Below are 56458 nucleotides of genomic sequence, written 5' to 3'. Positions count from 1 at the left end.
CTGCGCAGCCGCGCGCGCGCGTTGCGCGACCTGCTCATCAACGGAAAGCGTGATGTTCATGGAAACCTCCAACTTGCACATGTTATGTGCGCAAGTTCGATGTGTTTCAAGACTGGCACGCTCCCTGCATAGACGCTCTCATTCGCCGGCACCCTGCCCGCGCAGGCACCGTCCCGGTGACCGCGCACCAGCCCGGCCCGAAGTGCGCCCCAAATTGGGGATACTTGCGGGTTAGTCTGTATATACAGGTCTGCTCAGGCGAATGAGACTGCGCGGCGCGTGCCCTTGCCCCGGGGTGTACCGGCGCTGCCCGCGTTCCGAAGCGTTCAACCCCAACCAGGAGGGCCGCATGGCCAAGACAGTTTTCACCAAGATCGCCACCGTGCTGGCTGCCGGCGTGCTGGCCACGTTGGCCCAGGGCGCCGCGGCCCAGACCAAGGTCGTGATCGGCATGTCCGGCTGGACCGGCTTCGCGCCGCTCACGCTGGCCGACAAGGCCGGCATCTTCAAGAAGAACGGGCTGGACGTGGAGATCAAGATGATTCCGCAGAAGGACCGCCACCTGGCCCTGGCCTCCAAGTCCATCCAGTGCGCCGCCACCACCGTGGAAACCCACGTGGCCTGGAACACCAACGGCGTGCCCATCGTGCAGATCTTCCAGCTCGACAAGTCCTACGGCGCCGACGGCATCGCCGTGCGCAACGACATCAAGAGCTTCGCCGACCTCAAGGGCAAGACCGTGGCCGTGGACGCACCCGGCACGGCCCCGTACTTCACGCTGGCCTGGATGCTCAGCAAGAACGGCATGAGCGTGAAGGACGTCAAGACCGTCACGCTGGCGCCGCAGGCCGCCGCCCAGTCCTTCGTGACCGGCCAGAACGACGCCGCCGTGACCTACGAGCCCTATCTCTCGACCGTGCGCGACAACGCCGCCGCCGGCAAGATCCTCGCGACCACGCTGGACTTGCCGCACATCCAGGACACGCTGGGCTGCGCGCCCGACTGGCTCAAGGCCAACGGCACGGCCGCCAAGGCCCTGGCCGATTCGTACTTCCAGGCCCTGGACATGATCAAGGGCGACACGGCCAAGGCCAACGAGATCATGGGCGGTGCCGTCAAGCAGAGCGGCGAAGCCTTCGCCAAGTCCGCGAGCTTCCTGCGCTGGCAGGACAAGGCGGCCAACCAGAAGTTCTTCGCCGGTGAGCTGGAGACCTTCATGAAGGAGGCCGCGGTCATCCTGCAGGAGGCCGGCGTGATCCGCAAGCAGCCCGACAACTGGGCCGCCATGTACGACGCCAGCTACATCAAGTAAAGCGATGGCCAGCGACACCACCCGCGTTCTCTCTCCGGCCGCGACCGCCGCACCCGCGGCCATGCCGGCAGCCCCGGCGCGCCGGCGCCGCGGCATGGTGCCGTTGGAGCCCGTCAGCCCCACGGCCCGCTGGCTGCTGGGCCTGGCCTTCTTCGTGCTGTTCGTGGCCGTCTGGGCGTTCTTCACGCTGGGCGGCTACGTCTCGCCGACCTTCCTGGCCAGCCCCATCACCATGGTGCAGGAGGCCTGGCTGCTGTTCACCGAGTACGGCTTCCTCCACGACATCGGCATGACGGTCTGGCGCGTGCTGGGCGGCTTCATCCTGGCCGCCGTGATCGCCGTGCCGCTGGGCATCGCGATGGGCGCCTACAAGCCGGTGGAAGCCTTCCTCGAGCCCTTCGTCTCGTTCTGCCGCTACCTGCCGGCCTCGGCCTTCATCCCGCTGCTGATCCTGTGGGCCGGCATCGGCGAGACGCAGAAACTGCTCGTGATCTTCATCGGTTCGGTGTTCCAGATCATCCTGATGGTGGCCGTGACGGTGGGCGGCGCGCGCAAGGACCTCGTGGAGGCCGCCTACACGCTGGGCGCCGACAGCGCCGGCATCGTGCGCCGCGTGCTGATCCCGGGCGCCGCGCCCGGCATCGCCGAGACACTGCGCCTGGTGCTGGGCTGGGCCTGGACCTACGTGATCGTGGCCGAGCTGATCGGCTCGTCCTCGGGCATCGGCCACATGATCACCGACAGCCAGGCGCTGCTGAACACCGGCCAGATCATCTTCGGCATCATCGTGATCGGCCTGATCGGGCTGGTCTCCGACTTCATCTTCAAGGCGGTCAACAGGAAGCTGTTCGCCTGGGCGAGCCTGTGATGAGCAATCAACTTTCCATCCGCGGCGTCTCGCGCACCTTCACCAGCCCGGGCGGCCAATCCACCCAGGCCTTGCAGCCGGTGGACTTCGAGGTCCGCAAAAACGACTTCGTGACCATCCTGGGCCCTTCGGGCTGCGGCAAGTCCACGCTGCTGCGCATCGTCGCGGGTCTGGACTATCCGACCAGCGGCCAGGTGCTGCTGGACGGCCAGACCATCGCAGGCCCCGGCGCCGACCGCGGCATGGTGTTCCAGAGCTACACGCTGTTCCCCTGGCTCAACATCGAGCAGAACATCCGCTTCGGCCTGCGCGAGCGCGGCCTGCCCGAGGCGCAGCAGAAGGAGCGGGCGGCCTACTTCATCGCCAAGGTCGGCCTGCGCGGCTTCGAGCAGCACTTTCCCAAGCAGCTCTCGGGCGGCATGCAGCAGCGCACGGCGATCGCACGCGCGCTGGCCAACGACCCCAAGATCCTGCTCATGGACGAGCCCTTCGGCGCGCTGGACAACCAGACCCGCGTGCTCATGCAGGAGCTGCTGCTGGGCATCTGGGAGGCCGAGCAGAAGACCGTGCTGTTCGTGACCCACGACATCGACGAGGCCATCTTCATGGCCAGCCGTGTGGCCGTGTTCAGCGCGCGGCCGGGCCGCATCAAGACAGAGATCGCCGTGGACCTGCCGCACCCGCGCCACTACACGGTCAAGACCACGCCGGAATTCATGGAACTCAAGGCCCGGCTCACGGAAGAGATCCGCGCCGAGTCCATGGCCGCTGCGGAACATTGAGATGAAGCCCGCCTCCGCGACCACCCGCCGCACGCCCGCGCACTCCGATGCGGCGCCCGCGCTGGCGTTGTACGAGCAGGTCAAGGAGCACATCACGCGCCGCATCCAGAGCGGTGAGTGGCCGGCCGGGCACCGGCTGCCGTCCGAGCACGAACTCGTGGCGCAGTTCGGCATCTCGCGCATGACGGCCAACCGCGCGCTGCGCGAGCTCATGGACCAGGGCCGCGTCGTGCGCGTGGCCGGCGTGGGCAGCTTCGTGGCCGAGGCCAAGCCGCAGTCCACGCTGCTGCAGATCGCCAACATCGCCAGCGAGATCCGCGGCCGCGGCCACGACTACGGCTTCCAGCTGCTCGCCGCCGAGCGCGTGGCGGCCTCGCCCGATGTCGCGGTCTGGATGGACGTGCGCATGGGCGAATCCCTGGTGCACTGCGTCTGCCTGCACCTGGAGGACGGCGTGCCCGTGCAGCTGGAAGACCGCTACGTGAACCCGCGCCTCGTGCCGGCCTTCCTCGAGCAGGACTTCTCGGCCATGCCGCCCAGCGAGTACCTGGTGCGCAACGTGCCGTTCGACCAGATCGAGCACCTCGTGGACGCGGTGCTGCCCACGCCCGAGCAGGCCGAGCGCCTGGCCATGGACCAGGCCGAACCCTGCCTGCTGCTGACGCGCCGCACCTGGGCGCGCGGCCAGACCATAACGCTGGTGCGCTGCCTGCACCCGGCCTCGCGCTACCGGCTGGGCAGCCGGCTGCGCAACGATGGGAACCAGGGGCTTGCATGAGCGCACGCGGCGAGGGGCCCCGCGCAGCGGGGATCGACGCCAGCGCGAATGCCGCTGGGGCACCGACCAGCGCGACCGTTGCATTCGCAGAACGCAACGGAGGTGCCTGGCCTGAGTTTTTTTCGCCCGTACTTGTATAGACAGGAAATGCGATGAGCACTGAAACCGACACCTTGACGCTTTCGCCCGGCGATGTGGGCCTGGCCCCGTTGCGGCGCATCCACGCCGGCGGCGTGCGGCTGGCGCTGGACGCGGGCGCGCGTGCCGGCCTGATGGCCGCGCAAGCCACCGTCCAGTCCATCCTCGATGCCGGTGCCGTGGTCTACGGCATCAACACCGGCTTCGGCAAGCTCGCGCAGACGGTGATCCCTCCCGGGCGCCTGGCCGAGTTGCAGCGCAATCTGGTGCTCTCGCACGCGGTCGGCACGGGCGTGCCGCTCGCGGCCAGCGTCGTGCGGCTGGTGCTGGCCACCAAGGCCGTGAGCCTGGCGCGCGGGCACTCGGGCGTCCGACCCGAGATCGTCGATGCGCTGCTGGCCCTGTTCAACGCGGGCGTGGTCCCGCGCATCCCGGCCAAGGGCTCGGTCGGCGCTTCGGGCGACCTCGCGCCGCTAGCCCACCTGGCCTGCGTGCTGATCGGGGAGGGCGAGGCGGAGTTGGCGGACGGCCGCGTGGTGTCCGGCCGTGAGGCCATGCGCGCCATCGGCCTGGAGCCCTTCGTGCTGGGCCCCAAGGAGGGCCTGGCGCTCCTGAACGGCACCCAGGTCTCGACCGCGCTCGCGCTGTCCGGCCTGTTCGGCGCCGAGAACGTGTTCGCCGCGGGCCTCATGGCCGGCGCGCTGTCGCTCGAAGCCATCCAGGGCTCGATCAAGCCCTTCGATGCGCGCATCCATGCCGCGCGCGGCCAGAGCGGCCAGATCGCGGTGGCGGGCGCCGTGCGCACCTTGCTCGAAGGCAGCGAGATCATCCCGGGCCATGCCAACTGCGGCCGCGTGCAGGACCCGTACTCGATCCGCTGCATTCCGCAGGTCATGGGCGCCTGCCTGGACAACCTGGCCCATGCCGCGCGCGTGCTCGTGATCGAGGCCAATGCCGCATCGGACAACCCGCTGGTCTTCACCGACACGGGTGAGGTCATCTCGGGCGGCAACTTCCACGCCGAGCCCGTGGCCTTCGCGGCCGACATCATCGCGCTCGCGGTGGCGGAGGTCGGCGCGATCTCCGAGCGCCGCATGGCGCTGCTGCTGGATTCGGGCTTATCAAACCTGCCCCCCTTCCTCGTGCGCGACGGCGGCGTCAACTCCGGCTTCATGATCGCCCAGGTCACGGCCGCGGCGCTCGCGTCGGAGAACAAGTCGCTCGCGCACCCGGCCAGCGTGGACAGTTTGCCGACCTCGGCCAACCAGGAAGACCATGTGTCCATGGCCACCTTCGCCGCGCGCCGCCTGGCCGACATGGTGGACAACACGGCCGTGGTCGTGGGCATCGAGGCCATGGCCGCCTGCCAGGGCATCGAGCTGAAACACGAGCTGAAGTCCAGCCCGCTCATGGAGGCCGAGTTCGACGCGATCCGCGCCCACGTGGGCTTCATCGAACAGGACCGCTACCTTGCGCCCGACGTGCAATCCATGCGGCAATGGGCCCTGGGTGCCCAGGGCCGCCCCTGGCCTACCGCCGTCACCGCCATCCTGCCCAGCCACGCCTGAACACCCCGAGGAGACCGCCATGAACGCACCCGCACCCTTCGTCGCCGAGATCGGCACCCGCCACGACCCCAGCCGCAGGATCGCCGCGCCCACGGGCACCGCGCTCACCTGCAAAAGCTGGCTGACCGAGGCGCCGTTCCGCATGATCCAGAACAACCTGCACCCCGACGTGGCCGAGCGGCCCGAGGACCTCGTGGTCTACGGCGGCATCGGCCGCGCGGCGCGCAACTGGGAATGCTTCGACCAGATCCTGGCCTCGCTCAAGGACCTGGACGAGGACGAGACCCTGCTCGTGCAGTCGGGCAAGCCGGTCGGCGTGTTCAAGACCCATGCCGACGCGCCGCGCGTGCTGCTGGCCAACTCCAACCTCGTGCCCAAGTGGGGTACTTGGGAGCACTTCAACGAGCTGGACCGCAAGGGCCTCTTCATGTACGGCCAGATGACGGCGGGCAGCTGGATCTACATCGGCAGCCAGGGCATCGTGCAGGGCACCTTCGAGACCTTCGTCGAAGCCGGTCGCCAGCATTACGCCAACGACCTGTCCGGCAAATGGATCCTGACGGCCGGCCTGGGCGGCATGGGCGGCGCGCAGCCGCTGGCGGCCACGCTGGCGGGCGCCTGCTCGCTGACCATCGAATGCCAGCAGAGCTCGATCGACTTCCGGCTGCGCACGCGCTACGTCGACAAGCAGGCACGCGACATCGACCACGCCATCGAACTGCTGCGCCAGCACACGGCGGCCAGGGAGGCGGTGTCGATCGCGCTGCTGGGCAACGCGGCCGAGGTGCTGCCCGAACTCGTCCGGCGCGCCAAGGCCGGTGGCCTCAGGCCCGACCTCGTGACCGACCAGACCTCGGCACACGACCTGATCCACGGCTACCTGCCGGCGGGCTGGACCGTGCCGCAGTGGAAGGCCGCGATGGCCGACCCGGCCCAGCATGCCGCGCTGAAGACCGCCGCCGCGCGCAGCTGCGCGCAGCACGTGCAGGCCATGCTGGACTTCCAAGCCATGGGCGTGCCCACCGTGGACTACGGCAACAACATCCGCCAGGTGGCGTTCGATGAAGGCGTGCAGAACGCCTTCGACTTCCCGGGCTTCGTGCCGGCCTACATCCGCCCGCTGTTCTGCGAGGGCAAGGGCCCGTTCCGCTGGGTCGCGCTCTCGGGCGACCCGGAGGACATCTACAAGACCGACGCCAAGATCAAGGAGCTGTTTCCCGAGAACAAGCACACGCACCGCTGGCTGGACATGGCGCGCGAACGCATCGCCTTCCAGGGCCTGCCGGCGCGCATCTGCTGGCTGGGCCTGGGCGAGCGGCACCTCGCGGGCCTGGCCTTCAACGAGATGGTGCGCACGGGCGAGCTCAAGGCCCCCATCGTGATCGGCCGCGACCACCTGGACACGGGTTCGGTCGCCAGCCCCAACCGCGAGACCGAGGGCATGCGCGACGGCACCGACGCAGTGAGCGACTGGCCGCTGCTCAACGCGCTGCTCAACACCGCGGGCGGCGCCACCTGGGTCAGCCTGCACCACGGCGGCGGCGTGGGCATGGGCTACTCGCAGCACGCGGGCATGGTCATCGTGTGCGATGGCACCGAGGCAGCCGACAAGCGGCTGGCCCGCGTGCTCGTCAACGACTGCGGCTCCGGTGTGATGCGCCATGCCGACGCAGGCTACGAACTCGCGATTGCGACGGCCAAGAAGTTCGGTCTCAAGCTGCCGATGGTGAAGTGAGCCATGGCCGGCCTGCCCGACACCGAAACGCTGCGCCGGCGCGTCGCCGAGCGCGTGGACGACGCGACGGTGGAGCAGTTCCAGCGCGACGGCGCCTGCGTCGTCCGCCAGCTGCTGACGGCCGATGAGCTGGCGCTGCTGGCGCAAGGCATAGCCCAGAACCTTGCCGCGCCCAGCCCGCGCGGCAAGGTGGCAAGCCGCCCCGACGACCCGGGTCGCTTCTTCGAGGATTTCTGCAACTGGCAGGAGATCGCCGCCTACCGCCGCTTCATCCACGAGACGCCGCTGGCCCTGCTGGCCCAGCGCCTGATGGGATCGCGCGAAGTGCGGCTCTACCACGACCACCTGCTGGTCAAGGAGCCCGGCACGCGGCAGAAGACGCCCTGGCACCAGGACCAGCCCTACTACAACATCGACGGCATGCAGAACGTGAGCATGTGGATCCCCGTCGATCCGGTGCCGCGCGCGTCCACGCTGGAGTTCGTGGCCGGCTCGCACCGCGGCCCCTGGCTCATGCCGCGCACCTTCATGGACCACCAGGCCAGGTGGTTCCCCGAAGGCAGCCTGGCGGACCTGCCCGACATCGAGGCAGCGCGCGAGCGCTTCCCCATCCTGGGCTGGGACATCGCACCGGGCGACTTCGTCTGCTTCCACATGCTGACCCTGCACGCGGCCGCCGGCGTGGATGGCACGCAGCGCCGCCGCGTGTTCTCGGTCCGCTTCCTGGGCGACGACATCCGCCATGCGCCGCGGCGCTGGACCACCTCACCCGACTTCCCAGGGCTGGCCGACGAACTGCCGGCCGGCGCACCCATGGACCATGCGCTGTTCCCGCGCCTGGTGGGCTGAACACCCGGCCCCGATCCTGCTAGCTGTTTCGCTCCTTCACCTTTCCCACGGAAAACCCCATGACTCTTCGCCGCCATCTGCTCGCCCTGGCCCTGCTGTCGTCCGCCGTCTTCGGCGCCCACGCCCAGGCCGTGCTCAAGGTCGCCACCGACGCCACCTTCCCGCCCATGGAGTTCTTCGAGAACGGCCAGCGCACGGGCTTCGACACCGAGCTCGTAGAGGCCATCGGCAAGCAGATGGGCCGCAAGGTCGAGTGGGTGGACATCGACTTCAAGGGCCTGATCCCGGCCCTGGTCTCCAAGCGCGTGGACATGGCCGTGTCGGCCATCTACATCACCGACGAACGCAAGAAGGTGGTGGACTTCACCGATCCTTATTACGCGGGCGGCCTGGTCGCCATGGTCAAGGCCGACAACGCGACGATCAAGTCGCCGGCCGACCTGGCCGGCAAGAAGGTCAGCGTGCAGGTCGGCACCAAGTCGGTGAGCTACCTCAAGGAAGCCCATCCCAAGGTGCAGCTCGTCGAGGTCGAGAAGAACCAGGAGATGTTCAACCTCGTGGACGTGGGCCGCAGCGATGCCGCCGTCACGGGCAAGCCGGCCGCCTACCAGTACGTGCGCACGCGCCCGGGCCTCAAGGTGCTGCCCGAGCAGCTCACGACCGAGGAGTACGGCATGGCGATCCGCAAGGACACGCCCGAACTGACCAAGGCGGTGAACGAGGCGATCGCCAAGCTCAAGGCCGATGGCAGCTATGCGGCCATCGTGAAGAAGTGGTTCCCGGTCACGCCATGATGCGCGCGCGCGCAGGCCGAGCGCAGCGAAGGCCCGAGTCCCAGGCCGAGCGCAGCGATGGCCCGAATGGCTGTTTCCCCTGTGCCTCTGCCGAGGAGCGCAGCGCCATGGGCTGCGCGGGGAACCTCGCGCTTCAACATCTGACTCATTGCGCTTGTTCGAGCGTAGTGAGCGAAGCGAACGGTGCGAGTTGCGCAATGCAGCCCATGGCGCGAGCACCGCAGGTTGCCCGGAGCGTTAGCGGAGGGACAGGGGCACCGGGGTCGCCTTCTCTTTGCTTACTTTCTCTTGGCGAAGCAAGAGAAAGTAAGTCGGGGTGTGGGGGTGAAGCCCCCACCTCCTCACTCCGATCAGACGTAGTGATCGCACAAGCACCAGAGGCCGGGATATGCCCCCGGCAGTGCAGTCACTTTCTTTCGTTTCGCCGAAAGAAAGTAACCAAAGAAAGGGCGACCCCGGTGCCCCCGACCCTCCGCTGGCGCTCCGGGCAACCTGCGGTGCTCGCGGCCTGGGCGCATTGCACAACTCGCACCGTTCACTGCGTTCACTCGGCTCGAACAAGTGCAATGAGTCAGTTCACAAAGCGCGAGGTTCCCCGCGCCGCCCAGTCCACTGCGCTCCTCGGCGTGGGCACAGGGGTCCCGGGAGCGGGGTCACATCCGGGCCATCGCTTCGCTCGGCCCTCGTCGCTTCTTTCCATGAACCACTGACATGGACCTCGACTTCTCCCCCGTCTGGGGCGGCTGGGACGCGCTCGCGCGCGGCACGCTGGTCACCATCGAGATCACGGTCTGCGCGCTGCTGCTGGGCTGCGCGTTGGGCCTTGTGGTCGGCATCGGCCGCCTGAACCCGCAGCGCCGCTGGCTCTACGCCGCATGCACGGCCTACGTGACGGTGGTGCGCGGCACGCCGCTCTTGGTGCAGCTGTTCATCCTGTTCTTCGGCCTGCCGCACTTCGGCCTGCTGCTGCCGGCCTTCCTGTGCGGCGTGCTGGGCCTGGGCGTCTATTCGGGTGCCTATGTGTCGGAGATCGTGCGCGGCGCCATCCAGTCCATAGCCCCGGGCCAGACCCTGGCCGCACAATCGCTGGGCATGACGGCACCCACGGCCATGCGCCACATCATCCTGCCGCAGGCCGTGGTGCGCATGATCCCGCCGCTGGGCAACGAGTTCATCGCGCTGATCAAGAACTCGGCCCTGGTCTCGCTCTTGACCATCCACGACGTGATGCACGAGGGGCAGAAGATCATCAGCGTGTCCTACCGCTCGCTGGAGGTCTACCTCGCGATCGCCGCCGTGTACTTCGCGCTGACCGGCACCGTGATGCTGGTGCTGCGGCATTTCGAACGGCGCTTGAGCCAGGGAGGGCTGGTGCGATGAGCTCCACAGTGCAGCGTTTCGACGTGGCGGACCTGCCTGCCACGCCCTGGAAGAACGGCGGCGGCAGCACGCGCGAGATCGCGAGCTGGCCGCCCGGTGCGGGCTTCGAGGGCTTCGACTGGCGCGTCTCGGTCGCCAGCATCGCGGCCAGCGGCCCGTTCTCGACCTTTGCGGGCGTGGACCGCATCATCACGCTGCTCGAGGGCGATGGCGTGCGCCTGCACGGAGAGGACCTGGAGCACCGCCTCGCCACGCCGCTGGCACCCTTCGCGTTCAGCGGCGACGCGCGCGTCGATTGCACGCTGCTGGGCGGCCCCTCCAGCGACTTCAACGTGATGACGCGGCGCGGCCGGCTGCGCGCCGCGCTCCATGTGCTGCACCGTGGCGCGGAACTGCCCGCCGCAGCGCACGGCCTGTTGCTGGCCTGGCGCGGCCGTTGGCGCGCGGGCAGCGAAGCGCTCGCGCCCGGACAGGGCCTGTGGTGGAGCGATGCCGCCACGGGCTGGCCGCTCGACACCGCGGACGCCGACGCCGCCCTGCTGGCCGTGCAATGGCATCCAGCCCGATAGGAAACCCCATGCCTTCTTTCGACACCCTGCCTTCGGCCGACGGCCTGTGGACCGGCCTCACGCGCCTGGACGGCCAGCCTTGCGCCATCGCCGTGCAGGACGGCCGGATCGCCTGGACCGGCGCACCCGATGCCGTGCCCACCGAATGTGCCGATCTGCCGGGCCACGCAGGGCAGGGCGCGCTCGTCACGCCCGGCCTCGTGGACTGCCACACCCACCTGGTCTATGGCGGCCAGCGCGCGAACGAGTTCGCGATGCGCCTGGCCGGCGCGAGCTACGAGGAGGTGGCCAAAGCCGGCGGTGGCATCGTCTCCAGCGTGCGCGCCACGCGCGCGGCCAGCGAGGACGAACTCTTCGCGAGCGCCTCGGCGCGGCTGCGCAGCCTGCTGGCCGAAGGCGTCTGCGCGATCGAGATCAAGTCGGGCTACGGTCTTGCGCTCGCGCACGAGCGCAAGCAGCTGCGCGTGGCGCGGCGCCTGGCGGCTGCCCACGGCGTGACCGTGCGCACCACCTTCCTGGGCGCGCACGCGCTGCCGCCGGAGTTTGAAGGACGCAGCCAGGACTACACCGACCTGGTCTGCCGCGAGATGCTGCCGGCCCTGCATGCCGAAGGCCTGGTCGATGCGGTCGACGTGTTCTGCGAGCGCATCGCGTTCTCGCTGGCCGAGACCGAGCAGGTGTTCCAGGCCGCGCAGGCCCTCTCCATCCCGGTCAAGCTGCATGCCGAGCAGCTGTCGGACATGGGCGGCGCGGCGCTCGCCGCGCGCTACGGCGCGCTGTCCTGCGACCACATCGAGCACCTGTCGCCAGAGGGCGTCGCCGCGATGGCGGCGGCCGGCACGGTGGCCGTGCTGCTGCCGGGCGCCTACTACACGCTGCGCGACACGCAGCTGCCGCCCATCGCGGCGCTGCGCGCCGCCGGCGTGCCCATGGCCGTCTCCACCGACCACAACCCCGGCACCTCGCCGGCGCTGTCCCTGCTGCTGATGGCCAACATGGCCTGCACGCTGTTCCGGCTCACGGTGCCCGAGGCGATCGCCGGCATCACCGTGCACGCGGCGCACGCGCTGGGCCTGCAGGATTCTCACGGTGCCATCGCGGCCGGCCGCCCGGCGAACTTCGTGCTGTGGGATCTGCAGGACGCGGCCGAGTTGGCCTACTGGTTCGGCCAGCGCCCGGTGCGCGCGGTCGTGCGCCAAGGCCGTATCGCAGAGGGCGCTGTATGAGCGCGCTGTTCGCAGCCGACGCACTGCTGCCCGCAGGCTGGGCGCGCAACGTGCTGCTGCGCTGGGATGCGGCCGGCACGCTCGTGCACGTGCAGCCCGATGCCGCACGCCCCGAAGGCGTCGCGCAGGCCGAAGGTCCCGTGCTGCCCGGCCTGCCCAACCTGCACTCGCACGCCTTCCAGCGCGGCATGGCCGGCCTGACCGAGTACCGCGGCGCGGCCGAGGACAGTTTCTGGAGCTGGCGCACGCTGATGTACCGCTTCGCGAACAAGCTCGACCCGGCCCTGCTCGAGGCCATCGCCTTTGGCCTGTACGTGGAGATGCTGGAGGCCGGCTACACCAGCGTCTGCGAGTTCCACTACGTGCACCATGACCGCGGCGGCGCGGCCTATGCCGACGATGCCGAACTCGCACTGGCCCTGCTGCGCGCCGCAAAGCAGGCCGGCATCGGCCTCACGCTCTTGCCCGTGCTCTACCAGACCAGCGGCTTCGGCGGCAAGCCACCGGGGGAGGGCCAGCGCCGCTTCATCCGCGCCACCGACAACATGCTGCGCCTGCTGGAGCGCTTGCGCCCGCTCTGCGCCGCCCAGGGTGCCCGCCTGGGCCTGGCGCCGCACTCGCTGCGCGCCGTGCCGCCCGATGCGCTGCGCGCGGCCGTGGCCGGCCTGCACGCGCAGGACGCCACGGCCCCCGTGCACATCCACATCGCCGAGCAGACCCAGGAGGTGGATGACTGCATCGCCTGGAGCGGCCAGCGCCCCGTGGCCTGGCTGCTGGACCATGCGCCCGTGGACGCGCGCTGGTGCCTGGTGCACGCCACGCACATGGATGCCGACGAATACCGCCGCGCCGCCGCCAGCGGTGCCGTCGCCGGCCTGTGCCCCAGCACCGAGGCCAACCTGGGCGACGGCCTGTTCGACGGGCCGGCCTGGCAGGCCGCGGGCGGCGCCTGGGGCGTGGGCTCGGACAGCCACGCCTGCGTCAACGCGGCCGAGGAACTCATGCTGCTCGAATACGGCCAGCGCCTGGCCACGCGCCGTCGCAACGTGATGGCGACGCCCGCGCAGCCGCAGGTCGCCACCGCCATGACCCTGGCCGCGGTGGCCGGCGGCGCGCAGGCGTCTGCCCGCCCGGTGGCCGGGCTGGCCGCAGGCCAGCAGGCCGATTTCGTGACGCTGGGCGCAGAGCATCCGGCACTGGCCGGCCTGCAGGCTGCCGACATGCTGTCGGCCCATGTGTTCGCGAGCCACCGCACGAGCGCGGTCGGCAGCGTCCACGTGGCCGGCCAGGCGCGCGTGCGCGCCGGCCGCCATGCTGCGCACCTGAACGCCAGGCGCGGCCTGGTCGCAGCCCGCACCCAACTTCTCAAGGACAGCCCATGAGCTTTTCCACCACCGAACCGCCGTTCCGCTTCCGCCAGGGCAGCCGCCCGCTGCTCATCTCCATGCCCCATGTCGGCACCCACGTGCCGCCCGCATTGGCCGCGCGCTTCACGGCCGAGGCGCGCCATGTGCCCGACACCGACTGGCACCTGGAGCGGCTGTACGACTTCGCCGATGCGCTGGGCGCCTCGGTGCTCGTGGCCACGCACTCGCGCTACGTGATCGACCTGAACCGCCCGCCGGACGGCGCGAGCCTGTACCCGGGCCAGAGCGTGACGGGCCTGTGCCCGGTCGACACCTTCGACGACACGCCCGTCTACGGGGATGTGGCCGACCAGCCCGGCGCGGCCGAGATCGCCGCGCGCCGCGACGCCATCTGGCACCCCTACCACGCCAAGCTGGCCGAGGAGCTCGCGCGCATCAAGACGGAGCACGGCATCGCCATGCTGTGGGACGCGCATTCGATCCGCTCCGTGCTGCCGCGCTTCTTCGAGGGCAAGCTGCCCGACCTCAACCTGGGCACCGCCCAGGGCGCCAGCTGCGACCCGGTTCTGGCGGAGCGGTTGCTGGCCATTGCCAAGGACGCTGCTGGCTACACCAGCGTGCTGAACGGCCGCTTCACGGGCGGCTACATCACGCGCCACCACGGCCGGCCGCAGGACGGCCAGCACGCCGTGCAGCTGGAGATGACGCAGAGCAGCTACATGCAGGAGGCCTTGCCCTTCGACTACCTGCCGGCCGTGGCGGCCGGCGTGCAGCCGCACCTGCAACGCATGCTGCAGGCCGTGCTCGACTTCGCCGAAGCGCCACGGTGAGCGCGCTGCTCTCCGCCTTGCGCGCGGCGCTGGGCGACGACGCCGTTGCGACCGGCGAGGCCATCCCCGCGCACCGGCTGACGGACTGGAGCGGCGTGCCGCCCGTGCGCCCGCTCGCGCTGCTGCGCCCGCGCAGCACGGAGCAGGTCAGCGCCGCACTGCAGCTGTGCATGCAGCACCGCGTGCCCGTCGTGCCGCAGGGCGGCATGACCGGGCTGGCTGGCGCGGCCCAACCGCTGGCGCACGGTGTGGCCCTGTCGCTGGACCGCATGCAGGCCATCGAACAGGTGGACGCCGCCACGCGCACGCTGACGGTGCAGGCCGGCGCCACCGTCCAGTCCATCCAGGAAGCCGCGGCCGCCCAGGGCCTGCTGTTCGGCGTGGACTTCGGCGCGCGTGGCTCGGCCCAGGTCGGCGGCGCGCTGGCCACCAACGCAGGCGGCAACGGTGTGCTGCGCTTCGGCATGATGCGCGAGCAGACGCTGGGCCTGGAGGTGGTGCTGGCCGACGGGTCCGTGCTGCCCATGCTGCGCCCCATGCAGAAGAACAACACGGGCTACGACCTCAAGCAGTTCTTCATCGGCGCCGAGGGCACGCTGGGCGTGGTCACGCGCGCGCTGCTGCGCCTGCATCCGGCACCCAGCGCCCGCACGACCATGCTGGCCGCCGTGGCCGACTACGAGGCCGCGCTCGCGCTGCTGGCGCGCCTGCAGCGGCGTGCCGGCGCGGGCCTGGCGGCCTTCGAACTCATGTGGCGCGACTTCGTGCAGGCCTCGCTCGCCTGGCAACAGCTGCGCGAGCCCTTCGATGCGCCGCACCCGCTGCTGGCCCTGGTCGACCTCGACGGCCCCGATGCGGCCCAACTGCAGACCGCGCTCGAGGACGTGCTGGCCCCCGCCTTGCAGGAGCGCCTGGTGCTGGACGCCGCGATCGCCCAGTCCGAAGCCCAGGCACGTGCGTTCTGGAAGATCCGCGAGGCCACGGCCGAGCTGCCCACGAACATGCACCCGCCCGTCAACTTCGACGTGAGCCTGCCCATGGCCGAGATCGGCCGCTTCGCGATCGCCTGCCGCGCCGCGCTCGACGCGCGCTGGCCCGGCCATGCCAGCGTGTTCTTCGGCCACATCGGCGACAGCAATCTGCATGTCTCCACCGATGCGTCGACCATCGGCGGCGAGGTGGAGGCCTTGGAACAGCTGGTCTACGGACTGGTCGGCGACTTCGCGGGCAGCGTCTCGGCCGAGCACGGCATCGGCCTGCACAAGAAGCCCTATCTGGAGCGCAGCCGCACAGCGGCCGAACTGGCGGCCATGCGCGCCGTGAAAGCGGCGCTCGACCCTCTGAACCTCATGAACCCCGGAAAGATCTTCGACTGACATGGCATCCGAGATCCTCGCACTGGCCCGCCCCGAGGTGCCGCCGCTGCCGGTCTACAACGCCGGCCTCTCGTCCGCAGCCGTGCGCGCGCGCTATGGCGTGGACCGCATCGCGCGGCTGGGCAGCAACGAGAACCCCTACGGCCCCAGCCCGCGCGTGGCCGAGGCGCTGGCCGGCCTGGCACAGCAGGTGCACTGGTACTCGGACGCGGACAGCCAGGCCCTGCGCGAGGCGCTGGCACGCCGCAGCGGCGCCACGCCCGCCCAGATCGTCGTGGGCAACGGCTCCGAGTCCATCCTGCACATGCTCTGCCTGGCGCTGCTCTCGCCCGGCGAGCGCGTGCTGACGCAGCGCCCGGCCTTCGGCCTGCACGAGATCTACCCGCGCATGATGGGCGCCGAAGTCGAGCTGCTGGACCTCACGCCCGCGCTTGGCTTCGACGTGGACGCCTGGTGCGCCGCGCTCGCGCGCGGCCCCAAGATCGCGATGCTGGCCAATCCCTCCAACCCGGTCGGCTGCCTGTTCGACACCGCCGCCTTCGCGCGGCTGCTCGATGCCACGCCGGCCGGCACGCTGCTGGTCGTCGACGAGGCCTATGTGGAGTACGCGCGCCTCACGCCGGGCTTTCCCGATGCGCTGCCCATGCTGCGCGACTGGGGCGGCGCCTGGATCGTTCTGCGCACCTTCTCCAAGGCCTGGGGCCTGGCCGGGCTGCGCGTGGGCTACGGCATCGCCTGCGATGCCGCACTCGTGCAACTGCTGGACCGCGTGCGCACGCCCTTCGGCGTGAACATCGCCGCCCAGCTGGCCGCGCGCGCCGCGCTCGAAGACGAAGCCCACATGCGCCAGTCCGTGGCGCGCACCGTGGTGCAGCGCGATGGCATGCTGCAGGCGATCGAGGCCCTGGGCCTGCGCGTGGCGCCTTCGGCCACGAACTTCCTGTTCGTGGACCTGGGGCGGCCCAACGGCCCCGTGAACGAGGCGTTGCTGGCGGCCGGTGTGATCGTCAAGCCCTGGAAGGAGCCCGGCTTCACGCAGTTCCTGCGCATCACGGTCGGCACCGACGAGGACAACGCGCGGTGCCTGCAGGCGCTGCGCGCGGCGCTGGCGGCGTAGCCTGCGGCCCTGGCCGCATGGCGTCTGCGGCATGATGCCGCAATGCCCTCGCAGACCATGTGCTCCCTGCCACCCCCGAGCGTGTGCCTGCGTCCCATGACTGCGCAGGACTTGCCGCTGCTGCACGACTGGCTCAACCGGCCGCACATCGTGCGCTGGTGGGGCGGTGCACGGCCGTCCTGGGCCGAGGTGCGGGAGCAGTACGACCTGCAGGCCCTGGCCGCCGAGCGCGTCACGCCCTGGATCGGCCTGCTGGACGACGTGCCCTTTGCCTATGCGCAGAGCTACGTGGCGATGGGCGCGGGCGGCGGCTGGTGGGAGGACGAGACCGACCCCGGCGTGCGCGGCATCGACCAGTCCATCGCCGATGCCGCGTTGCTGGGCCAGGGCCTGGGCACGCGGCTGGTGCGCACGCTCGTGGCGCAACTGTTCGGCGATCCGCTGGTCAGCGCCGTGCAGACCGATCCTGCACCGGACAACGCCCGCGCAATCCGCTGCTACGAGAAAGCGGGTTTCCAGCGCATCGGCGTGGTCGCCACGCCCGATGGTCCGGCCCTGTACATGTTGCAGCGGCGCAGCAGCCCGCAGGCCTGATTCCGCAGGGGTGTCGCACACACCCGCGCCTGGTTGTTGATCGGGGTTGTCGTTCGCCGGCGACAGACGATGTGACAAATTGCAACCCGGTGCTAAGGTGCCGCGCCTTCTTCGTCCGCACCCACGCCCACCACCATGAACGCCATCGCCCGGCTCACGCTGTCCTTCGCCTGCACCATCGCCGCGCTCCCCGCGGCCCAGGCCGGCGAGGATTTCCAGGTGCGCTACAACCTGGCCGGCAGCCTGGGGGGCGAGATCTTCGCGCCGCCCGACCTGCAGGGCCTGACGGGCGGCATCGCGCTCACGCGCGTGGACATCCACAAGATCACGGGCAACGACGGCGAGCGGCTCACGCAGACCCTGCCAGGCGGCACGCTGCCGTTGCCGGCACCCGCACCGGCGGCGCTGTACCCGACGTATGGCCCGGCCACCGGCGTCATCGAAGCGCGCGGCTCGCTCGTGCAGTGGAACCTGGGCCTGGCCTGGCTCAGCGCGGCACGCTATGGCGGCGGCCGGCTGGCGCTGGCCATGAACCTGCCGTACGGCATCAAGAAGCAGGGCTTCGGCGCACAGGCCACCGCGCCGACGCTGAACTGGAACCCGGCCGTGCCTGCGGCGACGCAGGCGGCCGTGCAGGCCGGCTTCGACACGCAGTTCCAGAACACCGTGGCCTCCATGGCGGCGGCCGAGGGCGGCCGCGTGTCCGGCATCGGCGACATGGAACTGCACGCGGGCTGGCGCCATGCCACGGACCAGCTGCGCGTGCTGGCCGGGGCCTCGCTGGTGCTGCCGACGGGCCGCTACAGCGAGGCCTCGGGCCCCGACGTCGGCTTCGGCAACTTCTACACGCTGCGGCCCGCGGCCCAGCTGGTCTATCTGCCGCGGCCCGACATCGCGCTGGCGGGCCGCGTCACCGTGGGCCTGAACACGCGCAACCGCGACAACGACCTGCGCAGCGGCAACTGGGCCAGCCTGGAGGGCGCGGCCGGGACCATGACGCGCCTGGGACCGATCGGCGTGCACGTGGTCCATGTCCAGCAGTTCCAGGACGACCGCAACAACCGCTGGGGCCCGAGCCGCTACCGGTCCACCAATGCCGGCCTGTTCTGGACCACGCGCGTCCCGGTGCTGGACGTGGTGCTCACGCTGCAGCACATGGCCACCGTGCAGTCGCGCAACGCCAAAAACGGCACCTACTCGCAGCTGCGGGTCAGCAAGAGTTTCTGAACGGGCGCGCTGCTAGCGCAGCGTGTACTCCAGCGCCCAGAAGAAGCGCCACTGGTGGTAGCTGGCCTGGGCCGCAAAGGGTTCGACGGCGGCCAGCAAGGCCTCGGCGGACGGGAAGTTCTTGAGCACGCGGTGCACCGAGCCATCGTCCAGCGTGCGCAGCTGGAAGCTGTCGCCATCGGCATCGCGCTCGGCCACCGGGGTGCTGCTGCCCGGCACGAAGCGGTTGTCCATGAACACGACCCTGGCGCCCGGTTGCAGCGCGGCATGCAGACCGTGCAGGAACCCCGCGATGCGCCGCTGCGGGATGTGCGACCACCAGAAGCCGGCGAAGGCCGCGTCGAAGGGCGCATCGAACTGGGGCAGGCGGTAGGCATCGCCCTGCAGCAGCTGGACGCTGGACGGCAGGCGCGCACGGGCGATGTCCAGGGTCTGCTGCGCGCTGTCGATGCCCAGCACGCTCTGCGCGGCGGCGGCATAGAACCGCGTCCAGTACCCCGTGCCGCATGCCAGCTCCAGCACGCGGCGCCCGGCCAGCACGCCGGGCAGCCAGGACTCCATGCGGCGCAGGTTGTCCTGGCGCTCCGGCTTGGCATAGATGCGGTCGTATTCCCGTGCGCGGGCGGCGTAGTAGTCCTGCATGGCGGTGTTCTCGAAAGGGGCCGTGGCCGCGCGCTTCAGCCCGGCTGTCGCACCACCGACACGCCGTGCCGGCCCAGGCCCAGCGCGGTCTCCGCGCCCGGCGCGAGCACGCGCTCCAGGTCGGACGACACCACGAACACCGGGCCCAGCGGCGTCTCGAAGCCGTACTCGTAGAAGCCGCCCAGGTAGGCCGCCTTGCGCAGCGTAGCGGGCAGGCCGCCCGGCGCACCGATCTGCCAGGCTTCGGGCCGCACGGCCACCTTGACCGGGCCGGCTGTCACCGGGTGCCTGGGCGTGAGCCGCAGCGGCCCCAGCGCGACCTGGCCATCGGCCCGGGCCTCGGCCGGGAACACCATGGCCTCGCCCATGAAGCCGGCCACGAACTCGCTCTGCGGCCGGCTGTACAGCTCCTCGGGCGTGCCGCGCTGGGCGATCACGCCGTGGTCCATCACGATGATCTGGTCCGAGACTGCCAGCGCCTCGCTCTGGTCGTGCGTGACATAGGCCACCGTGAGCTGCAGGCGCTGCTGGATCGCGCGGATCTCCTCGCGCATCTCGCGGCGCAGCCGCGCGTCGAGGTTGGAGAGCGGCTCGTCGAACAGCAGCACGGCGGGCTCCAGCACCAGCGCGCGGGCCAGTGCCACGCGCTGCTGCTGGCCACCCGAGAGCTCGCTGGGCAGCCGTGTGTCGAAGCCGACCAGACCCACGCCCTTGAGCGCATCGCTCGCGCGTGCCGCCGCCTCGGGCTTGGCCATGCCGCCCATGCGCAGGCCGTAGGCCACGTTCTCCACCACGTTCATGTGCGGGAACAGCGCATAGCTCTGGAACATCATCGAGACGTTGCGCTCGCCCGGGCCCAGCGTGGTCACGTCGCGCCCGCCCATGAAGATCTGGCCGCCGGTCGGCGACTCCAGCCCCGCGATCATGCGCAGCGTGGTGGTCTTGCCGCAGCCCGAAGGGCCCAGGATGGTGGTCAGCGTGCCCTGCGGCACCTCGAAGCTGATGCCCTTGACGGCCAGCGGCGCGCTGGCGTCCGTGCCGTAGCGCTTGGTGACGTTGCGAAATTCGATGCCGTTCATACGGACTCCATCTTGTGGTGCCCCTGGTGCACCGGCACTTTGCGCCGGCCCAGCTTGCGTTCGCCGACCAGGAACTGGATCAGCGCGATGGCCAGCGACATCAGCACGATCAGCACCGTGCAGTACGCCAGCGCCACGCCGTAGTCGCCGTTGCCCACGCGGCCGATGATGTAGGTGGTGGCCAGCTCGTTCTCGGCCGTGACCAGGAAGATCACGGCGCTCACGGTGGTCATGGCCCGCACGAAGCTGTAGACCAGGGCCGCCACCAGCGCCGGCTTGAGCAGCGGCAGCACCACGCGGAACAGCGTCTGCGTGGTGGAGGCGCGCAGCATCAGCGAGGCCTCGTCGAGCGAGCGGTCCAATTGCTTGAAGGCCGCCGTGCCGGCCCGCACGCCCACCGGCAGGTTGCGGAACATGAAGCACAGCACGATCACGAGGCCGGTGCCCGTGAGTTCCAGCGGCGGCACGTTGAACGCCAGGATGTAGCTCACGCCCAGCACCGTGCCCGGGATCGCGAAGGCCAGCAGTGCGGCGAACTCGAAGGCGCCCTGGCCCTTGAACTCGTTGCGCGCGAGCAGCCAGGCGATGAGCAGGCCCAGCGCCGCCGTGATCGGCGCCGAGATGCCCGCCAGCTTTACGGTGGTGATCAGCGAGTTCCAGGCCGTGCCGGCCCAGACCAGGCCGAATTGCCCCCATTCCAGCGCGAAGGCGGTGTGGAAGTGCTTGAGCGTGGGCGTGTAGTCGCGGCCCCAGGTCTGCACGAAGCCGCCCGCGAACGCGAACAGGTAGACCACCACGGTGAAGGCGATCCAGGGCAGGGCCACGCTGTGGCAGGCGCGGCGCACGCTGTCGGGCAAGGGCATGGCGATGCCGGCATCGCCCTTGCCGCTCACGGTGGTGTAGTTCTGCTTGCCCAGCACGCCGCGCTGCAGCGCGAACACCGCCAGCGCGAAGACCGTCAGCACCCAGGCCAGCGAGGCCGCGCGGCCGGCGTCGTACTGCGCGCCGACGATGGCGAAGAAGATGTCGGTGGACAGCACGCTGTACTGCCCGCCCACCACCACCGGGTTGCCGAAGTCGGCGATGCTCTCGATGAAGCCGACCAGGAAGGCGTTGGCCAGCCCGGGCTTGAGCAGCGGCAGCGTGACCGTGAAGAACGCGCGGCGCCGGTCGGCACGCAGCATCTGGGCAGCTTCCTCCAGGCTGGGCGCGATGCCCTGCACCACGCCACGCATGATCATGAAGGCGATGGGCGTGAACGCGAACAGCTGTGCCGTCAGGATGCCGGGCAGGCCGTAGAACCAGCGCGTGGGCGCGATGCCGAACCAGCTCTCCAGCACCTGATTGACCACACCGGCGCGGCCGAACAGCAGGATCAGGCCCAGGCCCACGACGAACGGCGGCGTGATGATGGGCAGCAGCGCGATCACGCGCAACGGCCCCTGAAGGCGGCTGCTGCCGCGCTCGGCCATCAGCGCCATCATGGTGCCGAGGACGGTGGTGCCGGTGGCCGTCAGCAGCGCGAGCAGCAGCGTGTTCCACGCCACGCCGCAGGCCGTGCCGCCAGCCAGGCAACCCAGGCCCCAGATGCGCTCGGTGAACACCCGCTGGAAGAATGCGAGCACCGACCAGCCGCCGTCCTCCAGCACGAAGGCGCCGGCCAGCGCCTTGCCGACCGGGTAGGCGATGAACAAGGCCAGCAGCACGCCGCAGCCGATGACTGCGCCGGAGACGAACAGGTCGCCGCGGAACAAGCCCATCCGGGCCAGGCCGAAGGCGGCCAGCAGGACCAGCGCGGTCAGCGCGACGAAGCCACCCGCGCCGATGCCGAACTGGTTGGCCGCGAGTTCGCCGAAGAGGGTGTTCAGTGCCGCGACGCTCCAGCCGCGCGCGCCGATCGTGAAGCCCGTGAGCGCCAGGCCCAGGGCGCCGAGCAGGCCGCCTGCCAGCAGCCAACGCCCCTGGCCGCGGCCAGGCGCCTTGAGCGCACCGATGGCGCAGAGCACGAGGCCGGCCAGGCCGACCAGCAGCCAGGGTCGGTTCTGCGCCAGGGCCTGCAGCAGGCCGTTGGCTGCATCGCCTTCGGAGAAGATGCCCGGCAGGGCCTGGTACCAGCTGGTGTCCTGGATCGCGTACCAGGGCAGCAGCACATACGCCAGCAGGCCGGCCGCGGTGCACCACCACACCGCGCCGTTCGGTCGCCTCGTCACGTGCTTACCGCGGCAGTGCGTTGACTTCCTTCTCCCAGCGCGCGATCAGACGGCGCCGCTCCGCGCTCGCGCCGTACTTCTTGTAGTCGTAGTCGATCATCTTGATCTTCTTGAAGTCCGGCACGTTGGGATCGACCACCGTGGCCTTGTTGGAGGGCAACTGGTACTGCTTGGCGGCCGCGCCGAAGGCCTGGGCGCCGGGCGTCAGCGCCCACTCGTAGAACTTCTTGGCCTGCTCGAGGTTGCGCGCGCCCTTGATGATGCTCATGGAGCCGATCTCCGCGCCCGTGCCCTCGCTGGGCGTGGAAGTCTCGACCGGGAAGCCCTGCATGCGCTCCTGCGGCGCGTCGTGCACGAAGCTGATGGACACGGCGGTCTCGCCGCGCGCCACGGCCTTGATCGGGCCGGTGCCCGAGCGCGTGTACTGGCCCACGTTCCTGTGCAGGCCCTTGAGGTAGTCGAAGGCCTTGTCCTCGCCCATGAGCTGCACCAGCGTGGCGATCATGGTGTAGGCCGTGCCGCTGGAGGCCGGGTTGGCAACCTGGATGTCGCCCTTGTACTCGGGCTTGAGCAGGTCGGCCCAGGCCTTGGGGGCGGCCAGCTTCTTCTTGGCCAGCAGCTCGGTGTTGTAGCCGAAGCCCAGCGGCCCGGAGTAGATGCCCACGGTCTTGAAGCCGGATTGCTGGGCCTGCTGCTGCGCCCAGGGGTAGAGTTGCGGCAGGGAAGGCGACTTGTATTCCAGCGTGAGGCCTTGCTCGGCGGCCTGCAGGTGCGGGTCGCCCGTGCCGCCGAACCAGACGTCGGTCTTGGGGTTGTCCTTCTCGGCGATCAGCTGGGCCAGGGCCTCGCCCGAGCCCTTCAACGCCAGGTTGATCTTCACGCCCGTGGTCTTGGCATAGACCGTGGCGATCATGTTGCACCAGTCGGCCTGCACCGAGCAGATGACGTTGACCTGTTGGGCCGAAGCGCCCGCGGAAGCCGCCAGCAGGGCGCCGGCGACGAGGATGTTGTGGATGGTTTTCATGGCGCTGCGCCTGGTGCGGAACAAGGAAGACGGCCCTCGGATGCGGGTCCGAGGGCCGGGGCAGAGCCTAGCAATGTGTCAGCGGCGTGACATCGGTGGCAACCCGGGCGGTTCAGCGTCCCGCGGGGTCATTGTCCTCGTCGTTGCCCAGTGGCTGCACGCCGCTGTTGCGCAGCCAGGCCCGGTACTCGCGCCGGCGCTTGCGTCGCTCGTCGTGGCGGGCGCGCCGCTTCATGCGGGCGCGGCGGACGAACAGCGCCACCGTGATGGCCGCGAGGCCCGCCAGGATCAGCAGAAAGGACCAGTCGACGACGAATACCTGGCCGATTTCTTCGTTCATGGTGGCGGCGGAGGGAAGAGGGCAGCGGAACCCCGGTTGTACCACCGCCGTGCGTCCGTGCGGGGCCTCGGCCTACACGCGCTGCGGCAGCTGTCCGCTCGTGGCCACAGGGTGCATCCGGCACAGTCGTGTCGATGCAGCACACCGCAGCCACGCCTTCGAACGCCGCCGCGCTGGCGGACCAGGATCTGCACTACTTCCGCGAGGGCACGCACACGGCCCTGGCCGGCCGTCTCGGCGCCGCGCTGCGCCCGGGCGGCGAGGGCGCGCACTTCGCGGTGTGGGCGCCCAACGCCCGTGCCGTCAGCGTGATCGGAGAGTGGAACGCCTGGCAAGCCGACGCCGAACCGCTGGTGCCACGCGCAGACGGCAGCGGCATCTGGGAGGGCGACGCCCCCGCCGCGCGGCATGGTCAGAGCTACAAGTACCGCATCGTGACGGCCGCAGGCCAGGCGCTGGACAAGGCCGATCCCTATGCGATGCTGGCCGAGCTGCCACCGGCCACGGCCTCGCGCCTGTGGTCGCTGGACTTCGAATGGAGCGACGCGCAGTGGCTGGCGGCCCGCGCCGAACGCCAGGCCGCTGGCGCGCCGCTGTCGATCTACGAGGTGCATCCCGGCTCCTGGCGCCGCGACAACGGCCAATTCCTGGGCTGGCGCGCGCTGGCCCATGCGCTGGGCGAGCACGTGCAGGCCATGGGCTTCACCCACGTGGAGCTCATGCCCGTGACCGAGCACCCGTTCTACGGCTCCTGGGGCTACCAGACCACGGGCTACTTCGCGCCCACCGCACGCTACGGCACGCCGCAGGACCTGAAGTACTTCATCGACCACCTGCACGGCCTGGGCATCGGCGTGATCCTGGACTGGGTGCCCTCGCACTTTCCGACCGACGCGCACGGGCTGCAGGCCTTCGACGGCACGCACCTGTACGAGCATGCCGACCCGCGCCAGGGCTTCCACCCCGAGTGGAATTCCAGCATCTTCAACTACGGCCGCAACGAGGTGCGCAGCTTCCTCTTGTCCTCGGCGCTGTTCTGGCTGCGCGAGTACCACTTCGATGCGCTGCGCGTGGACGCCGTGGCCTCCATGCTGTACCTGGACTACGCGCGCAAGCACGGTGAGTGGATCCCCAACCAGTTCGGTGGCCGCGAGAACCTGGAGGCCGTGCACTTCCTGCGCATGCTCAACGCGGCCGTGGCGCGCGAGCAGCCCGGCGCGCTCGTCATCGCCGAGGAGTCCACGGCCTGGCCCGGCGTCTCGCACCCGGCGGAGGAGGGCGGCCTGGGCTTCTCGATGAAGTGGAACATGGGCTGGATGCACGACACGCTGAAGTACTTCGGCCTGGACCCGGTCTACCGCCGTCACCACCAGGGCCAGCTGAGTTTCTCGCTGGTCTACGCCTTCCACGAGCGCTTCGTGCTTCCGCTCTCGCACGACGAGGTGGTCTACGGCAAGGGCTCGCTGCTGGGCCGGATGCCGGGCGACGCCTGGCAGAAGTTCGCCAACCTGCGCGCGCTGTTCGGCTTCATGTGGGGGCATCCGGGCAAGAAGCTGCTGTTCATGGGCGGCGAGTTTGGCCAGGGCCGCGAGTGGGCGCACGAGGGCGAGCTGGACTGGGCGCAGTCGCGCGAACCCCTGCACGAAGGCGTGGCGCGCCTGGTCGGCGACCTGAACCGGGTCTACCGCGGCGAGCCCGCGCTGCACCGGCAGGACTTCGCCGCCGAAGGCTTCGCCTGGGTCGCGAACGACGACAGCCAGGCCAGCGTGTTCGCGTTTCTGCGCAAGGGCCTGGATGGCGACCCTCCTGTGCTCGTCGTGGCCAACCTCACGCCCGTGCCGCGCCAGGGTTACCGGCTCGGCGTGCCGCAGCCGGGCCTGTGGCGCGAACTGGTCAACACCGATGCGCGCGACTACGGCGGCTCCGGTCTGGGCAACCAAGGAGGCGTGCAGACCGAACCCCATGGCGCGCACGGCCAGGCCCATTCGCTGGTGCTGACCCTGCCGCCGCTGTCCACCCTGATGTTCCGCCTGGAACCCGATGCCCATGCCGACTGAATCCCAAGCCGACAAGAAGCCCCGGCGCGCACGCGCCAAACCCGCGGCGCCAGGCGCCGATCCCGCCGTGGTGCCGCCCGCACCGGCCGTGCCGCTGCCGGACCTGCCGCAGCAGGGCCAGGCCCGCGCCGTCATCGATGCGGTGTTGCCCCAGGTCGATGCGGGCCGGTTCGCGGTCAAGCGCGTGGTCGGCGAGGCGCTGGACGTCACGGCCCACGTCTTCACCGATGGCCACGACAAGGTGCGCGCCCGCCTGTGCTGGCGCAAGGAGGGCAGCGGCGCCTGGCAGGAGGCCGAGATGCAGGCCGAGGGCAACGATGTCTGGTCGGCCCGCTGCACGCCGGATGCACAGGGCCGCTGGCGCTACACGGTCTGCGCCTGGGTCGACCACTTCCAGTCCTGGCGCGCTGAGCTGGTGCGGCGCGTGGACCTGGCCGACATCCTGATCGCTGCGCGCGTCGGCGCCGAGCTCGTGCGCCAGGCCGCCGAGCGTGCCGAGGGCGAGGACCGCAGCCGGCTGGCCGGCCTGGCCGAGAACCTGCGCAGCCGGGCCGAGCAGGCCGGCCGCGCCACCATTGCCGAAATGGATTCGGTCTCGCAGGAGGTGGCGTCCATCAAGGCCGCCGCGCTCAGCGAGGACCTGGCCGCCTTGGCCGACCGCTGGCCCGACCGCCGCCACGCCGTCTGGTGGAGCGAGGAGGGCCTGCCCCTCGTAGTCGACCGCGAGCGCGCCGCCTTCAGCACCTGGTACGAGATGTTCCCGCGTTCGGCCGCGCTGGAGGAGGGCCGCCACGGCACCTTCAAGGACGTGCAGGCGCGCCTGCCCTACGTGGCCGCCATGGGTTTCGACGTGCTGTACCTGCCGCCCATCCATCCGATCGGCCGCGCGCGCCGCAAGGGCCGCAACAACACGCTCGTCGCGCAGGAAGGCGACGTGGGCAGCCCCTGGGCCATCGGCGCCGACGAGGGCGGCCACAAGGACGTGCTGCCCGCGCTCGGCACCATGGACGACTTCCGCGAACTCGTGCGCGCGGCCAACGCGCTGGGCATCGAACTGGCGCTGGACATCGCGTTCCAGTGCGCCCCCGACCACCCCTACGTGAAGGCGCACCCGGACTGGTTCCGCAAGCGGCCCGACGGCAGCGTGCAGTACGCCGAGAACCCGCCCAAGAAGTACCAGGACATCTACCCCTTCGACTTCGAGACGCCGGACTGGCAGGCCATGTGGCTGGAGCTCAAGAGCGTGTTCGACCACTGGATCGCGCAAGGCGTGCGCATCTTCCGCGTCGACAACCCGCACACCAAGGCCTTCGCGTTCTGGGAGTGGGTGATCGGCGCGGTGAAGGCCGAGCACCCGGACGTGCTCTTCCTCGCCGAGGCCTTCACGCGGCCCAAGGTCATGCACCGCCTGGCCAAGCTGGGCTTCTCGCAGAGCTACACCTACTTCACCTGGCGCAACAACCGCCATGAACTGATGGAGTACTTCGAGGAGCTGGCCCACGGGCCGGGCAAGGACTACTACCGCCCCAATGCCTGGCCCAACACGCCCGACATCCTCAACGAGCACCTGCACCACGGCCCGCGCTCGATCTTCATGGCGCGGCTGGTGCTGGCGGCCACGCTGTCGGCCAGCTACGGCATCTACGGCCCGCCGTACGAGCTGCTGCAGGGCGAGCCGGTCAAGCCGGGCAGCGAGGAGTACATGGACTCCGAGAAGTACCAGATCCGCCACTGGGGCGAGCTCACGCTGGACCGGCCGGACAGCATCGCCGGCTTCATCGCCACCGTGAACCGCATCCGCAAGGAGCATGCGGCGCTGCACTCCAACGCCACGCTGCGCTTCTTCGACACCAGCAACCCCTACCTGATCGCCTATGCCAAGCGCGACCCGGCGGGCGGCGAGGCCGTGATCACGGTGGTGAACATCGACGCCACCTTCACGCAGACCGGCTGGGTGCACGTGGACGCGGCCTGGCTAGGCGTGCAGGGCGGCAGCTTCGTGGCGCACGATCTGCTCACGGACCAGTCCTTCGCCTGGCAGGACGGCGGCAACTTCGTGATGCTGGTCCCGTCGCAGATGCCGGCCCATGTGATCGAAGTCAGAGGGAACGCATGAAGAATCCAGAACAGGCGGCAGCAGCCGACAGCATCCCGCACCTGTCCGAGGCCGGGCAGGGCCCGGTCACTCCGGTCACCGACGAAGCCCTGTGGTACCAGGACGCGGTGATCTACCAGCTCAACGTCAAGGCCTTCGTCGATTCGAACGCCGACGGCGTGGGCGACTTCAAGGGCGTGACGAGCAAGCTCGACTACGTCAAGGACCTGGGCGTCAACACCATCTGGCTGATGCCCTTCTACCCCTCGCCGCTGCGCGACGACGGCTACGACATCTCCAGCTACATGGACGTGCACCCGCAGTATGGCACGCTGGACGACTTCAAGGAGATGCTGGCCGAGGCGCACAAGCGCGACCTCAAGGTCATCACCGAGCTGGTCATCAACCACACCTCGGACCAGCACCCCTGGTTCCAGCGCGCGCGCAAGGCGCCGCCGGGCTCGCCCGAGCGCGACTTCTACGTCTGGAGCGACAGCGACCAGAAGTACCAGGGCACGCGCATCATCTTCACCGACACCGAGACCAGCAACTGGACCTACGACCCGGTCGCCAAGGCCTACTTCTGGCACCGCTTCTTCAGCCACCAGCCCGACCTCAACTTCGACAACCCGGCCGTGCTGGAGGCCGTGTTCGAGGTCATGCGCTTCTGGCTGGACCTGGGCGTGGACGGCTTCCGGCTCGACGCCATCCCCTACCTGATCGAGCGCGAGGGCACGAACAACGAGAACCTGCCAGAGACCCACGCCATCCTGAAGCAGCTGCGCGCGGCCATCGACGCCAACTACCCGAACCGCTTCCTGCTGGCCGAGGCCAACCAGTGGCCCGAGGACGTGCGCGAGTACTTCGGCGAGGGGGACGAGTGCCACATGGCCTACCACTTCCCGCTGATGCCGCGCATGTACATGGCCATCGCCCAGGAAGACCGCTTCCCGCTCATCGAGATCATGCAGCAGACGCCGGACATCCCGCAGAGCTGCCAGTGGGCCATCTTCCTGCGCAACCACGACGAGCTCACGCTGGAGATGGTGACCAGCAAGGAGCGCGACTACATGTACAGCACCTACGCGGCCGATCCGCGTGCGCGCATCAACGTGGGCATCCGTCGGCGGCTGGCGCCGCTGATGGACAACGACAGCGACCGCATCAAGCTCATGAACAGCATGCTGCTGTCCATGCGCGGCTCGCCCATCGTCTACTACGGCGACGAGATCGGCATGGGCGACAACGTGTTCGTGGGTGACCGCAACGGCGTGCGCACGCCCATGCAGTGGAGCCCGGACCGCAACGCCGGCTTCTCGCGCGCCGACCCGCAGCGCCTGTACCTGCCGCCCATCATGGACGCCATCTATGGCTACGAGGCGCTCAACGTCGAGCAGCAGCAGCGCGAGCCGGCCTCGCTCTTGAACTGGATGCGCCGCATGCTGGCCGTGCGCGCCACCAGCCGAGCCTTCGGCCGCGGTGACCTGCTGTTCCTCAAACCCGGCAACCGCAAGATCCTGGCCTACCTGCGCGTCTACGGCGACGAGGTGATCCTGTGCGTGGTCAACCTCGCGCGCTCGGCCCAGCCGGCCGAGCTGGACCTCTCGGCCTTCAAGGGCCGCGTGCCGGTGGAGATGCTGGGCCGCACCGCGTTCCCGCCGATCGGCGAGCTGCCCTACCTCATGACGATTGCCGCGCACGGCTTCTACTGGCTGCGCCTGGCGACCGACGTGGCCGTTCCGAGCTGGCACCAGGAGATGCTGCCGGCCGAAGACCGGCCCGTGCTCGTGCTGTTCGACGGCTGGAACAGCCTGTTCCGCGACCAGGTCGTGCCCTGGCGCATCGGCATGGCCGTCAAGACGCGCCAGCAGTTCGAGAGCGAGATCCTGCCGCGCCACATCGAGGCCCAGCGCTGGTATGCGAGCAAGGGCACGCCGGTGCAGCGCGCACGCATGGTCCAGCACGCGTTGTGGGAGCAGGGTGACGACGGCTGGCTGCTGCCGCTCGTGGAGCTCGACGGCCCGCCCGACTCGGTCTACTTCGCGCCCCTCGCGCTGGCCTGGGAAGAGCGCGAGGAAGAGCGCTACCGCGCCTTCGGCCCGGCGGCCGTGGCCCGCGTGCGCCAGCAGGCCGAGGTCGGCTACATGGCCGATGCCTTCGCCGACGAGCGCTTCTGCCGCGCCGTGATCGCCGCCATCGGCGCGGGCCGTGCGCTGGCCACCGGCACGGGCAGCATCCGCTTCGTGCCGACCAAGGCCTTCGCCGAGTTGGCCGGCACCGACGTGCAGCAGCTGCCCGTGGCGCGGCCGCAGGCACAGAGCAGCAACACCATCGTCATGGTGGACGAGCGCCTGTTCCTGAAGGGCTACCGGCGCATCCGCAAGGGCGTGAACCCCGAGTTCGAGGTCGGCCGCTTCCTGACCGAGGCCGCGAAGTTCGCGCAATGCGCACCGGTGGCAGGGGCGGTGGAGTTCGTGGCTGCCGACGGCAGCATCAGCACCCTGGCGCTGCTGCAGGCCCACATCGAGAACCAGGGCGACGGCTGGGCTTACCTCGTGGCCTACCTGGAGCGGCACCTCGAAGAGCTGCGCACGCCTGTGGCCGCGGCCATGCCCGACGACGTGCATGGCGCCCACATCGCGCTCATGCAGACCCTTGGCCGGCGCACCGCCGAGCTGCACCTGGCCCTGGGCACGCAGAGCGGCGACGCCGCCTTCGACCCCGAGCCGTTGGCCACGGCCGACGTGGTGGCCTGGCGCGAGCAGACCCAGGCTGACCTGCAGCAAAGCCTGGATCTGCTGCAAGGCGCGCTGGGCCGCCTGCCTGCCGGCGTGCAGGACGATGCGCGGGCCGTGCTGGCCTCCAGCACGGCGCTTGCGCAGCGCATCGCCGCCGGTGGTGTGCTGGAGAACGAGGGCCGCAAGATCCGCATCCACGGCGACTACCACCTGGGCCAGGTGCTGCTCACGCGCAACGACTTCGTGATCGTCGACTTCGAAGGCGAGCCCGGCCGCGAATTCGCGGAGCGCCGCGCCAAGCAGTCGCCGCTGCGCGACGTGGCCGGCATGTTGCGCTCCTTCGATTACGCACGTGCCGTGGCGCTGCGCCAGGCCGCCCATACGCCCGAGGAGGCCGCGCCCATGGCCGGGCCCGCGCGCGCCTGGGAGGCCGCCTCGCGCGCCGCCTTCCTGCAGAGCTACCGCGACACGCTGGCCGGCACGCCGCTGGCCGTCTCGGACCAGGCGCTGAGCCTGCTTGCGCTGTTCGAACTGCAAAAGGCCTTGTACGAACTGCGCTACGAACTCGAGAACCGGCCGGACTGGGTCGGCATCCCGCTGGCGGGCATCCTGGCCCTGGCCCAGACCCCCGCCGCCTGACGCGAAAGGAAGCCCATGGAACAAATCAATGTGATGCTGGAGCCCGTGCGGGCGTTTCTGATCCAGACCGGCGCCTTTCTGCCGCGCCTGGCCATCGCGCTGCTCGTGCTGGTGGCCGGTTTCCTCGTGGCCAAGGCCGTGCGCTTCGCGGTGGAGAAAGGCCTGCGCGCGATCAACTTCCACATCGTGACCAAGCGCGCGGGCCTGGACGGCTTTTTGCAGCAGGGCGGCACGCACATCGACACCATCGGTGTGCTGGGCGTGCTGGCCTACTGGGTGGTGATCCTGGCCGCGCTGATCGTGGCCTTCAACGGCCTGGGTCTCACCCACGTGACCGAGCTGCTGAGCCGCGTGATGCTGTTCGTGCCGCAGCTGATCGTGGCCTTGCTGGTGCTGGCCTTCGGCGCCTATTTCGCGCGCTTTTTGTCCAATGCGGTGGCCACCTACTGCAAGGGCGTGGGCATGCGCGACGGCCAGGCCCTGGGCCGCATCGCCTACTACGCCATCCTGGCCTTCGTGGTCATGATCGCGCTGGACCAGATGGGCGTGGGCGGCAGCATCGTGCGCGACGCCTTCCTGCTGATCCTGGGCGGCGTGGTGCTGGCGCTGGCGCTGGCCTTCGGCCTGGGTGGCAAGGACTGGGCTGCGGCCCAGCTCGAACGCTGGTGGCCGTCCAAGGACGACCCCCGCAAATGAGACCACCCCCGTTTGGACTTCTCACTTCGTGTGGAAGTCCCATCCCCCCTCCAGGGGGCGCACCCGGCGGCCTGGCAGAGCCAGTTCCGCGGCTGCGCTGGCATGGCCTGCTCCGCGGCCTTCCGAACCTTTGCTTGCGCGCCGGCTCAGTGCCCTGCGGGTGGCGCGCCTGCGCAATGGGAAACTGACATGGACTTCGGTGCGCAGGTCCTGGCCGCGGGCGGGGTGCGGTTCCGTGTGTGGGCGCCTGGCGCGCGCCAGGCCGAGGTGCTGCTGGAGCCCGGCGGCGCCCATGCCATGCAGGCGTTGGCCGATGGCTGGCATGAGGCGGTGGTTCCCGCGGCCGGCGCCGGCACGCGCTACCGTTACCGCTTCGACGGCGGCATGCCGGTGCCGGACCCGGCCTCGCGGTCCAACCCCGACGACGTGCATGGCGCCAGCGCGGTGGTCGATCCCAGGGCCTACGTCTGGCAGGACGCCGCCTGGCGCGGCCGGCCCTGGCACGAAGCGGTGATCTACGAGCTGCACGTGGGTGCCTTCACGCCCGAGGGCACGTTCGCGGCCGCGGCCGAGCGGCTGGCCGAACTGGCGGCCCTGGGCGTCACGGCCATCGAACTGATGCCGCTCGCGGACACGCCGGGCGGGCGCAACTGGGGCTACGACGGGGTGCTGCTGTTCGCGCCCGAGAGCAGCTTCGGCACGCCCGACGACCTGCGCGCGCTGGTCGACCGTGCCCATGGGCTGGGCCTCATGGTGCTCGTCGACGTGGTCTACAACCACTTCGGTCCCGACGGCAACTACCTGCACGGCTACTGCCCGCAGTTCTTCAACCCCGCCCACCAGACCCCCTGGGGCGCCGCCATCAATTACGACGGCGAGCACAACGCGGCCGTGCGGGGTTTCATGGTGGCCAACGCGCTGTACTGGATCGAGGAGTTCCACGCCGACGGCCTGCGGCTGGATGCCGTGCACCAGATCCGCGACGACTCGGCCCTGCCCATCGTCGAGGAGATCGCCCAGGCCATCGCGCAGGGTCCCGGCCGCGCGCGCCAGGTGCACCTCGTGCTGGAGAACGAGCACAACCAGGCCCAGCGCTTGCGGCCGGCAGGCGCGGCCACGGCGCAGTGGAACGACGACGTGCACAACGCCGCCCACGTGCTGCTGACCGGCGAGACCGACGGCTACTACGCCGACTACGCGCAGGCGCCCGCACAGCTGCTGGGCCGCGCGCTGGCCGAGGGCTACATCTACCAGGGCCAGGTGTCGCCGCACCTGGGCGTGGCGCGCGGCGAGCCCAGCGGCCAGCTGCCGCCCACGGCCTTCATCTCCTTCCTGCAGAACCACGACCAGGTCGGCAACCGCGCGCTGGGCGAGCGCCTGGACCGGCTCACCGATGCGCACAGGCTGGAGGCGCTCTACGCCTGCGTGCTGCTGGCGCCGCACATCCCCATGCTGTTCATGGGCGAGGAGTTCGCGGCGTCCACGCCCTTCCTGTTCTTCTGCGACTTCGGCGGCGAGCTGGCCGAGGCCGTGCGCCAGGGCCGGCGCGCCGAGTTCCAGCGCTTCGCGGCCTTCGCCGACGAGGCCGCGCGCGCGCGCATTCCCGACCCGAATGCCGAGGCCACCTTCGCCGCCTCCAAGCTGCGCTGGTCCGAGCGGGAAACCTCGCCGCACCGCGAGCGCCTCGCGTTCGTGGGCCGGCTGCTCGCGCTGCGCCACGCGCACCTCGTGCCGCGGCTGGCCGGCGCGCCGCATGGAGGGCGCTCGCTGGGCGCCGATGGCTTCGTGCACGTCGTGTGGCCGCTGGCCGACGGCGCCCGCTGGGAGCTGCAGGCCAACCTGCAGGACCAGCCCTTCGCGGCGCCGGCCAGCGCCGGCCAGCGCATCTACAGCACCCATGCCGGGGCGGATCTGCCGCCCTGGTCCGTCCGCGTGAGCCTGCACACTCCATGACCGCTTCCATTCCCCGCGCCACCTACCGCCTGCAACTGCACAAGGACTTCGACTTCGCCGCCGCCCAGGCCATCCTGCCCTATCTGCAAGCGCTGGGCGTGAGCCATGTCTATTGCTCGCCCATCACGCGCGCGCGGCCGGGCAGCATGCACGGCTACGACGTGGCCGACCCGCGCGAGATCAACCCCGAGCTCGGCGGCCGCGAGGGCTTCGAGCGCTTCGCGCTGGCGGCGCGCGCCTTGGGCCTGCAGCTGCTGCTGGACATCGTGCCCAACCACATGGGCGTGATCGGCAGCGACAACCCCTGGTGGTCCGACGTGCTCACGCACGGCCAGGCCTCGGCCTATGCCGGCTTCTTCGACATCGACTGGCGTCCCATGGATGCGGCCATGGCCGGCAAGGTGCTGCTGCCCGTGCTGGGCGCGCCCTATGGCGAGGTGCTGGACCAGGGCCAGCTGCAGCTGGCTTGGGAGGAAGAGGGCGGGCGCTTCGTGCTGCGCTACTTCGAGCACGGCTTTCCGACCGACCCGGCCAGTTGGGGCGCGGTGCTGCGCCTGGCCGCCGACCAGGCCGAGGACGCCGACACGGCCGAGGGCCTCACGGCGTTGGCCGAGCGCGCCGACGCCATGCCGCCGCGCGAGGACCGCGGCGCCGCCGGTGCGCGCGAGCGTGCGGCGGCCGCGGGCCGCCTGCGCCAGGGTCTGCAGGAGCTGCTGGCGCAGCGCCGCCCCGTCGGCCCGGCCATCGTTGCCGCACTGGAGCGCCTGAACCAGCAGCCCGGCCACGACGGGCTGCATGCGCTGCTCGAGGCCCAGCCCTGGCGCCTGGGCTTTTGGCGCGTCGCGGCCGACGAGATCAACTACCGGCGCTTCTTCGACATCAACGAGCTGGCCGCGCTGCGCGTGGAGGCCGAGGAGGTGTTCGAGGCCACGCACGCGCTGGCGCTGGACCTCACGGCCGCGGGCATCGTCGACGGCCTGCGCATCGACCACCCGGATGGGCTGCGCGACCCGGCGCAGTACTTCGCGCGGCTGCAGGACGGCCATGCGCGCAGGCGCGCCCAGCTGCGGCCCGACGAGCCCGCGCCGGCCGAGGGGCTGCCCCTCTACGTCGTGGCCGAGAAGATCACCGCCGCCCATGCCGACATGCCGGCGGACTGGCGGCTGCACGGCACCACGGGCTACCGCTTCGGCGCATTGCTCAACAGCCTGTTCAGCGACCGCAGCCAGGCTGCGCGCATGGAGCGCGTCTGGCGCGGCTTCACCGGTGCCAAGGGCGGCCTGGACGACATGGTGTTCGACGCCAAGCTCGCCGTGGCCTACGGCGCGCTGGGCGCCGAGCTCAACCTGCTGGTCACGCAGCTCAAGCGCATCGCCGGCACCAACCGGCGCACGCGCGACTTCGGCTTCACCACGCTGCGCACGGCAGTGGCCGAGACCGCCGCCGGCATGCCGGTCTACCGCACCTACGTGGTCGAGGCGGCGGGCGAGGAAGACCGCCGGTTCATCGACTGGGCCATCGCCCAGGCGCGCCGGCGCACGGCCATCGCCGACACCAGCGTGTTCGACTTCCTGCGTGCCTGCCTGCTGGGCGAACCTGCGGCCGGCAGCGACGCCGATGCGCTGCTGCCGGTGCGGCGCTTCGCCTGGCGCTTCCAGCAGTTCTGCGCGCCGCTGGCGGCCAAGGGCGTGGAGGACTGCGTGTTCTACCGCTACCTGCAGCTGGTCTCGCTCAACGAGGTCGGCGGCGACCCGACCGCCCAGGGCCTCACGCTGGCCGCCTTCCACGGCGCCAGCAGCGACCGCGCGGCGCGCTGGCCGCACACCATGCTGGCGACCTCCACGCACGACAACAAGCGTTCGGAAGACGTGCGCAACCGCATCGCCGTGCTGTCCGAACGGCCGGCGCTGTGGCGCCTGGGCCTCATGCGCTGGCACCAGCTCACGCGCTCGCTGCGCCGCGAGCTGCCCGGCGGCACGGCGCCCTCGCGCGACGACGAGCTGCTGCTCTACCAGGTGCTGCTGGGTGTGCTGCCGGACGGGGAGATCGACGCCGACGCCCTGGCCACGCTGCGCACGCGCGTGGGCCAGTACATGGCCAAGGCCGCGCGCGAGGCCAAGCTGCGCACGAGCTGGGTGCGGCCGGACGAGGAGTACGAGCAGGCGCTGCAGGCCTTCATCGACGGGCTGCTGGGCCGGCTGGCGCCCAACCCGGCGCTGTCCGATCTGCGTGCGCTGGCGAAACAGCTGGCCTGGTTCGGCGCGCTCAACAGCCTGTCCATGGTGGTGCTCAAGTTCACCTCGCCCGGCGTGCCCGACATCTACCAGGGCAACGAGATGCAGGACCTGAGCCTGGTCGATCCCGACAACCGGCGCCCGGTGGACTATGCCTTGCGACAGGGCACGCTGGCCGCGCACGAGGCGCTGCTGCTGGCCGCCGAGCCCGACCGCCTGGCCGGGCTGGCACGCATGTCGGCCACGCCTGCCGATGGCCGGCTCAAGCTCTGGGCCACCTGGCGGCTGCTCGCGCTGCGCCGCGAAGATCCGGCCCTGCTGCGCGACGGGGCCTACATCCCGCTGCGCGGCACCGGCCGCGCGCGCGAGCATGTGGTGGCCTATGCGCGGCGCACGCCGCAGGGTCTGCTCGTGGTGCTGGCGGCGCGCCTGTTCGCGCGCTTGCTCAAAAGCGCCGACGCGGCGCCCGTGGGCGAGGCCTGCTGGGGCGATGCGAGCGTGGACCTGACGCCGGCCTTCAAGGATTGGAGCGGCAGCGCGGGCGACGTGACGGCGCTGGAACTCATGGGCCATGTGCAGCGCCGGCTGCCGCGCGGGCCGCTGCGGCTGGCCGATGCGCTGCAGGCGCTGCCCGTGGCGGCCTACTGGGTGGACGCGCGCCAGCCGGCGGTCACGGCGTGAGCGGCTGCATGCCGGTCGGGCGCTTGAGCGCGTCGTCCTCGGTGGCCAGCTCGTAGCGCGCGCGGCCCTGCTGCTTGGCGCGGTAGAGCGCGGCGTCGGCCGCCATCACGAGCTGCTCCTGCACATGCCCGGGCTGCGGCACCAGGCTGGCGACGCCGATGCTCAGGCTGATCCAGGGCGACAGCGGCGAGTCCGGATGCGGCAGTCGGGCCTGGGCGATGGCATCCAGGCAGCGCTGCGCCACACGGGCGCCGGCCCGCGCATCGGCGTCGATGAGCAGCACCGCGAACTCCTCGCCGCCGTAGCGCATGAGCTTTTCCACCGGCGTGCGCAGGCAGGCCGACAGCACCTGGGCCACGGCGCGCAGCGCGGCATCGCCCTCGGGGTGGCCCAGATGGTCGTTGTAGCGCTTGAAGTGGTCCACATCGAGCATCAGCAGCGCCAGCGGCTGGTGGTTGCGCAGGCCGCGCGCCCATTCCAGGGCCAGGGTCTGGTCGAACTGGCGGCGGTTGGCCACACCGGTGAGCCCGTCGGTCAGCGACAGCGCGGCCAGCTGGGCATTCATGCGCTCGAGCTCGAGCTGCGAGCGCTTGCGCTCGGAGATGTCCAGGTGCGTTCCGACCACGCGCAGTGGCTTGCCGCGGGCGTTGCGCTGCATCACCATGGCATGGGTCAGCACCCATACCCAGTGGCCGTCGCGGTGGCGGTAGCGGTGCTCGAGCCGGTAGCTCGGGGTCTCGTTGCGCAGATGGGCCGCGATCGCCTGCGCGGCCTCGGCCTGGTCGTCCGGATGCAGCAGCCCGCGCCAGAACTCCGCCCGCAGGGGCTCGTCGGTGGGCGGGTAGCCCAGCATCTCCATCTCGCGGGCGTTGACGGTGATGGTGTCCTCCGCCAGGTTCCATTCCCACAGGCCCAGGTCGGCGCCGCGCAGGCCGAACTCGAGCCGGCGCGCGCTCTCGCGTTCGGCCTGGGCGGCGTTGCGCTCGGTGCGCTCCTGCAGCTGGCGCCGGCCCTGGTGCCAGCGCAGCCAGACCGCGCTGACGGCCATGGTCAGCGCCAGCAGCAGCGCCTCGGTGCGCAGCTCGGCCCGCCAAGGCGCCAGCACGGCGTCGGTGCGCCGGCTCATGTGCACCACGAGCGGGCGGTCCAGCACCAGCGCCGCCGGTTCCACGGCGCGCAGGGCCACCATGCGCAGCTCGTCCTGGTCCAGCATGCGGCCCTGCAGCAGGTTGTGCATGCGGCCGCTCTGCATGTGCAGGCGGAACAGCGAGTCCGGCTGGTTCAGGTCCAGGCCGATCTGCGCATCCTCCAGCGGCGAACTCACGATGATGGGGCCGTCGCCGTGCGCGATGGTGGCGCGCGCATCGGCGGCGTAGAGCAGGGCGCGCAACACGATCTCGAAGTAGTCCACGTCGAAGGACGCGCTGATCACCCCGGCGAAGCGGCCGTCCGCATCGTGCAGTGTGCGCGACAGGGCGGTCGTGAAGTTGCCCAGCACGGAGCGAAACGGAGGCGATACATACAAGGTGTTGGGATCGGCGCCGTCGCGTACGGCCTTGAAGTAGGCCCGGGTGCTGACGTCCCGGTCGGTCAGCTCGGGTTGGCTGGCGGCCAGCACGCGGCCGTCGCGGTCGGTGATCTGCAGTCCGCGCACGCCGGGCATGGCGTCCACCAGCAGTTTCAGGGCGGGCGGAACCGCAGGCACGGCGGCCGGCTCCTGGGGCAGCAGCTGGCGCGCGCCCCCCAGCGCTGCGCTGATGGCGATCAGGTGGCGCGTGAGGTGGATCTCGACCGCCTGCGCCTGGCCCTGCAGGCGCAGCATGTCCTGCGCGATGGTGCGCTCGCGCGCACGCCAGCTCGCATGCCAGGCCAGGGCGAGCACGAGCAGCCAGACCAGGACCCACAGTGCCCATTCGCGCAGGGTGCGGCGCCGCAGCAGCGTTGCCGGTCCGCGCCGCCGCTGGGCAGCTTCCAGAGGGGCGGAGCCGGATTCCGGGACTTGCATTGGCCGGCGATTGTGGAAGGCTGGGCGCGCGCGTCAAGCGGCGCCGCACCATGCCGTCCGCAGCTTGGCGGAGAAAGGCCGCCTTACAGGCGCAGCCAGTCGGGCCCGGTCTGCTCTGCGTCGGCACTGGCCAGCTCGTCCAGGAAGGCCTGGCACCACCAATGCACGTCGCAGCGGCGGATCGTGGCCATCAGGGTCTGGTGGCGGCGGCGGCGCTCGGCCAAGGGCAGCTGCAGCGCGAACTGGATGGCGTCGGCCGTGGCCTGGCTGTCGTAGGGATTGACCAGCACCGCACCCTCGCGCATCTGCTCCATCGCGCCGGCGAAGCGCGACAGCACCAGCACGCCCGGGTCTTCGGGGTCCTGGGCCGCGACGAACTCCTTGGCCACCAGGTTCATGCCGTCACGCAGCGGCGTGACCAGGGCCACGCGCGCGGCGCGGTACAGGCCGGGCAGGCGCTTGCGCGCCATGGTGCGGTGCATGTAGCGCACCGGGATCCAGTCGAGTTCGCCGAAGTCGCCGTTCATGGAGCCGGCCAGGCTTTCGAGTTCGCGCAGGATGTCGCCGTAGGCGTCCACGTCTTCGCGGCTGGGCGCGGCGATCTGGATGAGCGTGGCGCGGCGGATGTTGTCCGGGTGCCTGCGCAGCAACTCGCGAAAGGCACGCAGGCGCTGCGGCAAGCCCTTGGAGTAGTCCAGCCGGTCCACGCCGACCAGCAACTGGCGGCGTGAATACTCCTCGCGCATGCGGCGGTACATCTCGGTGGCGTCGTGTGCATGCGTGAGGGCGTCGAACTCGGCCACGTCGATGCCGATCGGAAAAGCCGCCGTGCGCAGCGTGCGGCCGAAAGCGCGCCAACGGCGGCCGTCGCCGTCGCGGTCTTCGGCACGTGCCTCGGTGGCCACGTAGCGGTTGAAGTGCTCCAGGTCGGCCTCGCTCTGGAACCCCACCAGGTCGTAGGCGAACAGGGCCTGGGCCAGCCAGTCGTGCGCCGGAATGGCCGTGAAGATCTGCGCCGGCGGCAGCGGGATGTGCAGGAAGAAGCCGATCTTGTTGCGGCAGCCCAGGGCGCGCAGCTCGCTGGCCAGCGGGATCAGGTGGTAGTCGTGCACCCAGACGATGTCGTCTTCCTTGAGCAGCGGCATGAGCTTGGCCGCGAACAGCTGGTTCACGCGGCGGTAGCCATCGATGTAGCCGGTGTCGAAGTCCGCCAGGTCCAGCCGGTAGTGGAAGACGGGCCACAGCACGGCGTTGGAGTAGCCCAGGTAGTAGGCGTCGTGGTCCCACCGCGACAGGTCCAGCGTGGCCAGCGTGACGTTGCCGGCCTGCTGCTGGTGCACGGGCGTATCGGCCGGCGTGGCGCCGTCCTCGGGCAGGATCTTGCCGCTCCAGCCGAACCACATGCCGCCGTTGGCCTGCAGTGCGCCGGACAGGGCCACGGCGAGACCGCCGGCCTCGGTCTTGCGGGGGTCGGCGACACGGTTGGAGATACACACGAGACGGGCCACGCGTTGTTCCTTTTCTTGGCTGGCGTTGGGATGGAGGGCGGATCTCACAGGGCGAGCCAAGCGGCGAGGCCGGCGCGCACCGCGGCGGGGCCGGCGATGCGGTGCCGTGCCAGCGTTTCGCCGGGCCCGACCTTGATGCCGGTGCCGCCCAGCTGCTGCGCGACCTGGAAACCGGGTTCGTCGGTGGTGTCGTCGCCCAGGAACACGGGTTTGCGGCCGGCGAACGGCGCCTCCTCGAGGAAGGCACCGAGCGCCTTGCCCTTGTTGGCCAGCGAGGACTTGGCCTCGAAGACCATCTTGCCGTGCAGCAGCGTGACCCCGGGCGAGGCCGCGACGGCGGCTTCCATGGTGCGCCGGCACAGATCCTGCAGCTGCGGAGCCTGGCGGTAGTGCAGCGCCACGGCGCCGCGCTTGGGCTCCACGGCCAGGGCCGGGTGGTCGTGCAGCAGCTTGGCGGCGGCCTGCTCCACGGTGTCCAGCGAGGGCGTGGGCAACAGCACCAGGTTGCCATCGGCGGCGCGGCGCTCGCTGCCGTGCACGCCGGCCACGGGCAGGTCCAGCGGGTGCAGAAAGGTGTCGATGGCGCCGACGGCGCGGCCCGAGACCACGGCCAGCGCACCGCCCAGACGTTCGCGCAGCCCGGCCAGCAGCGGCACGAGGTCGGGCGGGATCACGATGGCGTCGGGCTCGGGCGCCAGCTCCACCAGGGTGCCGTCGAAGTCCAGGAACAAGGCCGACGATCGGGCGTCGAGCAGCGGAGCGAAGGAAAAGTCGGTGGCCTGGGTCATGCGTTGCGGGTGCGGTCCTTGTGGCGGATCTCGAAGACGAGGAAGGCGAGCACGGCCAATGCCAGTGGCGCCAGGTAGTACAGCGCGCGGTAAGCGAGCAGCGTGCCGATCAGCTGGGCCGGCGCGAGCTGCGTGCCCAGCAGCGCGACGAACACCGCCTCGAGCACGCCCAGTCCTGCCGGCACGTGGGTCACCACGCCGGCCACGGCGGCCAGCAGCAGCACGGTGAGCACGGTCACGTAGGGCAACTGGCCCTGCAGCAGCACGAAGATGGTGCCGGCAATCAGCGACCAGTTCAGGCAGGACATGGCCAGCTGCAGCAGCGCCGTGCGGCCCGAAGGCAGCGCGAAGGTCTGGCCCCGCAGCGTGAGCCTGCGCCGGCGCAGCAAAGCGCAGGCCGCCACGTAGCCCAGGGCCACGGCGGCCAGCAGCGCCCCGGCGATCTGCAGCACCGCATCGCTGATGTCCCATTCGCTGGGCAGCGGCAGCGGAAACAGCGCGAAGGCCAGGCCGCCCAGCAGCAGGTAGCCCAGCCAGTTGGTGACCATGCTGAGGGCCATGATGCGCGTGACCTGCATCTCGCCCAGCCCCAGCCGCCCGTACAGCCGGTAGCGCGACGCGACGCCGCCCACCAGCGCGCCCATGTTGAGGTTGAAGGCGTAGCTGATGAAGGTGACCAGCATGACCTGGGACGCCGGCAGCCGGTGGCCGACGGCGCGGCGGCCGAGCAGATCGAAGGTGGCGTACAGCAGGTGGCTGGCGCAGGCCAGGCCACCCGCGGCCAGCAGCACGGGCAGGGGCAGGTCGCGCAGCGTCTGCGCCACCTCGTTCCAGGCGATGTTGCGGGCCTGGTTGACGAGCAGGTAGGCCAGCAGCGCGAAGAAGGCCGCCCAGAACGCCTTGCGCAGCCAGGGCCACCAGGCACGCGCGCGCAGGGCGGGGCGGCGGGGTGCCGTCTCGGCCGCCACCGCGCTCATGGCGCGCCCTCGCGCGCTGGCGTGGGGCAGGCCTCGACCAGGCCATCGGTTTCCAGCGCGGGCACGAGCCGGGGGGTGTGGCGCGGCAGGCCGCCCAGCCAGCCCGGGTAGCGGCGCAGCACGTGGAACACCACGTAGCTGCGCAGCAATTGCCAGGCGCTCGGCTCGCCGATGGTGTCGCGGTCGATCTGGGTGCAGGCGTTGTCCACCAGGTGGTCCAGCCGGGCGCGCAGGGTCTGGTTGAACGCACGGTCGTGGATCAGCACGTTGGCCTCCAGGTTCAGCGCCAGGCTCAATGGGTCGAGATTGCTGGAGCCGACCGTGGCCCAGCGGTCGTCCACCACGGCCACCTTGCCGTGCAGCGGGCGCTCGCAGTATTCGTACACCTGCACGCCACCGCGCACGAGGTGGTGGTAGAGCATGCGGGCCGCCACCTTGACGATGGGCATGTCGGGCTCGCCCTGCAGGATCAGGCGCACCTGCACACCGCGCTGCGCGGCGCGCCGCAGTTCGCGGATCAGGCGGTAGCCGGGGAAGAAGTAGGCGTTGGCGATCGTCACGTGCTCGCGCGCGGCGCGGATGGCGAGCCGGTAGTAGCGCTCGATGTCGTTGGTGTGGCGCGTGTTGTCGCGCGTGACCAGCATGGCCTGGGCGTCGCCGGCCGGGGGCAGCGCCCGGGCACGTTGGCGCATCAGCGGCCGGTGGCGGAACCAGCGCCGCACGCCCTGCTGGTGGCGCAGTCCTTCGGCCAGCATGGCGTGCACGAAGCGGTGGATGTCGCCGACCAGCGGGCCGCGGATGCGCACCGAGTAGTCCTGCTTGGCCTGCGGGCCGAAGTCCATCAGATGGTCGGCCGAGTAGTTGATGCCGCCGATGAAAGCCACCTCGGCATCGACGACGACGATCTTGCGGTGCATGCGCCGCAGCATGTTGGTGCGCCACTTCCAGATGCGCAGGCCCGGGTCGAACACGTGCACGCGCACGCCAGCCTCGCACAGGCTGCCGATGAAGCGGTCCGACAGGTCGGGCGAACCGAAGCCGTCGATGGTCACGTCGATCTGCACGCCGCGCCGTGCGGCCTGGAGCAGGGCCTCGTGCAAGGCCAGCCCGACCTTGTCCTCGAACAGGATGAAGGTTTCCAGCACCACTTCCTGGCGGGCGTTGGCAATGGCGTCGAACACGCGGGGGAAGAACTCTTCGCCGTTCTCCAGGAGTTCCAACTCGTTGCCGCTGGTCCAGCGCGTGGCGTTCATGGTGGTGGTGGGACAAGGGACAGGCTTCAGGTGTACCTTGCGAGGGCGCGCGACCCTGTAGGACAAGGGCGGGCAGGGCTGTGTCGCGACGCCTTCATTTCCACTAGGAAGCCTGCAGATGATTCATGGAATATGCTTTTCTTAAGAAAAGCGTATTTCCTGACGCACGATCCTGGAGTTAAGCTATCATAAATAATCTTTCAGACAAGAAAGAGTAGTTCAATGAGCATCGTTGCCCAGTTGGCAGACGCCCGCAAGCGCCGGGGCATGACGCAGGCCGCGCTGGCCGAGGCAGCCGGGCTGTCGCGCATGACGGTCCAGCGCATCGAGAGCGGCGACATCGATCCACGCCTGTCCTCGCTGCTCGAAATGGCGCGGGTCCTCGGCCTGGAGGCGCTGGCCGTGCCGTCCGCGCTGCGGCCGGAGCTGGAGGCCTTCGTGCGTGCGGGGGGGCGCCTGCTGGCACAACCCGCCGGCGCCGGGGCGCCGCCCTCGGTGGTCGATGCCATCGGCCGCCAGCACGACGGGACGCCCGGGTGAGCGCAGCGCCGGCCCGTCCCAGGCAAGCCCGCTTCTCCCCGGCAGGGCAGGCCGCAGGCCGAAGGGGCCATCCATGAGCACCGCGATCCGCTACCTGCGCATGCACCTGCACCTGCCGGACCGCAGCCGCAGGGCGATCGGCTACCTCTCGCAGTACGGCGACATCCTGCGCGCCTCGTTCGATGCCGACTACATCGCCGACCCGGCGCGCCCGACGCTGTCGCTGGCGCTGCGCGGCGCGCGCGAGGAGGACACGCGCGCGATCCTCGCTGCGCCGCACGATGCGCGCCTGGTGCAGCTGGGTGGGCGCTGGCCGCCCTGGTTCGCCAACCTGCTGCCCGAAGGCCACAACCGCGAGCGGCTGGCGCGCGAGCGCCGCTGCAGCCCTGACGACGAGTTCGAACTGCTGGCGGCGGCCGGCCACGACCTCATGGGCGCGATCGAGGTCGAGCCCGTGCCCGCGCGCGAGGGCATCCCCGACGTGGTGCGCCACTGGCACACGGCGCTGGGCCTGGACGTGCTGGAGCCCGGCTTCGTCGAGGAGCCGGTGGAGGACGCGGCGGCCTTGCCCGGCGTGGTGACCAAGTTCTCGGCCGTGCAGGATGGCCGGCGCTACGTCGTGCGCCGGCATGGCCAGGCCGGTGCCTTCATCCTCAAGCTGCCGACCGCGCGGCACCCCGAGCTGGTGGCCAACGAGATGGCGGGCTACCGGCTGTGCGAGGCACTGGGCCTGTCCTGCGCCCAGGCCCGCATGATCTCGCGCACCGATGCCGAACTGCCCGAGCAGGTTCCCTTCGCGCAGATCCTGGCCGTGCCGCGCTTCGACCGCGGGCCCGAAGGGCAGCGCATCCACATGGAGGAATTCGCCCAGGCCCTGCAGTACCCGCCGCAGCACAAGTACGGCCGCGAGATGGTGCGCGACTACGCCACCATGCTGCAGGTGCTGGACCGCTACTCGGCCCGGCCAGTGGCCGACGTGCGCGAGTTTCTGGGGCGCTTCGTTGCCTTCGTCCTGATGGGCAACACCGACGCCCACCTCAAGAACTGGGCGCTGCTGTACCCCGACGCGCACCAGCCCGTGCTGGCGCCGCTGTACGACCCGGTCTGCGTGAGCGCGCTGTTCGCCGAGGTCGGCCCGAACGACTACGCCGTCAACCGCGCCATCGACGCGCGCCTGCGCGCCTTCGGCTGGGACCAGCTGGAGGCCATGCTCAAGGCCGCCCGCCTGCTGCGCGTGCCCAACCTGCTGCGCATCGCGCGCCAGCTGGTGCGCCAGGCCCAGGCCGACTGGCCGGCGCTGCTGCAGGAGGCGCCCGCCGCCGTGCGCGCCACCGTCGCCGAACGGCTTGCGGGCGGGGTGGCGCTGGCGGCCTGATTCAGGCGAAGGCCGCGGCGATCTCCTGCGTGGTGCGCAGGAAGCGGTCCACGTCGGCCGTGCCGTGGCAGTGCAGCGGCGACACGCGCACGGCGCCGGCCAGCCCGAACGACTCCAGCATGCGCTTGGAGTACAGGCTGGTGGCCACGCGCTCGTAGACCACCACGCCGCGCTGCTCGTACTCGCGCACGGCCTGCGCATGCTCCAGGCCGGCGATGCCGATGGCCAGAATCAGGTCGCGCCGGCTCAGGTCCTCGTGGTCCAGGAACACCTGCACGCCGCGCTGGCGGCGCAGGCCCGGCGCAGACGCACTGCCTTCGAGCAGACGGTGCAGCAGCGCGCGCTCGTGCAGTTCGATCTTCTCGATGCCGCGCACGAACAGCGCGCGCCGGTCGCCCGCTGCGCCGGACTGCGCACCCAGCCAGGCGACGTAGTCGACGATCTCGCTCATGACCGCGAATTGCCAGGGCGCGGCGCTCCCCAGGTCCCAGAAGTCGGGCTTCTTGGCTGCAAGCTTGTGGTGCGGCAACAGGGCGGCGCGGTCCGACAGCCAGGCCAGGCCCGAGCCGCGGCAGCCGAAGAACTTGTAGGGCGCGATGTTGATGCCGTCCACCGGCGTCTTCGCCAGATCGATCAGGCCGTGCGGCGCGTGCTGCACGGCATCGACGACGATGTAGAGGTCCGGTTTGATCGCGCGCGCGCGCCGCACGATCTCGGCGATGTCCAGCTTGGCGCCCGAGATGTTCGAGGCGTAGATCACGCTGAGCAGCGCGGTGTCGGCGTCGACGAGGCGGCAGATCGCGTCCACGTCGATGCCGCCCGTGACCGGGTTGGACGGCGCCACGCGCAGTTCGCGGCCGGTGCGCTGGGCGTACAGCTGCATGGCGTCGAACGAGGAGGGGTGCTCCAGCACGGTGGTGACCATGTTGCTGCCGGCCACGTTCTCGGCGATGGCGCGCACCATGTCGAACATGGCGCCCGAAGCCGTCAGCGCGGCATAGACGCTGCCGCCCTCGGCGTTGAGCACGGTGCGCAGATCCTGCGTGCCTTTTGCCTGCACCTGCTGCAGGAACACCGCGGTTTCGTGGATGCGCTCGGGGTTGTCGGGCACGGCGTCGATGCGCGCGAACTGCTCGACCGCTGCCTTGAGCCGGAACGAGCCACCCGCGTTGTCGAAGAACAGCCGCTCGCGGCCCGTGATGTCGTGGTCCACGTGCAGGAAGCGGGCCTTGATCTGCGCCTGCAGCGCGTCGGGAAACAGTTCACCTTTGGAGGCGGTCATGGGTAGGATCGGTTGAGTCAAAGTGATGGATGAGCGCTGGGCCATGATGACCTTCAAGCAACTCGAGGCGCTGTACTGGATCGGCGAGCTCGGCAGCTTCGCGCTGGCGGCGCAGAAGCTGCACACCTCGCAGTCGGCCGTGTCCAAGCGCGTGCACGAACTCGAGCAGGCCTTCGACACCGCGTTGTTCGACCGCAGCCAGCGCTCGGCCCGGCTTACCGACAAGGGCGAGGAGATGTTCCTGCTGGCCAAGGGCCTCTTGGACCAGCGCAACGCGGCCATCGAGCAGTTCGGCCGGGCCGAGGTGGTCGCGCGCCGCGTGCGCATCGGCGTGACCGAGCTCACCGCCATGACCTGGCTGCCGCGCTGGGTCGAACTGATGCAGGTGCACTACCCGCGGGTCACGCTGGAGCCCGACGTGGACAGCAGCGTGAACCTGCGCGAGAAGGTGCTGGCCGACGAGCTCGACCTGGTGGTCGTGCCCGATGCCTTCGCCGACACGCGCATCCCGAGCAAGCGGGTCGGCACGGTCGAGAGCGCCTGGATGTGCAAGCCCGGCCTGGTCGAGGCCGGCCGGCGCATCCGTTTGCACGAACTGGCCCAGCACCAACTGCTGCTGCAGGGGTCGCGCTCGGGCACGGGCCTGCTCTACGACAGCTGGATGAGGAACCTGGGCGTGCAGCCGGCCAGGCCCATCGTGGTCCACAACCTCGTGGCGCTGATGGGCCTGACGATCTCGGGCCTGGGCGTGAGCTACCTGCCGCGCGAGGCCGTCGCGCCCATGGTGCAGAGCGGCCTGCTCGCGGTGCTGGACGTGACGCCGGCGCTGCCGTCCGTGCCCTACGTGGCGATGTACAAGGGCGAGCACCGCAGTTCGCTGCTGGCTTCGGTCGTCATGCTGGCTCAGGAGAGCTGCGACTTCTCGCGCATGTTCCAGGGCGACTGATCAGACGCCGTTGCTGTTGGGGTTCTTGTAGATTTCCTTGACCGCGTCGGTCATCGGGAAGTTCAGGTTGGCGTTGCTCGGCGGAATCGGCCGCAGGAACCACTTGGCGTAGATCTCGTTGATCGCGCCCGAGGTCATGATCTCGGTCACGGTCTTGTCGACCAGCGCCTTGAAGGCCGGGTCGTCCTTGCGGTACATGATGCCGTAGGGTTCCTGGCGCAGCGATTCCTGCGTGAGGATCTTGAACTCCTCCGGGTTGGGCGCGGTGGCGATGAACCCGGCCAGCTGCACGTCGTCCAGGATGTAGGCCGCAGTGCGGCCCGAGGCCATCATGAGGAAGCCGTCCGCCGTGTCCTTGGCCGCGAGGTCCTGCACCTCGATGTTGCCCGAGCGCTTGTACGCGCGGAGCAGCTGCACACCGGTGCTGCCGGCCACGGTGGAGACGGTCTTGCCGTTCAGGTCGGCGAAGCTGTGGATGCCCGAGTTCTTCTTGACGGCCGCCGTGATGCTGGTCACGAAGTGGCTGGGCGCGAAGGCCACCTGCTGCTGACGCTGCACGGTGTTGGTGGTGGTGGCGCAGTCCAGGTCGACCGAGCCGTTGTTGAGCAGCGGAATGCGGTTGGTCGAGGTCAGGATCATGTAGCGCACCTCGAGCTTGGGCAACGCGAGCTGGGCCTTGACCGCATCGACGATCTTCAGGCAGATGTCGTTCGTGAAGCCGGTCGGATCGCCGCTGCCCGTGGGCTTGTAGGAGAACGGGATCTGGCTGTCGCGTGCGCCGATGGTGATGGCGCCGCTGGACTTGATCTTGGCCAGCGTGTCGGACTGCGCGGCTGCATGGCCGCAGGCCAGGGCGGCCGCCATGGCGATCGTCAGGGAGAAAAAGTGCTTCATGTCGGGGCCTCGGTCGGGTGGATGGGCAGGTCGACCGCGATTCTGGGAGCAAGCCGGCTGATCCAAAAGCGATTTAAGTTCATCGTTTTCCAGTCGGAAAAGCGATGGATCGGCGCATCAGCGGCCCTGGAAGCTGCTCGGCGGCTGGCCCATGGCGGCCTTGAACATGGCCGAGAACGCGCTGTCGCTCGCGTAGCCCGTGGCGGCTGCCACCTGGGCGACCGAGGCGCCCTGGACCAGCAGCGGCAGCGCGTGGGCCAGTGCCGCCTGCTGGCGCCACTGCTGGTAGCTCGTGCCCAGCTCGGCCTGGAACAGCCGCGCGATGGTGCGCTCGCTGGCGCCCACGTCGGCCGCCCATGCGGCCAGGGTGGTGCGCGCGGCGGGCGCCCGCACCACGGCCTCGCACAGCGCGCGCAGGCGCTTGTCGCCCAGCTGCGCATGCGGCATGGGCACGGCCAGGGCCTGCGGGTCGGCATGGGTGATCTCGTCGTGCACGAGCTGCATCAGCAAGGCTTCGCGCGCCGGCCGCAGCGGCTGGGCGTCCAGCCCCTGCACGCATTCGCGCAGCAGCGGCGAGGCCACGATCATGCGGCTGCCGCTCCAGCCGGCGGGTGTGAGGCTGGCGTGCAGGTACAGCGTGCGGAATTCGGCCGCTTCCAGCACGTCGATGCAGTGCAGCTGGCCCGGCGCGATCCAGACCGCGCGCGAGGGCGGCACGATGTAGGTCAGCTCCTCGCGCCGCTCGCTTTCATCGCCTTCGGGCAACGCGCGCACGCGCAGCGTGCCGGTGGCGCAGAAGGCCAGCTGGGCCCAGGGATGGCGGTGCGGCTCGAAGTGGGTGTCGGCCGGCATGGTGCGCGCGCGCACGCGGACCGGGCGTGCCGCATCGGGTGTGAAGGGATGGGTGTCGCCCACCGGTTCCAGGCGGGGATGTCGCTGGGCCATGGCGCGGATTGTCCGGTATTCGACGAACTCTGTCCTTTCGTCGCATTTCTGCAGGCGTAGCATCCGGCCCCATGACGACGACAACAGCGGACTCCCTGCCGGCGGGCCGGGTGAGCCTGAGACAAGACGCGCACGTGATCGGCCTGGTCGGCATCGCCCACCTGGTCAGCCACTTCAGCCAGCTGCTGCTGGCGCCGCTGTTCCCCTGGCTCAAGGACGACTTCGGCGTGGGCTATGCCGAGCTCGGCTTCCTGATGACGCTGTTCTTCGTGACCTCCTGCGCGGTGCAGGCGGCCTCGGGCTTCGTGGTCGACCGCTTCGGCCCGCGGCCCGTGCTGTTCGGCGGGCTGGCGCTGCTGGGGCTGGCGGCTTTCGGCTATTCGCTGAGCACGCACTACTGGATGCTGGCCGCGTTTTCCATCGTGGCCGGCATCGGCAACGGGGTGTTCCATCCGGTCGACTACACGCTGCTGAACCGCAAGGTCAGCGCCGCGCGGCTGGGCCACGGCTACAGCGTGCACGGCATCACGGGCAGCCTGGGCTGGGCGGTGGCGCCGGCCATGCTGGTGCCGATCACGATCGCGACCTCCTGGCGCGTGGCGCTGGTCTGCGCCGGCCTCTTCGCGTTCGCGGTGCTGGCGCTGCTGCTGCTGAACCGCGACAAGCTGGCGCTGCCCGCGGCGCCGGCCAAGGCGGGCGGCGGTGCGGCCGACAGCAGCTTCGGCTTCCTGCGCATCCCGGCGGTCTGGATGTGCTTCGGTTTCTTCTTCTTCTATGCCGTGGTGCTGGGCATCGTGCAGGTGTTCGCGCCCGGCGCTGCGCGCGAGCTGCATGCCGTGCCCGTGGCGCAGGCTGCGCTGTGCCTGACGGTCTACATGGTCTGCAGCGCGCTGGCCATGGTGGCGGGCGGCTTCCTGGTGGCTGACCCCACGCGCTGTGAGAAGCTGGTGGCGCTGGGCTTCGGCTTTGCGGCCTGCATCGCGCTGGCGCTGGGCCTGGCGCACCCGCCCGCCTGGATGGTGCCGGTGCTGTTCGGCCTGATGGGCCTGGGCGCCGGCATCGCCGGGCCCTCGCGCGACATGATCGTCAAGCGCGCCACGCCGGCCAATGCCAGCGGCCGCGTCTACGGTGTGGTGTATTCGGGCCTGGACATCGGCCAGGCCATCGCGCCCTTGATCTTCGGCACGCTCATGGACCAGCACCAGTACCGCAGCATCTTCATCGGCCTGGCCGTGGTGCAGGCGGTCATGATCGCCAGCGCGTTCAACGTGGGCCGCGTGCGGCGCACGGCCCTGGCGCCGGCCTGAGTGTCCGAGGCGCCTTCCGCCGCCCCGTGCTGGGGCGGCTGACGGTAGCGGGCATGGCGGCCCTGGCGTCCGCCCTGCCCGAGCTGCTGCGACGTTAGCCGGCGAGCAGCGCGTCCAGGCGCTGCAGGCCCGCGATGGTTTGCACGCAGGCCTGCGCCGCCTCCGTGCCTTTCACCGCGAAATGCTGGTGGAAGTACTTGCGGTGCTCCACATGCTCGTGGAAATGGTGCGGCGTCAGCACGGCCGAGATCATGGGCACGCCCGTCTCGAGCTGCAGGTCCATCAGGCGGCTGACCACGGTGTTGGCCACGAACTCATGGCGGTAGATGCCGCCGTCGACGACCAGCGCGCAGCAGACCACGGCGGCGTAGCGGCCCGACTGGGCCAGGCGCTTGGCGTGCAGCGGGATCTCGAAGGCGCCGGGCACGTCGAGCACGTCGATGCGCGCGCGCGGCACGCCCTGGCGCTCCATCTCGGCCAGGAAGGCGTCGCGCGCCTGGTGCACGATGTCGGCATGCCACTGTGCCTCGACGAAGGCGATGCGGCGCTGTTCGCTGCCGCTGTGGGAGGAGAGAGGAAGGTCGTTGAGCTGACTCATGGTGTTTCCTTGGAACAAGGTTGGCCTGAATCAGGGCGCACGAGCGCATGGCCCGCGCGCGGCCATGGCGGACGCGCGCGGAAACCCGCGATCGCGCTCTCTTTCATCCGGACTGTGACCGTCGGCTCCGGATTGGCACCGGATCTGCTGACCCTCGCACCGTGCGGTGCGAGGCGCTCGCGGGCTTGTGCGGGTTGCCCCGCCATCACCGCCGGTGGGGAATTGCACCCCGCCCTGAGAACGCTTTGCGCCGGCCGCAGAGGCCGGCGCCGCGCAATTCTAGGCCGCGCGCAGCCGCCCCGTGGCGTCTATGGACGCCTGTGCGACAGGAAGAAGCGCAGCATCTCGGCGCTGGCATCCACGCCGCCCGGTGCCGTGTGGCTGCCCTGCGCACTGCCGCCCGACCAGGCATGGCCCAGGCCGTGGACCACCCAATGCTCCACGACCGAGCGGCCGTCCGGCGTGCGGTGGACCGTGCGTGTGAAGGACTGGCCGCCGGGCGCGCGGCCCCGGGTGGTCTCGGCTTGTCCATCGCCCTGCGCGCGGGCCGCCGCTGCGGCAAGGGCCGCCCCGTTCGCAGGGTGCACGGTGCTATCGGCGTCGCCATGGAACACGATGGCAGGAAGGCCTTGGGGCTTGCCCGCGGCTGGGGTCGCGGGCCCGCTGCGCATGGCGGCCAGCGCGGCCGGCAGGTCAGAGGCAACCCCCTGCGGCAGGCCCGAGTGCACACCGATGGCCGCGAACACATCGGGGTGGCTGTGCCCCAGGATGTCGGCCATGGCCCCACCTGCCGATAGGCCCGCAACGTAGATGCGCGACGCGTCGACCGCGTGTTCGGCAGCGATCTTGCGCGTCAGCGCAGCCAGCAGATCGGGCTCGCCCCGGTCGCGCCGCTGGTGCTGGGCCTTGAACCAGTTCCAGCAGCGGTGCGCGTTGGCCTGCTGCGGTTGCTCGGGATAGAGCACCAGCACGCCGGCCTCGCGCGCCAGCGCGTTCATGCGGGTGCCGGTCGCGAAGTCCTGCGCATCCTGGGTACAGCCGTGCAGCATGACGACCAGCGGCCGTGGCGCGGGCGCAGGTCCGGCCGCGGTCGGCGGCACGTAGAGTCGGTAGTCCAGCGTGCGGCCGCGGTGGGCGAAGCTGCCGCGCAGCCATTGCTCCGGCGCGGCCGGGGACGCCGATGGGCCTGGAGAGGGCGGCGGGGTGCCGTCGGGCACGACGCGGCTTTCGGCGTCGATGACCATGTCGTCGGGAGGTTGCGGCGGCGGGGCGGCCGGGCCGCCCAGCCCGGCTTCGCGCAAGGTCCTCTGGATCAACTCGGTGGCCGCGTGCAACTGGCCGCCTTGTGTCAGCCGTGTGGCCTCGCCGAACAGATCGGTGAAGGGGTTCTTCATGGTGGGTGTTCTCAGGTGATGCGTCCGGCCAGCGCGGCGCGGACGGCCGGGCTCGCATGCAATGCGCCCAGCACGGTGATGGATTCGATGGTCTCCGCCGCAAGTTCTGCTGGCACATCGGGCGCGATGCTGGCCAGGCCCAGCACCCTGATCTGCAGTTTCTCGCCCGCCGCTTTGGCCCGCGTGAGGTCGGCGACCGAGAACTGTTGTAGTCCAAGCACCAGCATCTTGCGGGCAACGACCTGGCGCAGCGCGTCCCCATGCAAGGCCAGTTGGTTGCGGATGGCGGTGCGGATGAAGTCGCTGCGGTTGGCGTAGAAGCCCTCGGCGACCAGCAGGTCGACCTGGCCCAGGTCGACGTAGCCGAGGTTGATGGTCAGTTTTTCGGATTCGCTGACGCGTGGAATGGAAACGGTGGTCGCCATGAAACATCCTCCTGCCATCCATATGGATGGTGATTGGATGGTTTCAAGGGCCGCGCCGAAATCAGTCGGTCGAGGCGTCCAGTGCCAGGCGCTGCGCCCGCGCGGTGCGGCCGCGCTGGTCGTGCACCACATATAGCCCGGAGCCCAGCAGCAGCGCGATGCCGCACCATGCCCAAGCGTTCGGCACGTCGCCCCAGACCACATACCCCAGCAGCACGGCGAACAACAAGGCCGAATAGCGGAATGGTGCCGTGAGCGACACCTCGCCCTGGCGCATGCACTGGATGATCAGGAAGTAGCCGGCCACGAGGAACACCGCGGCCGCCCCGAGCCAGGCCAGGTGCACCAGGGCGAAGGGCCGCCACCCTTGGAACAGCGACAGCGCCCCGGCCAGCAGCGTGACGGCCAGCGCCGTCGACAGGGTGACGACGATGGAGGGAATGGCCGGGTCGATGCGCCGCGTCAGCAGGTCGCGCGTGGCGTGGAACAGCGTGCCCGCCAGGCACAGCAGTGCCCAGGCGTTGAATCCGTCGCCCGCCGGCTGCACCACGCACAGCACGCCGGCGAACCCCACGGCGACCGCGAGCCAGCGTGCGGCGCCCGGGCGCTCGTGCAGGAACCAGACGGCGAACACCACCATGAACAGCGGCGCCGCAAGGTTGATGGCCGTGGCATTGCCGAGCGGCAGGTGGAACAGCGACAGCAGGTACATCACCGTGGCGCAGGCATCGACCAAGGCCCGCGACGCCACGCGGCGGTGCACCACGTGCCGCAGCTGTGCACCGGCACCCAGCAGAACGGCCATGCCCAGCACCAGCAGCGAGGCCAGCGCACCGCGCAGGAAGATCAGCTGCGCCGAGGGCATGGCCTCGCTCACATGCTTGACGATGGCGTCGTTGACGACGAAGCCCGCCATGGCCCCCACCATCATCCAGATGCCGCGTCGGTTGGCGGCGGCGTGGGTCGGGGGAGCGGAATGCACGGCGCGGTTTATACCGCGCTCTTGTGGCGTGCGACGCAGGTGTCCAGCACTTCGCCACCGGGCCGCTGCCACCAGTCGCGCTCCGAGAAGATCTCGACCTCGGCGAAGCCCGCGAAACCGGCCTGCTCGACCCATCCACGGATCTTTTTCAGCTCCACCACGCCGTCGCCCATCATGCCGCGGTCGTTGAGCAGGTCGCGCGTGGGCGTGAGCCAGTCGCACACGTGGTAGGCCAGAAGGCGCGTGTGCTCCGCGTCGCCGGCGCGCGCGATCTGCTGCTCGAGTTTGGGGTCCCACCAGCAGTGGTAGACGTCCATGGCCACGCCCAGCATGCCGGTCTGGCCGGGGTCGAGCGCGTCGCACAGGTCCAGCGCGTGCTCCAGCGTGTTGATGCAGGCGCGCTCGGCGGCCTGCATGGGGTGCAGCGGCTCGATGGCCAGCGGCATGCCGACCTCGCGGGCGTACTCCAGCGAGGCGGCGATGCCGTCGCGCACTTCGTTGCGCGCGCGTGCGATGTCGGTGTACTGGGGCTTGCCCGAGAGCGCGCCGGGCAGCGAACCGACGACGAGCACGAGACAGGCCGCGTCCAAGGTTTTGGCCTCGTCGATGGCGCGGCGGTTGTCGTCCAGCGCAACGGCCAGGCCAGCCTGGTCGGCGGCGGTGTAGAAGCCGCCGCGGCAGTAGCCCGACAGCTGCATGCCGTGCTCCTTCAGCTGGCGGCGCGTGGCCTGCAGGCCGGCGGCCGCCACCTGGTCGCGCCAGGGGCTGATGGCGCGGATGCCGCGGCGCGCGCACTCGTCGATGATTTGCGGCAGCTGCCACTGCTTGCGCACGGTGGCGGTGTTCATGGACAGCCATTCGTGGCTGGAGGAGAAGTCGCGCATGGGGTGGGCGGTTCAGGATGAAGAAGGGGGAATGCGCTCGCGGCGCAGCTGGCGCACGATGGCGGCGTTGTCGAGTTCGCCGTCACCGGCCGCGATGGCCGCGCGCATGAGGGCGGCGTGGGTCTGGGACAGCGGCAGGGCCTGGCCTTGCGCCGCCGCCGCGGCCAGCATCAGGTCCACGTCCTTGAGGTGCTGGCGGATGCGCGACTGCGGCGCGAAGCGTTCCTCGACCATCATGCGGCCCTTGGCCTCGGCCGCGCCCGAGCGCGCGGGCGTGGCCAGCACGAGTTCGAGGAAGGCCGCGGGCGCGATGCCCAGCCGCTCGGCGAAGACCATGCCTTCCGCCAACACGGCGCGGTTCAGGCCCAGCACGAGGTTGGTGGCCAGCTTGGCGCGCGCGCCCATGCCGGGGCCGCCCACGTGCACGCGGGTGGCGGCGATGCAGTCCAGCAGCGGCGCGGCGCGGACCAGGGTGGCCGCATCGGTGCCGACCAGCATGGTGGCCTGGCCGGCCGCGATCTGTTCGCTGGAGCCGGACAGCGGCGCTTCGACGAAGCCCAGGCCGCGCGCGGCGAGCCGGCCGGCCAGGGCTTGCAGCTGGTCGGGCTCGCCCGTGGAGCAATCGATGAGCAGTTGCGTGCGCGGCGCCGTGCCCGCCAGCAGGCCTGTCGCGCCCTCCACGCTGTCGATGACACCGGCCGTGTCGAACACGGCGAGAACCACACGGTCGCAGCGTTCGCCCAGCGTGCGCGCGCTGTCGGCCGCGTCGAAGCCCTGCGCTGTGAAGCCCGCACGCGCTTCTGGCCGGATGTCGTGGCCCAGCACAGGCATGCCGGCCGCGCGCAGGCGCTGGGCGATGGCCTGGCCCACGAGGCCCAGGCCGATCAGGCCGACCGGAGCGCCCCTCACAGCGATGCCCCGCCGCAGACGCGGATGTCCTGGCCCGTGATGGGCGCGGCTGCGGGCGAGAGCAGGAAGCCCACGAGCGCGGCGATCTCGTCGGGTTCGATGAGCCGGCCCATGGGCGGCAGCTTGGGTTGTTCGGTCTGGCGCGCCGGATCGTCCAGCATGCCGGTGCGCGTGGCGGCCGGCGAGACCACGTTGACCGTGACGCCCTGGGCCACGACCTCGGCCGCCCAGCTGCGTGCCAGTGCCAGCATGGCGGCCTTGGTGGCGGCGTACTGGCTGCGGCTGGCCACGCCGCTGGCCACGCGGCTGCCGATCAGCACCACGCGGCCGTGGCCGGCGCTGGCCATGGCGGGCAGCAGGATGTTGGCGATGCGGCTCGGTGCGTCCACGTGCAGCTGCCACATGCGGGCGCCGTCCTCGGGCTGCAGGCGGCCCAGCGGTGCCACGCGCAGCACGCCGGCGGCGTGCACGAAGGCCTGCACACCCTCGGCCGCGCGGGCGGCCGCTTCGGTGGCCATGCCGTCGGCCAGGTCCACCTGCACATGGCG

48 protein-coding genes and 1 riboswitch (2 of these 49 only partly in view) are annotated in these 56458 nt (G+C 70.4%); of the genes, 27 read left to right on the top strand and 21 right to left on the bottom strand.

All coding sequences use genetic code 11. The features are described 5' to 3' along the window. Positions 1–60 carry the beginning of a DUF6364 family protein gene (locus IE209_RS03185; protein ID WP_189685584.1) on the bottom strand. Its footprint begins 165 nt before the window's first position, so 60 of the gene's 225 nt are visible here — the first part of the coding sequence; the start codon lies at positions 58–60; its stop codon lies off the left edge, out of view. Positions 61–349: 289 nt separating this feature from the next. Between IE209_RS03185 and IE209_RS03180 the strand changes: the two genes are divergently transcribed. The 17 genes from IE209_RS03180 to IE209_RS03100 all read left to right on the top strand — a co-directional run bounded on the left by IE209_RS03180 (position 350) and on the right by IE209_RS03100 (position 18510). After that, positions 350–1312: an ABC transporter substrate-binding protein gene (locus IE209_RS03180; RefSeq protein WP_189685583.1), complete on the top strand. Its 963-nt coding sequence runs from the start codon at positions 350–352 to the stop codon at positions 1310–1312. Between the two features lie 4 nt (positions 1313–1316). Then, positions 1317–2180, top strand: a complete 864-nt coding sequence (locus tag IE209_RS03175; protein WP_189685582.1) for an ABC transporter permease — start codon at positions 1317–1319, stop codon at positions 2178–2180. After that, on the top strand, positions 2180–2962 hold the full coding sequence (locus IE209_RS03170) for an ABC transporter ATP-binding protein (protein ID WP_189685581.1): 783 nt from the start codon (positions 2180–2182) through the stop codon (positions 2960–2962). Before IE209_RS03175 ends, IE209_RS03170 begins: the two co-directional genes overlap by 1 nt. Position 2963: 1 nt before the next feature. After that, complete coding sequence (gene hutC, locus IE209_RS03165) at positions 2964–3740, top strand: histidine utilization transcriptional repressor HutC (protein WP_189685580.1); 777 nt, start codon at positions 2964–2966, stop codon at positions 3738–3740. Positions 3741–3892: 152 nt separating this feature from the next. Next, a complete protein-coding gene (gene hutH, locus IE209_RS03160; protein ID WP_189685579.1) occupies positions 3893–5446 on the top strand; it encodes a histidine ammonia-lyase in 1554 nt (517 codons plus the stop codon). 19 nt (positions 5447–5465) lie between these two features. Continuing rightward, positions 5466–7181 (top strand): urocanate hydratase, encoded by a 1716-nt coding sequence (hutU, locus tag IE209_RS03155; protein ID WP_189685578.1) that lies wholly within the window; start codon positions 5466–5468, stop codon positions 7179–7181. A 3-nt stretch (positions 7182–7184) separates the two neighbouring features. After that, positions 7185–8030, top strand: a complete 846-nt coding sequence (locus IE209_RS03150) for a phytanoyl-CoA dioxygenase family protein (RefSeq protein WP_189685577.1) — start codon at positions 7185–7187, stop codon at positions 8028–8030. 59 nt (positions 8031–8089) lie between these two features. Then, positions 8090–8824 carry a transporter substrate-binding domain-containing protein gene (locus IE209_RS03145; protein ID WP_189685576.1) on the top strand — a complete coding sequence of 245 codons (735 nt, stop codon included), beginning with the start codon at positions 8090–8092 and terminating at the stop codon, positions 8822–8824. Positions 8825–9535: 711 nt separating this feature from the next. Next, a complete protein-coding gene (locus tag IE209_RS03140; protein ID WP_189685575.1) occupies positions 9536–10204 on the top strand; it encodes an amino acid ABC transporter permease in 669 nt (222 codons plus the stop codon). Continuing rightward, on the top strand, positions 10201–10773 hold the full coding sequence (locus IE209_RS03135; protein ID WP_189685574.1) for a HutD/Ves family protein: 573 nt from the start codon (positions 10201–10203) through the stop codon (positions 10771–10773). The genes IE209_RS03140 and IE209_RS03135 overlap by 4 nt, the downstream gene beginning before the upstream one ends. Positions 10774–10781: 8 nt before the next feature. Further along, positions 10782–11999, top strand: coding sequence for an imidazolonepropionase (gene hutI / locus IE209_RS03130; protein WP_189685573.1), 1218 nt, complete (start codon positions 10782–10784; stop codon positions 11997–11999). Further along, the gene (locus IE209_RS03125; protein WP_189685572.1) at positions 11996–13381 is read left to right on the top strand and encodes a formimidoylglutamate deiminase; all 1386 of its coding nucleotides are present in this window, start codon (positions 11996–11998) and stop codon (positions 13379–13381) included. Before hutI ends, IE209_RS03125 begins: the two co-directional genes overlap by 4 nt. After that, positions 13378–14196 carry an N-formylglutamate deformylase gene (gene hutG / locus IE209_RS03120; protein ID WP_189685571.1) on the top strand — a complete coding sequence of 273 codons (819 nt, stop codon included), beginning with the start codon at positions 13378–13380 and terminating at the stop codon, positions 14194–14196. The genes IE209_RS03125 and hutG overlap by 4 nt, the downstream gene beginning before the upstream one ends. A 17-nt stretch (positions 14197–14213) precedes the next feature. Further along, a complete protein-coding gene (locus IE209_RS03115) occupies positions 14214–15572 on the top strand; it encodes an FAD-binding oxidoreductase (RefSeq protein WP_373305287.1) in 1359 nt (452 codons plus the stop codon). A gap of 1 nt (position 15573) precedes the next feature. After that, a complete protein-coding gene (locus IE209_RS03110) occupies positions 15574–16689 on the top strand; it encodes a histidinol-phosphate transaminase (protein WP_189685569.1) in 1116 nt (371 codons plus the stop codon). Between the two features lie 57 nt (positions 16690–16746). Then, positions 16747–17283, top strand: coding sequence for an AacA4 family aminoglycoside N(6')-acetyltransferase (locus IE209_RS03105; RefSeq protein WP_189685903.1), 537 nt, complete (start codon positions 16747–16749; stop codon positions 17281–17283). A gap of 135 nt (positions 17284–17418) precedes the next feature. Beyond that, positions 17419–18510: a transporter gene (locus IE209_RS03100; protein WP_189685568.1), complete on the top strand. Its 1092-nt coding sequence runs from the start codon at positions 17419–17421 to the stop codon at positions 18508–18510. A 12-nt stretch (positions 18511–18522) separates the two neighbouring features. Here the strand turns inward: IE209_RS03100 and IE209_RS03095 are convergent, their stop codons facing one another. From IE209_RS03095 to IE209_RS03075, 5 genes are all read right to left on the bottom strand, one after another. After that, entirely contained in the window at positions 18523–19152 is a 630-nt protein-coding gene (locus tag IE209_RS03095) for a class I SAM-dependent methyltransferase (protein WP_189685567.1), read from the bottom strand. A gap of 35 nt (positions 19153–19187) precedes the next feature. Next, the gene (locus tag IE209_RS03090) at positions 19188–20231 is read right to left on the bottom strand and encodes an ABC transporter ATP-binding protein (protein ID WP_189685566.1); all 1044 of its coding nucleotides are present in this window, start codon (positions 20229–20231) and stop codon (positions 19188–19190) included. Beyond that, on the bottom strand, positions 20228–22441 hold the full coding sequence (locus IE209_RS03085; protein ID WP_189685565.1) for an ABC transporter permease: 2214 nt from the start codon (positions 22439–22441) through the stop codon (positions 20228–20230). The genes IE209_RS03090 and IE209_RS03085 overlap by 4 nt, the downstream gene beginning before the upstream one ends. Positions 22442–22445: 4 nt before the next feature. Continuing rightward, complete coding sequence (locus IE209_RS03080; RefSeq protein WP_189685564.1) at positions 22446–23465, bottom strand: ABC transporter substrate-binding protein; 1020 nt, start codon at positions 23463–23465, stop codon at positions 22446–22448. A 112-nt stretch (positions 23466–23577) separates the two neighbouring features. Then, positions 23578–23805 carry a hypothetical protein gene (locus tag IE209_RS03075; RefSeq protein ID WP_189685563.1) on the bottom strand — a complete coding sequence of 76 codons (228 nt, stop codon included), beginning with the start codon at positions 23803–23805 and terminating at the stop codon, positions 23578–23580. A gap of 134 nt (positions 23806–23939) precedes the next feature. Between IE209_RS03075 and glgB the strand changes: the two genes are divergently transcribed. From glgB to treY, 6 genes are all read left to right on the top strand, one after another. Continuing rightward, complete coding sequence (glgB, locus tag IE209_RS03070) at positions 23940–25862, top strand: 1,4-alpha-glucan branching protein GlgB (protein ID WP_189685562.1); 1923 nt, start codon at positions 23940–23942, stop codon at positions 25860–25862. Then, complete coding sequence (locus tag IE209_RS03065) at positions 25846–27978, top strand: alpha-1,4-glucan--maltose-1-phosphate maltosyltransferase (RefSeq protein ID WP_373305267.1); 2133 nt, start codon at positions 25846–25848, stop codon at positions 27976–27978. Before glgB ends, IE209_RS03065 begins: the two co-directional genes overlap by 17 nt. After that, complete coding sequence (treS, locus tag IE209_RS03060) at positions 27975–31334, top strand: maltose alpha-D-glucosyltransferase (RefSeq protein WP_189685560.1); 3360 nt, start codon at positions 27975–27977, stop codon at positions 31332–31334. The genes IE209_RS03065 and treS overlap by 4 nt, the downstream gene beginning before the upstream one ends. Before the next feature lie 15 nt (positions 31335–31349). After that, positions 31350–32030: a mechanosensitive ion channel family protein gene (locus tag IE209_RS03055; protein ID WP_189685559.1), complete on the top strand. Its 681-nt coding sequence runs from the start codon at positions 31350–31352 to the stop codon at positions 32028–32030. A gap of 189 nt (positions 32031–32219) precedes the next feature. Next, positions 32220–33983 (top strand): malto-oligosyltrehalose trehalohydrolase, encoded by a 1764-nt coding sequence (treZ, locus tag IE209_RS03050; RefSeq protein WP_189685558.1) that lies wholly within the window; start codon positions 32220–32222, stop codon positions 33981–33983. Continuing rightward, positions 33980–36898 (top strand): malto-oligosyltrehalose synthase, encoded by a 2919-nt coding sequence (treY, locus tag IE209_RS03045; RefSeq protein ID WP_189685557.1) that lies wholly within the window; start codon positions 33980–33982, stop codon positions 36896–36898. The genes treZ and treY overlap by 4 nt, the downstream gene beginning before the upstream one ends. On the opposite strand, the gene IE209_RS03040 is transcribed toward treY, so the two are convergent. From IE209_RS03040 to clsB, 5 genes are all read right to left on the bottom strand, one after another. Beyond that, entirely contained in the window at positions 36888–38903 is a 2016-nt protein-coding gene (locus IE209_RS03040) for a sensor domain-containing diguanylate cyclase (protein ID WP_189685556.1), read from the bottom strand. The genes treY and IE209_RS03040 overlap by 11 nt on opposite strands. A gap of 83 nt (positions 38904–38986) precedes the next feature. After that, on the bottom strand, positions 38987–40411 hold the full coding sequence (locus IE209_RS03035; protein WP_189685555.1) for an alpha,alpha-trehalose-phosphate synthase (UDP-forming): 1425 nt from the start codon (positions 40409–40411) through the stop codon (positions 38987–38989). 44 nt (positions 40412–40455) lie between these two features. Then, the gene (gene otsB, locus IE209_RS03030) at positions 40456–41199 is read right to left on the bottom strand and encodes a trehalose-phosphatase (protein ID WP_189685554.1); all 744 of its coding nucleotides are present in this window, start codon (positions 41197–41199) and stop codon (positions 40456–40458) included. Then, the gene (locus tag IE209_RS03025; protein ID WP_189685553.1) at positions 41196–42176 is read right to left on the bottom strand and encodes a lysylphosphatidylglycerol synthase domain-containing protein; all 981 of its coding nucleotides are present in this window, start codon (positions 42174–42176) and stop codon (positions 41196–41198) included. Before IE209_RS03025 ends, otsB begins: the two co-directional genes overlap by 4 nt. Continuing rightward, the gene (gene clsB / locus IE209_RS03020) at positions 42173–43429 is read right to left on the bottom strand and encodes a cardiolipin synthase ClsB (RefSeq protein ID WP_189685552.1); all 1257 of its coding nucleotides are present in this window, start codon (positions 43427–43429) and stop codon (positions 42173–42175) included. The genes IE209_RS03025 and clsB overlap by 4 nt, the downstream gene beginning before the upstream one ends. A gap of 222 nt (positions 43430–43651) precedes the next feature. On the opposite strand from clsB, the gene IE209_RS03015 reads away from it, so the two are divergent. Together IE209_RS03015 and IE209_RS03010 are read left to right on the top strand one after the other, a co-directional pair. Further along, a complete protein-coding gene (locus IE209_RS03015) occupies positions 43652–43969 on the top strand; it encodes a helix-turn-helix transcriptional regulator (RefSeq protein WP_189685551.1) in 318 nt (105 codons plus the stop codon). Positions 43970–44042: 73 nt separating this feature from the next. Next, entirely contained in the window at positions 44043–45344 is a 1302-nt protein-coding gene (locus IE209_RS03010) for a type II toxin-antitoxin system HipA family toxin (RefSeq protein ID WP_189685550.1), read from the top strand. A gap of 1 nt (position 45345) precedes the next feature. Here IE209_RS03010 and IE209_RS03005 read toward each other — a convergent pair whose 3' ends face one another. Further along, the gene (locus IE209_RS03005; RefSeq protein ID WP_189685549.1) at positions 45346–46626 is read right to left on the bottom strand and encodes an aminotransferase class V-fold PLP-dependent enzyme; all 1281 of its coding nucleotides are present in this window, start codon (positions 46624–46626) and stop codon (positions 45346–45348) included. 46 nt (positions 46627–46672) lie between these two features. Here IE209_RS03005 and IE209_RS03000 point away from each other — a divergent pair, with 46 nt between their 5' ends. Beyond that, positions 46673–47572 (top strand): LysR family transcriptional regulator, encoded by a 900-nt coding sequence (locus tag IE209_RS03000; RefSeq protein ID WP_189685902.1) that lies wholly within the window; start codon positions 46673–46675, stop codon positions 47570–47572. Here the strand turns inward: IE209_RS03000 and IE209_RS02995 are convergent, their stop codons facing one another. Together IE209_RS02995 and IE209_RS02990 are read right to left on the bottom strand one after the other, a co-directional pair. Continuing rightward, a complete protein-coding gene (locus tag IE209_RS02995; protein ID WP_189685548.1) occupies positions 47573–48466 on the bottom strand; it encodes an amino acid ABC transporter substrate-binding protein in 894 nt (297 codons plus the stop codon). It lies immediately after the preceding gene. A gap of 117 nt (positions 48467–48583) precedes the next feature. Next, positions 48584–49411 carry an AraC family transcriptional regulator gene (locus tag IE209_RS02990; protein ID WP_189685547.1) on the bottom strand — a complete coding sequence of 276 codons (828 nt, stop codon included), beginning with the start codon at positions 49409–49411 and terminating at the stop codon, positions 48584–48586. Between the two features lie 71 nt (positions 49412–49482). Here IE209_RS02990 and IE209_RS02985 point away from each other — a divergent pair, with 71 nt between their 5' ends. After that, the gene (locus IE209_RS02985; protein ID WP_189685546.1) at positions 49483–50718 is read left to right on the top strand and encodes an MFS transporter; all 1236 of its coding nucleotides are present in this window, start codon (positions 49483–49485) and stop codon (positions 50716–50718) included. 94 nt (positions 50719–50812) lie between these two features. Here the strand turns inward: IE209_RS02985 and IE209_RS02980 are convergent, their stop codons facing one another. From IE209_RS02980 to IE209_RS02950, 7 genes are all read right to left on the bottom strand, one after another. Continuing rightward, a complete protein-coding gene (locus IE209_RS02980) occupies positions 50813–51316 on the bottom strand; it encodes a 6,7-dimethyl-8-ribityllumazine synthase (RefSeq protein ID WP_189685545.1) in 504 nt (167 codons plus the stop codon). 91 nt (positions 51317–51407) lie between these two features. Further along, positions 51408–51562, bottom strand: a riboswitch (FMN riboswitch). 62 nt (positions 51563–51624) lie between these two features. Beyond that, a complete protein-coding gene (locus IE209_RS02975; protein ID WP_189685544.1) occupies positions 51625–52710 on the bottom strand; it encodes an extracellular catalytic domain type 1 short-chain-length polyhydroxyalkanoate depolymerase in 1086 nt (361 codons plus the stop codon). An 11-nt stretch (positions 52711–52721) separates the two neighbouring features. Further along, positions 52722–53135: a ribbon-helix-helix domain-containing protein gene (locus tag IE209_RS02970; protein WP_189685543.1), complete on the bottom strand. Its 414-nt coding sequence runs from the start codon at positions 53133–53135 to the stop codon at positions 52722–52724. A 61-nt stretch (positions 53136–53196) separates the two neighbouring features. Continuing rightward, a complete protein-coding gene (locus tag IE209_RS02965) occupies positions 53197–54117 on the bottom strand; it encodes a DMT family transporter (RefSeq protein ID WP_189685542.1) in 921 nt (306 codons plus the stop codon). A gap of 8 nt (positions 54118–54125) precedes the next feature. Continuing rightward, positions 54126–55001: a sugar phosphate isomerase/epimerase family protein gene (locus tag IE209_RS02960; RefSeq protein ID WP_189685541.1), complete on the bottom strand. Its 876-nt coding sequence runs from the start codon at positions 54999–55001 to the stop codon at positions 54126–54128. 12 nt (positions 55002–55013) lie between these two features. Continuing rightward, a complete protein-coding gene (locus IE209_RS02955; RefSeq protein ID WP_229882670.1) occupies positions 55014–55910 on the bottom strand; it encodes an NAD(P)-dependent oxidoreductase in 897 nt (298 codons plus the stop codon). Beyond that, positions 55907–56458, bottom strand: the 3' portion of a protein-coding gene (locus tag IE209_RS02950) for an SDR family NAD(P)-dependent oxidoreductase (protein ID WP_189685540.1). It continues 159 nt past the right edge of the window; the window shows 552 of its 711 coding nt (coding positions 160–711); its start codon lies beyond the right edge, outside the window — the gene reads right to left on this strand; it ends in the stop codon at positions 55907–55909. The genes IE209_RS02955 and IE209_RS02950 overlap by 4 nt, the downstream gene beginning before the upstream one ends.

This window comes from Pseudorhodoferax aquiterrae (assembly GCF_014652235.1).
Taxonomy (GTDB): domain Bacteria; phylum Pseudomonadota; class Gammaproteobacteria; order Burkholderiales; family Burkholderiaceae_C; genus Pseudorhodoferax; species Pseudorhodoferax aquiterrae.
The sequence above is the reverse complement of the archived record's forward strand: the minus strand, read 5'-3'. Positions and strand labels throughout refer to the sequence as shown.

What these genes read in the sequence shown, in the direction of transcription:
- IE209_RS03140 (WP_189685575.1), top strand. Translation starts at nt 9,536, where the DNA reads ATGGACCTCGACTTCTCCCCCGTCTGGGGCGGCTGGGACGCGCTCGCG.
- IE209_RS03095 (WP_189685567.1), bottom strand. Translation starts at nt 19,152, where the DNA reads ATGCAGGACTACTACGCCGCCCGCGCACGGGAATACGACCGCATCTAT.
- glgB (WP_189685562.1), top strand. Translation starts at nt 23,940, where the DNA reads ATGCAGCACACCGCAGCCACGCCTTCGAACGCCGCCGCGCTGGCGGAC.
- IE209_RS03105 (WP_189685903.1), top strand. Translation starts at nt 16,747, where the DNA reads ATGTGCTCCCTGCCACCCCCGAGCGTGTGCCTGCGTCCCATGACTGCG.
- IE209_RS03080 (WP_189685564.1), bottom strand. Translation starts at nt 23,465, where the DNA reads ATGAAAACCATCCACAACATCCTCGTCGCCGGCGCCCTGCTGGCGGCT.
- hutC (WP_189685580.1), top strand. Translation starts at nt 2,964, where the DNA reads ATGAAGCCCGCCTCCGCGACCACCCGCCGCACGCCCGCGCACTCCGAT.
- IE209_RS03135 (WP_189685574.1), top strand. Translation starts at nt 10,201, where the DNA reads ATGAGCTCCACAGTGCAGCGTTTCGACGTGGCGGACCTGCCTGCCACG.
- IE209_RS03170 (WP_189685581.1), top strand. Translation starts at nt 2,180, where the DNA reads ATGAGCAATCAACTTTCCATCCGCGGCGTCTCGCGCACCTTCACCAGC.
- IE209_RS03015 (WP_189685551.1), top strand. Translation starts at nt 43,652, where the DNA reads ATGAGCATCGTTGCCCAGTTGGCAGACGCCCGCAAGCGCCGGGGCATG.
- IE209_RS03025 (WP_189685553.1), bottom strand. Translation starts at nt 42,176, where the DNA reads ATGAGCGCGGTGGCGGCCGAGACGGCACCCCGCCGCCCCGCCCTGCGC.
- IE209_RS03090 (WP_189685566.1), bottom strand. Translation starts at nt 20,231, where the DNA reads ATGAACGGCATCGAATTTCGCAACGTCACCAAGCGCTACGGCACGGAC.
- IE209_RS03010 (WP_189685550.1), top strand. Translation starts at nt 44,043, where the DNA reads ATGAGCACCGCGATCCGCTACCTGCGCATGCACCTGCACCTGCCGGAC.
- otsB (WP_189685554.1), bottom strand. Translation starts at nt 41,199, where the DNA reads ATGACCCAGGCCACCGACTTTTCCTTCGCTCCGCTGCTCGACGCCCGA.
- IE209_RS02970 (WP_189685543.1), bottom strand. Translation starts at nt 53,135, where the DNA reads ATGGCGACCACCGTTTCCATTCCACGCGTCAGCGAATCCGAAAAACTG.
- IE209_RS03065 (WP_373305267.1), top strand. Translation starts at nt 25,846, where the DNA reads ATGCCCATGCCGACTGAATCCCAAGCCGACAAGAAGCCCCGGCGCGCA.
- hutG (WP_189685571.1), top strand. Translation starts at nt 13,378, where the DNA reads ATGAGCTTTTCCACCACCGAACCGCCGTTCCGCTTCCGCCAGGGCAGC.
- hutU (WP_189685578.1), top strand. Translation starts at nt 5,466, where the DNA reads ATGAACGCACCCGCACCCTTCGTCGCCGAGATCGGCACCCGCCACGAC.
- IE209_RS03100 (WP_189685568.1), top strand. Translation starts at nt 17,419, where the DNA reads ATGAACGCCATCGCCCGGCTCACGCTGTCCTTCGCCTGCACCATCGCC.
- IE209_RS02985 (WP_189685546.1), top strand. Translation starts at nt 49,483, where the DNA reads ATGACGACGACAACAGCGGACTCCCTGCCGGCGGGCCGGGTGAGCCTG.
- IE209_RS03175 (WP_189685582.1), top strand. Translation starts at nt 1,317, where the DNA reads ATGGCCAGCGACACCACCCGCGTTCTCTCTCCGGCCGCGACCGCCGCA.
- IE209_RS03040 (WP_189685556.1), bottom strand. Translation starts at nt 38,903, where the DNA reads ATGCAAGTCCCGGAATCCGGCTCCGCCCCTCTGGAAGCTGCCCAGCGG.
- clsB (WP_189685552.1), bottom strand. Translation starts at nt 43,429, where the DNA reads ATGAACGCCACGCGCTGGACCAGCGGCAACGAGTTGGAACTCCTGGAG.
- IE209_RS02990 (WP_189685547.1), bottom strand. Translation starts at nt 49,411, where the DNA reads ATGGCCCAGCGACATCCCCGCCTGGAACCGGTGGGCGACACCCATCCC.
- IE209_RS03150 (WP_189685577.1), top strand. Translation starts at nt 7,185, where the DNA reads ATGGCCGGCCTGCCCGACACCGAAACGCTGCGCCGGCGCGTCGCCGAG.
- treY (WP_189685557.1), top strand. Translation starts at nt 33,980, where the DNA reads ATGACCGCTTCCATTCCCCGCGCCACCTACCGCCTGCAACTGCACAAG.
- IE209_RS03145 (WP_189685576.1), top strand. Translation starts at nt 8,090, where the DNA reads ATGACTCTTCGCCGCCATCTGCTCGCCCTGGCCCTGCTGTCGTCCGCC.
- IE209_RS03000 (WP_189685902.1), top strand. Translation starts at nt 46,673, where the DNA reads ATGACCTTCAAGCAACTCGAGGCGCTGTACTGGATCGGCGAGCTCGGC.
- treZ (WP_189685558.1), top strand. Translation starts at nt 32,220, where the DNA reads ATGGACTTCGGTGCGCAGGTCCTGGCCGCGGGCGGGGTGCGGTTCCGT.
- IE209_RS03055 (WP_189685559.1), top strand. Translation starts at nt 31,350, where the DNA reads ATGGAACAAATCAATGTGATGCTGGAGCCCGTGCGGGCGTTTCTGATC.
- IE209_RS02960 (WP_189685541.1), bottom strand. Translation starts at nt 55,001, where the DNA reads ATGCGCGACTTCTCCTCCAGCCACGAATGGCTGTCCATGAACACCGCC.
- IE209_RS02980 (WP_189685545.1), bottom strand. Translation starts at nt 51,316, where the DNA reads ATGAGTCAGCTCAACGACCTTCCTCTCTCCTCCCACAGCGGCAGCGAA.
- treS (WP_189685560.1), top strand. Translation starts at nt 27,975, where the DNA reads ATGAAGAATCCAGAACAGGCGGCAGCAGCCGACAGCATCCCGCACCTG.
- IE209_RS03005 (WP_189685549.1), bottom strand. Translation starts at nt 46,626, where the DNA reads ATGACCGCCTCCAAAGGTGAACTGTTTCCCGACGCGCTGCAGGCGCAG.
- IE209_RS03125 (WP_189685572.1), top strand. Translation starts at nt 11,996, where the DNA reads ATGAGCGCGCTGTTCGCAGCCGACGCACTGCTGCCCGCAGGCTGGGCG.
- IE209_RS02975 (WP_189685544.1), bottom strand. Translation starts at nt 52,710, where the DNA reads ATGAAGAACCCCTTCACCGATCTGTTCGGCGAGGCCACACGGCTGACA.
- IE209_RS03180 (WP_189685583.1), top strand. Translation starts at nt 350, where the DNA reads ATGGCCAAGACAGTTTTCACCAAGATCGCCACCGTGCTGGCTGCCGGC.
- hutH (WP_189685579.1), top strand. Translation starts at nt 3,893, where the DNA reads ATGAGCACTGAAACCGACACCTTGACGCTTTCGCCCGGCGATGTGGGC.
- IE209_RS03110 (WP_189685569.1), top strand. Translation starts at nt 15,574, where the DNA reads ATGGCATCCGAGATCCTCGCACTGGCCCGCCCCGAGGTGCCGCCGCTG.
- IE209_RS02995 (WP_189685548.1), bottom strand. Translation starts at nt 48,466, where the DNA reads ATGAAGCACTTTTTCTCCCTGACGATCGCCATGGCGGCCGCCCTGGCC.
- IE209_RS03075 (WP_189685563.1), bottom strand. Translation starts at nt 23,805, where the DNA reads ATGAACGAAGAAATCGGCCAGGTATTCGTCGTCGACTGGTCCTTTCTG.
- hutI (WP_189685573.1), top strand. Translation starts at nt 10,782, where the DNA reads ATGCCTTCTTTCGACACCCTGCCTTCGGCCGACGGCCTGTGGACCGGC.